Genomic DNA, 56,783 nt, shown 5'->3' on the forward strand with positions numbered 1-56,783 from the left:
CACCCGAACAGCCCGACCTCGACTGGGAGAACCCGGAGGTGCACGCCGAGTTCGACTCCGTGCTGCGGTTCTGGCTCGACCTCGGCGTCGACGGCTTCCGCATCGACGTCGCCCACGGCATGATCAAGGCGCCCGGACTGCCCGACATCGGCCACGGCGCCCAGGCCCGGCTCATCGGCAACCAGCGGCTGCCCTTCTTCGACCAGGACGGCGTCCACGACATCCACCGCGCCTGGCGCCGACTGCTGGAGTCCTACGGCCCCGACCGCATCGGCGTCGCCGAGGCGTGGGCGCCCGACGCCGAACGCCTGGCCCGCTATGTGCGCCCCGACGAGCTGCACCAGGCGTTCAACTTCCAGTTCCTGACCGCGTCCTGGGACGCCGGGGCGCTGCGCGAGGTCATCGACGCCTCCATGGCGGCCAGCTCCGTCGTCGGCGCCCCCACCACCTGGGTGCTCTCCAACCACGACGTCGTCCGCCACCGCACCCGGCTCGGCGGCCTGGACCGGGCCCGCGCCGGCGCCCTGCTGATGCTGGCGCTGCCCGGCTCCGCCTACCTCTACCAGGGCGAGGAACTCGGCCTGCCCGAGGTGACCGAACTCCCCGACGAGGTACGCCAGGACCCGGCGTTCTTCCGTACCACGGAGGGGCAGAGCGGGCTGCGGGACGGCTGCCGGGTGCCCCTGCCCTGGGAGAGCGACGGCCCCTCCTTCGGGTTCGGCCCCGGCCGCAGCTGGCTGCCCCAGCCCGCCACCTGGCGCGAGCTGTCCGTCCAGCGGCAGACCGGCGACCCGCACTCCACGCTGGAGCTGTACCGCACGGCGCTGCGGCTGCGCCGCCGGCTGCCCGGCCTGGGCGACAGCGCCATGGAGTGGCTGCCGATGCCGGAGGGCGTCCTGGCCTTCTCCCGGCCGGGCCTGGTGTGTGTGCTCAACACCCGGGACGAACCCGTGACGTTCACCGCCCCCGGCCGGCTGCTGCTGTCCTCCGCCGCGTCCGTCCCCGGCCCGCAGGACGCGGACGGCTCCCCGGGCGCCGCGGGCACGGAGGCCGCTGCGGACACCGCGGCGGCGACCGGAACGCCCGGGGCCGAGACGGCGGCGGGAGCGGCGGAGACCGTGCGGGTGCCCGGGAATTCCTGCACCTGGTGGGCAGCCTGACAGCAGGCCGGTAAGGTCACTTCCCGTGACCGCACGGCTTGCTGACATCGCAGCGCAGGCGGGGGTCAGCGAGGCAACGGTCAGCCGCGTGCTCAACGGCAGACCGGGTGTCGCGGCGGCCACCCGTGAGTCCGTTCTGGCCGCGCTCGACGTGCTCGGCTACGAACGCCCCGTCAAGCTGCGCCGCCGCAGCGAAGGGCTGGTCGGTCTGATCACCCCGGAGCTGGAGAACCCCATCTTCCCCGCCTTCGCGCAGGTCATCGCGCAGGGCCTGACCCGGCAGGGCTACACCCCGGTCCTGGCCACCCAGACGCCCGGCGGCTCCACCGAGGACGAGCTGACGGAGATGCTGGTGGACCGGGGTGTCGCCGGGATCATCTTCGTCTCCGGCCTGCACGCCGACACCACGGCCGACACCGGCCGCTACGAGCGGCTGCACGGCCAGGGCGTGCCGTTCGTCCTCGTCAACGGGTTCTCGCCGCACGTACGCGCCCCGTTCGTCTCCCCCGACGACCGGGCGGCGATGCGGCTGGCCGTCTCCCATCTGGTCTCGCTCGGCCACGAGCGGATCGGTCTCGCGCTCGGGCCCGAGCGGTTCGTGCCCGTCCAGCGCAAGATCGAGGGCTTCCGGGGCTGCGTCACCGAGCTGCTCGGCGACCGCGCCGACCCCGGCGAGCTGATCGCCCACTCCCTGTTCACCCTGGAGGGCGGGCAGGCCGCAGCCGGCACCCTGCTGGAGCGGGGCTGCACCGCTGTGGTGTGCGCCAGCGACATGATGGCGCTCGGCGCGATCAGGGCGGCGCGGCAGCGCGGGCTCGCGGTACCGGCCGAGGTCTCGGTCATCGGCTTCGACGACTCCCCGCTCATCGCGTTCACCGATCCCCCGCTGACGACGATCCGGCAGCCGGTGACGGCCATGGGCCAGGCGGCGGTACGCACCCTCCTGGAGGAGATCGCCGGCACCCCGGCACCGCACAGCGAGTTCGTCTTCCTGCCCGAGCTGGTCGTCAGGGGCTCGACGGCCTCCGGACCCGGCCGCGAAGCGAGCGCCCAGGACCGTCTTCCGGCCCAGGGCCGCGCCTCTGCCGAAGGTCGGAGCCGGGCCCGTCGGAACCCGACCACAGGATGATCGGACGGTGGGCCCTGTCTGGCAGACTGTTCTGCCATGGGGGTCACGACCACACAGCCTGATGAAGAAGCCCGGCACGACGCGACGGACGCACCGGCCGAGGCAGCGCCCCCTACCCGCGGGCGGTACGCCGCCGCCCTGGACCGCTGGCGGGCGCCCCGGCGCCCCCGGCTCTGGTTCGAGATCGTGCTCATCGCGGTGAGCTACTGGGTCTATTCGCTGATCCGCAACGCCGTTCCCGAGCAGCAGGCCGCCGCGCTGCGCAACGCCGACTGGATCTGGAAGGCCGAGCACATCCTCGGCATCGCCGTGGAGAACTCGGTCAACCACGCGGTCAACGGCGTCACGTGGCTCATCGTCGGCATGAACTACTACTACGCGACGCTGCACTTCGTGGTCACCATCGGCGTCCTGGTGTGGCTCTTCCGCTGCCACCCGGGCCGCTACGCCGCCACCCGGCTCGTCCTGTTCGCCACCACCGGCGCCGCCCTGCTCGGCTACTACCTCTACCCGCTGGCGCCGCCCCGGCTGATGAACGGCGGGCACTTCATCGACACCGTCCAGGTGCACGAGACCTGGGGTTCGATGGCCTCCGGCAACCTGGCGGAGATGTCCAACCAGTACGCGGCCATGCCCTCGATGCACATCGGCTGGTCCGTGTGGTGCGGCGTCACCATCGTGATGCTGGCTCGCCCGCTGTGGGTGCGGATCCTCGGCGCGCTCTACCCGGCGACGACGCTGCTGGTCATCGTGAGCACCGCCAACCACTTCTGGCTCGACGCCGTCGGCGGGCTGCTGTGCCTCTCCCTGGGCTTCGCGCTCTCCTACGCCTGGTACGGCCGGTTCTCCTACCGGCTGCCGCAGCTCGCGCCCGCCCCCGCCTGACCACGGCGGCCCGGCCGGGCGCCGCGCCGCCCGGCCCCCGCTACTCGGCGTCGTAGAACAGCCGCTCGACCACCGCGCGGGCCTGCCGGGTGATGCGCCGGTAGTCGTCCAGCATCTCCCCGACGTGCCCCGGCTCGTAGCCCAGATACCGGCCGACCCCGGCCAGCTCCCGGGCATCCGAGGGGAAGGTGTCGCCCGGGCGCCCGCGCACCAGCATCACCGCGTTGCGCACCCGGGAGGCCAGCACCCACGCCTCGTCCAGCGTCCGGGCGTCCGTCTCGTCGATCAGCTCCGCCTCGACGGCCGCGGCCAGCGCGCTCCTGGTCCGGGTGGTGCGCAGCCCGGACAGCCGGTGACCGTGCTGGAGCTGGAGGAGCTGCACCGTCCACTCGACGTCGGTGAGGCCGCCCCGGCCGAGCTTGGTGTGGGTGGTGCGGTCGGCGCCGCGCGGCAGCCGCTCGCTCTCCATCCGCGCCTTCAGCCGGCGGATCTCCCGCACCGCGGCCTCGTCCAGGCCTCCGTCGGGATAGCGCAGCGGGTCGATCAGCTCCAGGAACCGGGCGGCGAGGCCCGCGTCCCCCGCGACGTACTCGGCACGCAGCAGCGCCTGGCTCTCCCACACCACCGACCAGCGCGCGTAGTAGGCGGCATAGCTGGTCAGCGAGCGCGCCAGGGTGCCCGACTTGCCCTCGGGACGCAGATCGGGGTCGATGACCAGGGGCGGGTCGGCGCTGGGCAGCTGGAGCAGCCGGCGCATCTCCGTGGCGACGGCGAACGCGGCCTTGCCGGCCTCGTGCTCGCTGACCCCCTCGCGCGGCTCGTGGACGAACAGGACGTCGGCGTCCGAGCCGTAGCCCATCTCGTGGCCGCCGAAGCGGCCCATGCCGATGACGGCGAACCGGGCCGGCAGCTCCGCACCCCACTGGGCGCGCACGGCCGCCCGCAGGGCTCCCGCCAGCGCGGCGGCGTTGATGCCGGTGAGCGCGTCGCCGACGCTGTCCAGCGACTCGGCGGGGACGGCCTGGGCGATGCCCTCGGTGCCGTAGGCGCCGAGCAGATCGGCCGCCGCGGTGCGGAACAGCTCGCGGCGGCGCACCCCGCGGGCCGCGGTGACGGCCTGCTCGGCACCGTCGGCGCGGCCGACGGCGGCGAGCGTCTCCTGGGCGAGCGCGTCCGGATCGCGGGGACGCAGCCCGCCCTCGTCGCCGAGCAGCGCGACCGCCTCCGGGGCGCGCAGCAGCAGGTCCGGCGCGAACCGCCCCGCGGACAGCACCCGGGCGAGGTTCTCGGCGGCCGCGCCCTCGTCCCGCAGCAGCCGCAGGTACCAGGGGGTCTGGCCGAGCGCGTCGGAGACCTTGCGGAAGGCGAGGAGCCCGGCGTCCGGGTCTGCGGAGTCGGCGAACCAGCCGAGCATCACCGGCAGGAGGGTGCGCTGGATGGCGGCCTTGCGGGTCACCCCGGAGGAGAGCGCCTCCAGGTGCCGCAGCGCCGCCCCGGGGTCCGCGTAGCCGAGGGCCTCCAGCCGCTGCCGGGCCGCCTGCGGGGACAGCCGCACCTCGCCCGGGGTGAGCTGGGCGACGGCGTCCAGCAGGGGCCGGTAGAACAGCTTCTCGTGCAGCCTGCGCACGGCGGAGGCGTGCCGGCGCCACGCCTTGTGCAGCTCGGCGACGGGCTCGCTGCGGTACCCGAGGGAGCGGGCCAGCCGGCGCTGGTCGGCCTCGCTGTCCGGCATCAGATGGGTGCGGCGCATCCGGTGCAGCTGGATGCGGTGCTCCATGGTGCGCAGGAACCGGTAGGCCGCGTCGAGGGAGGCGGCGTCCTGCCGGCCGACGTAGCCGCCGGCGGCGAGCGCGTCGAGCGCCTGGAGCGTGTTGGGGCTGCGCAGCGCCGTGTCGCTGCGGCCGTGCACCAGCTGGAGGAGCTGCACGGCGAACTCCACGTCCCGCAGCCCGCCCGGGCCGAGCTTCAGTTCCCGCTCGACGTGTGCCCGGGGGATGCTGGCCACGACCCGGCGGCGCATCTGCTGGACGTCGGTGACGAAGTTCTCCCGCTCGGCCGCCTGCCACACCAGCGGCGCCACGGCCGCCACGTACTCGGCGCCGAGCGCGGCGTCCCCCGCGACGGGGCGGGCCTTCAACAGCGCCTGGAACTCCCAGGTCTTGGCCCAGCGTTGGTAGTAGACCAGATGGCTGTCGAGGGTGCGCACGAGCGGGCCGTTGCGTCCCTCGGGGCGCAGATTGGCGTCCACCGGCCAGATCGTGCCCTCGGCCGTGGTGTCGGAGCAGATCCGCATCATGTGCGCGGCCAGCCGCCCCGCGGCGCGCAGCGCCTCGTGCTCGTCCTGCTCGCCGGCGGCCGGCTCGGCGACGAAGACGACGTCCACGTCGGAGACGTAGTTCAGCTCGTGCCCGCCGCACTTGCCCATGCCGATGACGGCGAGCCGGCAGGCGGCGGCGTCCTCGGGTGCCGCGGCGGCGGCGAGCGCGAGGGCCCGGCGCAGCGTGGCGGTGGCGAGGTCGGCCAGCTCGGCCGCGGTCTCGGCGACGTCCCGGGTGCCGCACACGTCGCGTGCGGCGAGGGCGAGCAGGGCGCGGCGGTAGGCGATGCGCAGCGCGTCGGGGTCGGCGACGTCGCGCAGCGCGGCCTCGAACTCCTCGGTGCCGGGGTGCAGGTCGCTCGTCTCGTAGGTGGCGAGGGCCTGCCAGTCGTGCGGGTGCCGGGCCAGGTGGTCGCCGAGCGCGGCGGAGGCGCCGAGGACGCCGAGGAGGCGGTCGCGCAGGGGTTTCGCGGTGCGCAGCGCGTCCAGCAGCCGCCGGGCCTCGGCGCCGGCCGGCCCCTCGCCCGGCTGTTCCGCGTCCAGGGACTCGACGATGCGGAGCAGGCCGAGGAGGGCCTGGTCCGGGTCGGCGGTCGCGCCGAGCGCGTCGAGGAAGAGGGGGTCACCGTGCAGCGGGGCCAGCTCCTCCTGGTCGAGGAGTTTCCCGGCGGCTGCCGGATCCGTGAAGCCCTGCCGTACCAGCCGCGCGAACCGGCTGTCCCGCCGGCCACCCTGGGTCACATCTCACCTCTCACCATGAGCCCGTTCCGGGGGGCGCCGACCGGCCGGAGGCCGGGGAATCCGGGTACCGGCGCCCCGGCGCGACGCCGGAACGGGAACGGGCAGAACCGGAGCACTTTCACAGAACGGGAAGGGATTTCCGCAGCTCGAAGGCGGTGACCTCGGAGCGGTACTCCTCCCATTCCTGCTTCTTGTTCCGCAGGAAGAAGTCGAAAACGTGCTCCCCCAGCGTCTGGGCGACCAGCTCGCTGCGCTCCATGAGCGCGATCGCCTCCCCCAGGTTCTGCGGGAGCGGTTCGATCCCCATGGCCCGCCGCTCGGCGTCGGAGAGCGCCCACACGTCGTCGTCGGCGCCGGGCGGCAGCTCGTAGCCCTCCTCGATGCCCTTGAGCCCGGCGGCGAGCAGCACCGCGTAGGCGAGATAGGGGTTGGCGCCGGAGTCCAGGGAGCGCATCTCGATCCGCGTCGACCCCGTCTTGCCGGGCTTGTACATGGGTACCCGGACCAGCGCGGAGCGGTTGTTGTGGCCCCAGCAGATGTAGGAGGGGGACTCGCCGCCCTCGCCCGCCGTGCGGTTGGCGCCGCCCCAGATGCGCTTGTAGGAGTTGACCCACTGATTGGTGACGGCGGAGATCTCGCCGGCGTGCTCCAGCAGCCCGGCGATGAACGAGCGGCCGACCTTGGAGAGCTGGTACTCGGCGCCGGACTCGTAGAAGGCGTTGCGGTCCCCCTCGAACAGGGAGAGATGGGTGTGCATGCCGGAGCCGGGGTACTCCGAGAACGGCTTGGGCATGAAGGTGGCCTGGACGCCCTGTTCGAGAGCGACCTGCTTCATGACCAGGCGGAAGGTCATGATGTTGTCGGCCGTGGAGAGGGCGTCGGCGTAGCGCAGGTCGATCTCCTGCTGGCCGGGCGCCCCCTCGTGGTGGGAGAACTCGACCGAGATGCCCATCGACTCCAGCATGGTGATGGCCTGGCGGCGGAAGTCCATGCCCACGTTCTGCGGGGTGTGGTCGAAGTACCCGGAGGAGTCGGCCGGGACGGGGCGGGTGCCGTCCACCGGCTTGTCCTTGAGCAGGAAGAACTCGATCTCCGGGTGGATGTAGAAGGTGAACCCGAGGTCGGACGCCTTGGCGAGGGCGCGCTTGAGGACGTAGCGCGGGTCGGCGTACGAGGGGGAGCCGTCCGGCATGAGGATGTCGCAGAACATCCGGGCGGTACCGGGGGCCTCGGCCCGCCAGGGCAGTATCTGGAAGGTGCTGGGGTCCGGCTTGGCGATCATGTCGGACTCGTAGACGCGTGCGAACCCCTCGATGGCGGAACCGTCGAAGCCCATGCCCTCGTCGAAGGCCTGCTCCAGTTCGGCGGGCGCCACGGCCACGGATTTCAGGAAGCCGAGGACGTCGGTGAACCAGAGGCGGACGAACCGGATGTCGCGCTCCTCCAGCGTCCGGAGGACGAATTCCTGCTGCTTGTCCATGGGCCTATCCTTGCAGGTCAGAGGGGTGTGCTCGGGTCCCCTGGGCGCAACGGGTGCAGGTGGAGCATTCCACCACGGGGTTTCCGGGAGATGTCCGGCCGTGGTGGGCCCACGTGCGATCGTTCCCGATCGTTTCACACACACTCCTCACCCCGCCCGTGCGCGACCGCCCCGTCGACCCCCGCCCGGCGCCCCCTGTCCCCGCCGACTCCGAGCCGGCGTTTTCGCAGGTCACCGCGGCGATGTCCGGGCACACCCCGGGGCGGGAATTCTGCGCGGGCGCCATGCATTGAGGGGGGTGTAGTTGAACAGTCAACCAACGGAATCGACGAGGCGAGCACCATGACGGCCACCCCGGGCACGCCCCCCATCCAGTTCGGGATCTTCAGCGTCGGCGACGTGACCATGGACCCCACGACGGGCCGGACGCCGACGGAGTACGAGCGCATCAAGGCGATCCTGACCATCGCGCAGAAGGCCGAGGAGGTCGGGCTCGACGTCTTCGCGACCGGCGAGCACCACAACCCCCCGTTCGTGCCGTCGTCCCCGACGACCATGCTCGGCTATCTCGCGGCCCGCACCGAGCGGCTCCTGCTGTCCACCGCCACCACGCTGATCACCACCAACGACCCGGTGAAGATCGCCGAGGACTTCGCGATGCTCCAGCACGTCGCCGACGGCCGCGTCGACCTGATGATGGGCCGCGGCAACACCGGCCCCGTCTACCCCTGGTTCGGTCAGGACATCCGGCAGGGCATTCCGCTGGCCATCGAGAACTACGCGCTGCTGCGCAAGCTGTGGGACGAGGAGGTCGTCGACTGGCAGGGCCGCTTCCGCACCCCGCTCCAGGGCTTCACCTCCACCCCGCGCCCGCTGGACGGCGTCTCCCCGTTCGTGTGGCACGGCTCGATCCGCAGCCCCGAGATCGCCGAGCAGGCCGCCTACTACGGCGACGGCTTCTTCGCGAACAACATCTTCTGGCCCCGCAACCACTTCCAGCGCCTGATCAACCTCTACCGGGACCGCTTCGAGCACTACGGGCACGGCACCCGCGAGCAGGCGTTCGTCGGGCTCGGCGGGCAGGCGTTCATGCGCCGCAACTCCCAGGACGCGGTACGTGAGTTCCGCCCCTACTTCGACAACGCCCCCGTCTACGGGCACGGGCCCACCCTGGAGGAGTTCACCGAGCAGACGCCGCTGACCGTCGGCAGCCCCCAGGAGGTCATCGAGAAGACGCTGACGTTCCGCGAGTCCTTCGGCGACTACCAGCGCCAGCTGTTCCTCATGGACCACGCGGGCCTGCCGCTGAAGACCGTCCTGGAACAGCTCGACCTGCTCGGCGAGGAGGTCGTACCCGTCCTGCGCAAGGAAATGGAGCGCGGCCGTCCGGCCGGCACCGCCGACGCGCCCAGCCACGCGAACCGCGTGTCGGCGCTCCGGCCCACCGGCGCGGCCACGGAAGGGAGCCCCGCATGACCGGCACGGCCACTCCCGGCACCCCCGCCGCCCCCACCGAGCAGCCGCCGGTCCGGCTGGTCGTCGTCTCCGCCGGGCTGAGCGAGCCCTCGTCCACCCGGATGCTGGCCGACCGGCTCGCCGAGGCCACCCGGCTCGCGCTGGACGAACGCGGCCTGACCGCCGAGGTGCGCACCGTCGAACTGCGCGATCTGGCCGCCCGGATCGCGCACACCTTCGTCACCGGCTTCGCCGCGGGCGAGCTGCGCGACGCGCTCGACGAGGTGGCGGCGGCCGACGGGCTGATCGCCGTCACACCCGTCTTCTCCGCCTCCTACAGCGGGCTGTTCAAGTCCTTCTTCGACGTCCTCGACAAGGACACGCTCGTGGGCAAGCCCGTCCTGTTCGGCGCCACGGGCGGCACACCCCGGCACTCGCTCGTCCTGGACCACGCGCTGCGGCCCCTGTTCAGCTATCTGCGCGCGGTCACCTCGCCCACGGCCGTCTACGCCGCCACCGACGACTGGGCGGCGGCCGACGACGGCATCACCCCGTCCCTGCCCGGCCGGATCGCCCGGGCCGGCGGCGAGTTCGCCGGGCTGCTGAGCCCCGGCCGCTTCTCCGCCGACGGCCCCGAACAGGAGGAAGTCCTCCCGTTCGAACAGCAGTTGGCCGCCCTCCGCCTGCCGGAGGAGTGAGCCGTCCGCCCGACTCACCGCAATCCCGGGGGTGTTGAAGGCATCGCGCCGCGCACCCCCGTCCGGTGAAATGGGACGCATGAGCAGTGGCACCGCACGGGCGGGGGCGCGGGCGGCCCGCGTCGGCAGGGCGCGCGCCGGGCACCGCTGGCCCCCGCCTGCCAGGCCGCCGCCGTGGCGCCTCCCGTCGCCCGCCCGCACCGACCGTCCTCGTCCCGCCCGGTCGCGCGCGCCGACGTGTCGACGGAGCCACCTCACACCGCAGGCCAGCGGGGCGTGTCCCAGCGACACCGTCTCGACTCGGGCTCCTCGCCCGTCACCGCATCAGCAGGCACCTTCCCCTGCTCGGGGGCGGCGCTTTCGGCCAACCACGGCTCCCCCGCCACCACTTGGCGATGGACGCACTGGCCCCTGCTACGGGTACCTCCCCGAGCCCCCCGGCGGTAGGCTCCGCGCTGGTCGTTGCGGGGTGGCGGGGTGCTTCGTCGTTCGGCTCGGCCGTCGCTGTCCGCCGTTGCCGACCGGAACGGGCTCCATGTCCTCTTCGTCCTCCGTCCTGTGGATCCTCGGGGCGGCCTTCACCCCCGCCGGGGCCGCCCTCGGCACCGGTATGTACTGGCACATCCGCCGGAGGCGGGCCCTCCTGCGGGACGGCGCGCGGGCCGAGGGCGTGGTGGCCCGGCTCACGGAACGGCAGATGAAGGGCCCGAGTTCGCACACCACGTCCACGCTCCACTCCTCCACGGGGCCCTTCGCCTACGCCCCGGTCATCGCCTGGACCACGGCCGACGGCCGGGCCATGGAGACCGAGTGGAACGTCGCCCGCCCCCAGGAGCAGGCCCTCGCCGTGGGCACCCCCGTCGAGGTCCGCTACGACCCGGCGAACCCCTCCCGCTGGACGCTCCCCACCGAGGGCAGCGCCCTGTGGTGGCTCTTCACCGCGGTGGGCGCCCTGTTCACCGTCCTCGGTCTGGGGTTCCTCGGCGGGGCGATGTTCATGTAGCGGAGACTGCTCAAGTCCGGGCAGGCGGCCCCTTGTTCAGCTGCCGTCCGACGCGGTGAGGCGGCGCAGTGCCGCGTGCGCGGGCGGGCCCCAGGACGGTTTGCCGCCGGGACGGCCGTGGACGCCGGCGTCGCCGATGTGGGCGAGGTCGAGCGCGCTCAGCACCGCCCAGCCGCGGGCGCGGCGCAGGGTCGCGGCGTCCGGGTGCGGCCGGTAGGCCGCGTGGAAGAGGTCGGTGGCGCCGTCCGGCAGCAGGAGCCAGGCGGCGGCGAGGTCGTAGGCGGGGTCACCGGCGAAGAGATCGCCGAAGTCGATGACGCCGCAGAAAGTGCCGTCCCTGGTGAGGATGTGGGCCGGGTGCAGATCCCCGTGCTGCCACAGGAGGGGGCCCGTCCAGCCGGGCGCTTCGGCGGCGTCCTCCCAGACCGCGCGGGCGGCGTCCGGGTCGCGGACCAGCCCCCGTTCGACGGCCGAGTCGAGCTGTGCGGCGAAGTGCCCGGCCGTCTCGGTCAGTCGGCCTCCGCGGTCCCGGCCCGTCGGCGCCCCGTCGGGTGCGGGCCGGTGCAGGGCGGACAGAAAGGCGGCCAAGGCGTCGGCCGCCGCCGCGCACGTCGCGGGTGCGCGGTCGGCCGGCTCGCCCGGGACCCAGGTGGTGACGAGCCAGGGCCGCGGAAACCGTGCGGAGGGCTCGCCCAGGCGCTGCGGGACGGGGATCTCCAGCGGAAGGCCCCGGGAGAGCCGGGGCAGCCAGGCGTGCTCCTTGCGCAGCAGTGCGTCGGCGGACTCCGTCGCCCAGGGCACCCGGACGGCGAGGTCGTCGCCGAGCCGCCACACCTGGTTGTCCCAGCCGAGCGCACCGAGTTCCAGGCGGCGGCCCGCCAGGTCGGGGTGCTGCTCGCGCAGCAGCTCCCGGATCAGCGCCTCGGTGATGTCCGTCCCGGTGACTGCCATACGCAGACGGTATCCGGCCGCCCTCACCCGCCCGCACCGAACGGCGCACCCCGGGACTCAGCCGGCGCCCCGCTTCACCTCGCCGACGAAGGCCGCCCACGCGGGAGTGGAGAACATCAGCGGCTCCCGGCCCACGTCCTGGCTGTCCCGCACGGGGACGAGCCCGTCGCCGGGGACGCGGCCCGGGGCCCACTCGGCACACGGACCGCCCTGCGGGTCGCTGTGGCCGGACCTGATCCATACCGCTTCGCTCATGCCGTTCCTCCAGGGGGACGTCCGGGCAGACCGCGCCCCCACTGTCCACCCGTGGCCGCCCACCGCTACCCCGGCGTGGAGCGGGCGACGCGGAAGCCCACGTCGTCGATGCGGAACGTCGGGTGGCTGCGGCGCCGTACCGAGGCGCGGCAGCTCCAGTGCTCGTCGGCCCAGCCGCCGCCGCGGAGCACCCGGTAGGTGCCGTACACCTCGGCGTCGTAGACGTCCCAGCACCAGTTCCACACATTGCCCAGCATGTCGAACAGGCCCCAGGCGTTCGGTCGTCTGCCGCCCACGGGGTGGATCCGGTCGCCCGAGTTGCCGCCGTACCAGGCGACTTCGTCGAGCGGGCCGTAGCGCGGGCCGGTGGTCTCCGCACGGCAGGCGTGCTCCCATTCGGCCTCGGTGGGCAGCCGGTACCCGTCAGCCGCGGTGTCCCACTCGGGGGCCTCGGCGTCGGCGTCGAGACGGTACGCGGGCGCGAGCCCCTCACGGCGGGACAGCGCGTTGCAGAAGCGGACCGCGTCCCACCACGAGACGCCCTCCACGGGCAGCCGGTCGCCCCGGACGCTGCTCGGCCGCTCGCCGGTCACCTGCGCGTACCACGCCTGCGTGACGGGGAACGCCGACATCCACAGCGGCGCGACCTCCACCGGCCAACTCCGGCTCGTGCGCCGGTCGGACAGCGTCACCCGCCCCGCCGGCACCTCGACCATGGTGCTCTCCGCCCCCGTCGCCATGCGCTACACCGTCCGCTTCATCTGTTCCACGAAGGCCGTCCACGCGCACGTCGAGAACCGCAGCGGGGCCCGTCCCACGTCCTTGCTGTCACGCACCGGAACGCCCTCGCCGCCGGACACGCGCCCCGGGGCCCACTCGACGCACTGCCCGCCCTGCTGGTCGCTGTAGCCGGACCTGATCCACGTCCCGCTCATGCGCACTCCTGATCTCGCTGATGAGGGCTTCGGATTCGTGCGGCCCCAGTGCGCAGGCCCGGATCCGGTCGTAGTAGGCCTCGGCATTGCTCACCAGCTTCGGCGCCTCGTAGGACCGCCCTCCCCGTGGCCCCTCAACGTACACAGCGGATTTGGCGTCGTCGAAGTCGAGCAGGGACCGACGGTGGGGACGTGCGCGAACACCACCCGGCGGAACGTGGCGTCACCCGCGATCATCGCCCCGGCGAACCGGGCGTCGCCGCCGAAGGCCGCCCCGCTGAAGTCGGCGTGCCCCTCGACCGTCACCCCGCCGAGGACGATGCCTGCCGGGAACTCGGCCCGGTGGAAGAGGAGTCGGCCGGCGCGTCGGGGGGCGGCCCGCCGGGCGGTGCGGAGGTCATATCCGTGGGACGCGGCTTCCGGGCCCGCGTACGGCAACCGCGGCCCGGTGTGTGGGGCACCGGGCCGCGGCTGGGTTCGTGCCGGGGAGCGCGGTGGGGCGCTCCCCGGGTGGTGCTGAGTTGTGCTGAGCGGTGCTGCTCTGCCGTCTTACTCGACGATGTTGAGCAGCAGGTTCGGCGAGCCCGGGCCCGGGTTGCCGACGACGTCCTTCGAGGCGCCCTCGGTCAGGGCCTTGGACACCGCGTCGGGGGTGGCGTCCTTGTGGCCGGCCAGGTAGACGGCTGCCGCGCCCGCGACGTGCGGGGAGGCCATGGACGTGCCCGAGATGGTGTCGGTGGCGTCGTCACCGGAGTTCCAGGCGCCGGTGATGTCCACGCCGGGCGCGTACAGGTCGACGACCTCGCCGTAGTTGGAGAAGTCGGCCTGTGCGTCGGTGTTGTCCGTGGCGCCGACGGTGAGGGCCTCCGGAACGCGTGCGGGCGAGCTGTTCCCCGCGTCCGAGGACTCATTACCGGCGGCCACCGCGAAGGTGACACCGGCCTTGATCGAGTTCTGGACAGCGGTGTCCAGCGCCTCGTCGGCCCCGCCGCCGAGGGACATGTTGGCGACCGACGGGGACTTGGCGTTCTTGGTCACCCAGTCGATGCCGGACACGACCTGCTCGGTGGTGCCGCTGCCGTTGTCGTCGAGCACGCGGACGGCGACGACGTCGGCCTTCTTGGCGACACCGTGCGCCTCGCCCGCGACGGTGCTGGCGACGTGCGTGCCGTGACCGTTGCCGTCGGTGGCGTCGTCGTCGCCGTCGACGGCGTCGAAGCCGCTGCTGGCGCGACCGCCGAAGTCCTTGTGGGTGGTGCGGACCCCGGTGTCGATGATGTACGCGGTGACGCCCTCACCGGCGCTGTCCGGGTACACGTACTTCTTGTCGAGGTTCAGTTCGGGGGTGTCGATGCGGTCGAGGCCCCAGGAGGGCGGGTCGGCCTGCTCGGCGGTGATGGTGTGCTTCTGGTTGGCGAAGACCTTGTCGACGGCCGGGTCGGCCGCCAGCTCCTTGGCCTCCTTCTCGGACATCTGCGCCGAGTAGCCGTTGAGGGCCGCGGTGAAGGTTCTCTTCACCTTGCCGCCGTGCTCGTTGATGACGGACTTGCCCTTGGCCGCCGCCGACTTGGTGCTCACCGCCGACTTCTTCATCGTGACGATGTAGCTGCCCTTGACCGCCTGCGCGGAGTGGGCGCCGACGACGGTGCCTTCGGCGGGCGAGGCGGTCGCCGGGAGTGCGGAGACCGTGCCGATGGCCGCCGCCGCGACGGCGGCCGATATGCCGAGGGCTACTTTCCTGCGCGTCACTGCCATGGGGAGGGTTCCTCCTCGTGTGGGGGGTGCGCTGTGGGGTGCGCAGTCAGGAACCTAAGTGGGTGACGCGAGCGGGACAAGACCGCGGCAGGAAACGGCAGTTCGCTCAAGCGTGCCCATTGAGGGCGGTTCGGACATCCCCGCGGCGGGTGCCGGCACGGGAGCTCGCGGGGCTGCGGGCGGCGTCCCGGCGCGGCGAGGGAGCGGTGGCCTGCGGCACCCAGCCGAGGCTCGCGGCACGCATCCCCAGCTGGAACCGTGTGGTGGCGCCGAGCCGTTCCATCAGCCCGTGCAGCCGGCGCTGGAACGTGCGGTAACTCACCCCCAGTTGACGGGCCATCACCTGGTCGGTCATGCCCGTCGTCAGCAGCGCCAGCAGCCGTGCCTCCTCGGCGTCCGGCCCGCCGGACGCGCCGGGTCTGCGGCCCGCGAGGTACTCGGAGATGGGCAGCGCACGGCCCCACAGCACCTCGAAGAACTCGCACAAGACCTCCAGCAGCCCGGAGGGATGCACGACGACGCTGCTGACCAGCTCGTTCGGTGCGGCACGCAGCGGTATGAGGGCGAGTCGGTCGTCGGCGATGAGCATCTTCGTCGGGGTGTCCGCCATCACCCGCGCCTCCTCGCCGAGTTCGGCGCACGCCTCGATGTCCGTGTTGAGCCGGTGGTCGAAGGTGGCCAGCCCCTCGGTGTCGTAGATGACCCGGTAGGCGATGCCCCGGCCCAGCATCTGGGCCTGGACGGGCATCATGCCGGTCTTCGGATCGAGCCGGTCGGGGTCGCTGTTGGCGTACGGGGGGCGGTCTATGCCGCGGATCTCACCGCGTGCGCTGCGCTGGAGCTGGTCGACCTGGCGGATGACGGCGGCCCGGCCGGTGACGATCTCCACCAGGTCCAGCGGGTCGCGGCCCTCGGAGTTGGCACGGAAGCGCGTGGCCAGCAACTGGATGTGCCGACGGGTACGTTGGAGCTCCTCCTCGCGGGCGACCAGCAGCGATTCGAAGGCCACCTCGGGCGCCACCGGCAGATAGCGCTCCTCGCCGCCGCGCCCCTGGGGCCGGTCGGCGTCGAACCGGCCCACGAGGTTCAGCCGCTCCAGGGATTCCAGGGCGGCGCGCACGCGTGCCGTGCCCAGCCCGAGGGCCGAGCGGAGGTCGGGGACGGTGACGGCGCCGTCGACGAGCGCCTCGTAGATCTGCTGCTGGACAGGGTCGAGATCCAGGGCATCCAACATGCTGGGCATCCTGGTCACGGTGGCGAGTTCACGTCAATGGCCGAACGGCGCCAACGCTCGTTCACTTCCACAACAACCCTGCGGAAATCCGCGGCCCGGCCCCCGCACCGATACCCGGGGAGGGCATCCCACTAAGCTGCGGCCCATGCGGACGAGCGGCGACGGACGGCGGCGGCACGCCACCGGGTGGTGCGGCCGCCTTCTGCTGTTCACGGCGCTGCTGCTGGGCATCGTCACCATGCACACGCTCGGCCATCCGTCCTCCGGCCACGGCTCGGCGGGCGACTCCCCCGCGGCACACGCGCCGCACACGGCACTCACCGCACACGACTCCCCCGCCGCCCAGGGACCCCACCGGCCGGACACGGCTCCTCCGGCACACCCGCCACTCGCGGCACAGCCGTCCTTCACGGCGCACTCCCCGCTCGATCCGCCCGCCCCGGAGGCGCCCCCGACCCGGGCGTCCGCCCTCCCGGACAGCGCCTCGCCCGCGTCCGCCCCGCACGGGAACAGGACGCAGACGGACGGGACGCAGGCGGACGGGACGCAGGAGGGAGGGCCCCGGGAGGACGGCGTTCACACCGACGGGGCCGCCCCCGCAGAGGCGGGTGCCGCGCAGGCCGGGAACCCCTCCGCGCCCGCGGAGAAGCCGCACGGGCTCGGTACCGACCCGATGTCCGTGTGCCTCGCCGTCCTCGCCGCCTGGCCGGTCCTCGCGCTGCTCGGCGCCCTGACGCTGCTCGCCTCGCTGTGGTCGGCGGTCCGCGAGCCGCTCACGCACCAGCTCGCCCGGATACGGCGCGCCCTGCGGCCCGTCGCCCCTCCCGGCCGTACCGCACTACGCCTCGCACAGCTGTCGATCCTGCGGATCTAGCCTCCCGGCGGACCCGAGCGCACCCGTCCGCCCGGCCCCTTCCGGGCCGGACCCCGCAGCACCGCACGGCTGCCGTGCCCGTCCGGCACGGCCCCGCCGTCCCTCCGTCGTGCCCGCGCCCCCGTCGCGGCCGCACGCGCGCGCTCGCCGTTCCGCCCCACCACCGCACCGGGACCGAAGAGTTCATGCGATCGACACACCCCGTGAGGTGACGGACATGCGTACGCAACACACCCCCTCGGCCACGCCGTCGGCAGCAGCTGCCGCGCCCGCCCGCCGCGCCGTGCTCGGCGCCGGTGCCGCGGCGGCGCTCGCCGGGGCCGGCCTGCTGGCCGGCTGCTCCGACGACTCCGGCTCGGCGAAGAACGGGCGCGACTACGTCGCCCCGGACGGCCCCGAGGTGCGGGCGGCCGAGAAGGAACGCGGCGGCGGCCGTACCGAGAAGGTGCGGCTGACCGCGGCGCCCTCCCGGATCGAGCTGGGCGACGGCACCACCGTGCGCACCTGGGCGTACGGCGAGCGGCTGCCCGGCAAGGAGGTCCGGGTGACGGCGGGGAGCACCCTCGCGCTGACCCTCGCCAACCACCTTCCGCAGTCGACCTCCCTGCACTGGCACGGCCTCGCGCTGCGCAACGACATGGACGGCGTACCCGCGCTCACCCAGCGCGCCCTGCGGCCGGGCGCCGAGTTCACCTACCGGTTCGCGGTGCCGCACCCGGGCACGTACTGGTTCCATCCGCACTCCGGCGTCCAGCAGGACCGCGGCCTGTACGCGCCGCTGATCGTGGAGGACCCGAAGGAGCCGCTGGAGTACGACAAGGAGTGGGTCGTCGTCCTGGACGACTGGGTCGACGGCGTCGAGGGCTCCACACCGGACGCGGTCCTCGCCGAACTCCGCAAGGGGATGGGCGGCATGGACCACGGCGGCGGCCACGGCGGCATGGACCACGGCGGCGGCCACGACATGGGCAGCATGAGCATGTCCCGCGCGGCCGGTGTCTCCGGTACGGCGTACGCGGCACCGGCCTCCTCCACCGCGTCCATGGCGTCCGCGGCGTCCATGGCATCCGTCTCGTCCCTCACGTCCACCGCCCGCCGGGCCGGCAAGGGCGACGGCCCGTCGCGGATGATGATGGGCGCCACGAGCGAGCTGCTGGGCGGCGACGCGGGCGATGTGAAGTACCCGTACCACCTGGTCAACGGGCGCACGGAGAAGGACCCCGAGGTCTTCAGGGCCCGGCCGGGCGACCGGGTGCGGATCCGGTTCGTCAACGCCGGGGGCGACACCGCCTACCGGGTCGCGCTCGGCGGCCACCGGATGACGGTCACGCACACCGACGGCTTCCCCGTCGAGCACGCCCGCACGGACGCGCTGCTGCTCGGTATGGGCGAGCGGTACGACGTGCTCGTCACCGTCGAGGACGGCGTCTTCCCGCTGACGGCGCTCGCCGAGGGCAAGAAGGCGTCGGCGCGTGCACTGCTGCGCACCGGCGGCGGCCCGGCGCCGAAGGCCGGGGAGCGCCCCGCGGAGCTGGACGGGAAACTGCTGACCGCGCAGCAGCTCGACGCCGCCGAGGACGTCTCGCTGAAGCCCGGCAGGCCGGACCGGACGGTCACGCTGAAGCTGACCGGTTCGATGGCGAAGTACGACTGGGGCATCGACGGCGAGGCGTACGACCCCGAGCAGCGGCGGCCGGTCGCGGAGGGCGAGCGGGTGCGGCTGCGCTTCGTCAACACGACCGACATGTGGCACCCGATGCATCTGCACGGCCACACCTTCCAGCTGCCGGGCGGCGGCCCCCGCAAGGACACCGCGATCGTGCTGCCGGGCCGGACGCTGGAGGTGGACTTCGACGCGGACAATCCGGGGCTGTGGATGCTCCACTGCCACAACGTCTACCACGGTGAGTCAGGCATGATGACCGTCCTCGGATATCTGAAGTAACCGCAGGTCACCGGCGGCGGGAGGGGCTCCTGGCGGCTCCTTCCCGCCGTCGCCCGGCGGCCCTGGGCGCCCATAGCGTCAGCCCGACGATTACCGAGGTTTACACTCGGAAGCGTGGCTCAACTACGTCTCGCCCTGAACCAGATCGACTCCACCGTCGGCGACCTCGAAGGCAACGCCGAGTCGGTCGTGCAGTGGACCCGGCACTCCGTCGAGCAAGGCGCCCACCTGGTGGCCTTCCCCGAGATGATGCTCACCGGCTACCCGGTCGAGGACCTCGCGCTGCGGTCCGCCTTCGTGGAGGCCAGCAGGGCGGCGCTGCGGTCGCTGGCGGGCCGGCTGGCCGACGAGGGCTTCGGTGACGTCCCCGTCGTCGTCGGCTATCTCGACCGCTGCGAACAGGCACAGCCCCGCTACGGGCAGCCCGCGGGCGCCCCGCAGAACGCCGCCGCCGTGCTGCACGGCGGCGAGGTCGTCCTCACCTTCGCCAAGCACCATCTGCCGAACTACGGCGTCTTCGACGAGTTCCGCTACTTCGTGCCGGGCGACACCATGCCGGTCGTCCGGGTGCACGGCGTCGATGTGGCGCTCGCCATCTGCGAGGACCTGTGGCAGGACGGCGGACGCGTCCCGGCCGCGCGCAGCGCCGGCGCGGGGCTGCTGCTGTCGGTGAACGCCTCGCCCTACGAGCGGGACAAGCACGACACCCGGCTGGAGCTGGTGCGCAAGCGGGCCCAGGAGGCCGGCTGCACCACGGCGTATCTGGCCATGATCGGCGGGCAGGACGAGCTGGTCTTCGACGGGGACTCGATCGTCGTCGACCCGTCCGGTGACGTCATCGCGCGCGCCCCGCAGTTCGAACAGGGCTGTGTCGTCCTCGATCTCGACCTGCCGGCAGCGGCGGCCACGCCCCCGTCCGGCACGGTGGACGACGGGCTGCGCATCGACCACCGGGTGCTGTCCGCCGAGCCGCTGCCGGCCTGGGAGCCGGAGGTCACCGGCAGCGAGGCACCGCGCCTGGAGAGCGACGAGGAGATCTACACGGCGCTCGTGGTCGGGCTGCGCGCCTACGCCGCGAAGAACGGTTTCCGCTCGGTGCTCATCGGCCTCTCCGGCGGCATCGACTCCGCGCTGACCGCCGCCATCGCCTGCGACGCGGTCGGCGCCGCGAACGTGTACGGCGTCGCCATGCCGTCCCGCTACTCCTCGCAGCACTCCCAGGACGACGCCGCCGAGCTGGCCCGGCGCACCGGGCTGAACTTCCGCACGGTGCCGATCGAGCCCATGTTCCAGGCGTACATGGGCGAGTTGCACCTCACCGGCCTCGCGGAGGAGAACCTCCAGTCGCGGCTGCGCGGCACCCTGCTGATGGCGATCTCCAACCAGGAGGGCCAGATCGTGCTCGCGCCGGGCAACAAGTCCGAGCTGGCGGTGGGGTATTCGACGCTGTACGGCGACTCGGTGGGCGCCTACGGGCCGATCAAGGACGTCTACAAGACGAACATCTTCCGGCTCGCCACCTGGCGCAACCGCGTCGCCCACGAGCGCGGCCACACCCCGCCGATCCCGGAGAACTCCATCACCAAGCCGCCGAGCGCCGAGCTGCGCCCCGGCCAGGTCGACACCGACTCGCTGCCGGACTACGACGTGCTCGACCGCGTCCTGAAGCGGTATGTCGACAAGGACCAGGGCGCCGCGGAGATCGTCGCGGCCGGCTTCGACGAGGAGACCGTCCGCCGCGTGCTGCGGATGACGGACCGCGCCGAGTACAAGCGGCGGCAGTACCCGCCGGGCACCAAGATCTCCCCCAAGGGCTTCGGCAAGGACCGCCGGCTGCCGATCACCAGTGCCTGGCGGGAAGCGCCGGCGGAGGCTACCGGGCCGTCGACAGCGGGACGGTGATCTCCTTCAGCCAGCGGGCCCGGGCGAAGTCCCGGGCCCGCAGCCGTACCCGGTCGCGGTACACCTCGACCTGGAGGCCCTGGTTGAACGCCCCCTCCACGGCGACCTCGCCGCCCTTCCCGTCGTCCCGGTAACCGGTCTGCACCGCACCGGTGTTGACGACGGAGAAGCCCTCCGGGTTCGCGGTGCCGGGCACCACCCGGCGCACGTACCAGTCGGACAGCGTGAGGTCCCAGTGCGTGTGCCCGCAGAAGAAGAAGACGTCCCGGTACCGGCCGAGGATGCCCAGCAGCCGCTCGGCCTGCACGTAGTCGTGCTGGTAGAGCGCGTTGCGGCTGCCCGAGACCGTGTCCGGCAGCGGATGGTGGCTCACGACCATCACCGGACGGCGCCGCCGCGACCAGTACCGCAGCCGGTCCTCCAGCCAGGCGAACTGCGCCTCGCTCAGCCACACCTCGTCCCACAGCTTCGGGTCGTGGTAGTGCAGGTACTTCTCGGTGCCCAGGCTCAGCACCGGGATCCCGTCGAACAGCTTCTCGGCGTACACCGAACCGCGGCCCGCGAACCGGTAGAAGCTGCGGAACAGCGAGTCCTCCGTGGTGCCGTTCGGCCAGGTCTCCTCGGCCAGCGTGTCGGGGTCGCGCCACTTCGGGACGTAGAACTCGTGGTTGCCGATGGCCCAGGCGAGATCGCCGGGCCGGACGTGCTGCCGGGCCAGCTCCGCACGCACCTGCGCGTACTCGGCGTCGTAGCCGCGCGGGGTGATGTCACCCGCGACCGCCAGGCCCGAGCCGCGCGGGTTGGTCCGCGCCATGTCGCGCAGCGCCACCCGCAGATCCGCGAGATCGCCCTGGATGTCGCTGATCACATCGAACCGCGCCACCGGCCGGCGCCCCGCCCCGCCGCCGCGCTCCCGCTCGACGGCGTGGGCGCTCCCCTGCGCCACGGTCGCCCCCGCGGCCACCGCGCCCGCGGCCACACCCAGTACGGCTCTGCGTTCCATCGGTTCCCTCTCGTCCCACGAACCCCGCCGGGCCCGCGGCCCCGGGGCGCCCCGGTCCGACGACCGGAACCCGTCCTGCATACGGCAGGACATCCGCCGCCGACAGGCCCCCGCGTGGCCGGGGGATGAACCGGGGACGACGGCACGGGGATCACGGTGCGGGAGCCGGCCGGAAGCGGAACCGGAACCACCGCGGCCCGGCCCCGCCGGCGGAGGTGGTGCCTCCTGGCGGGGCCGGGCCGGGCCGCTCGGACGCGGTTCAGTGCGAGGGTGCCGAGACCGGGCGCTCCCGGGGCGCGGACTCGGCCTCGGCGCTCTCCCCCTCCGCGCGGGCGATCACACGGGAGCCGGTGCCGCCCCGGTTGCAGAGGGCGATACCGAGGCCCACCAGGGCCAGGACGGCGCCGACCAGCGTCGGGGACGTCCAGCCCCAGCCGAGGGCGATCACGACGCCGCCGATCCAGGCGCCACCGGCGTTCGCCAGGTTGAACGCGGCCTGGTTGGACGCCGAGGCCAGCGTGGGCGCCTCGGACGCGCCGCGCATGACCAGCATCTGCACGGGCGTCGTGATCAGGAAGCCGACGGCACCGAGCAGCAGCACGAGGACGAGCGCCAGCCAGGTCACGTCCGCCGCGAAGTGGAAGGCCGTCAGCAGGACGCCGAGGGTGCCGAGCGCCACATAGAGCGTGGGGCGCGGGGCGCGGTCGGTGAGCGGTCCCGCGATCAGCGTGCCCAGCGTCATGCCGATGCCGAACAGTGCGAGGACGAGCGTGACCGAGCCCTCGGCGAGCCCGGTCACCTTGGTCATCATCGACGAGAGATAGCTGTAGAAGGCGAAGATCCCGGCGAAGCCGAAGACCGCGGTCAACAGGCCGAGCAGCACCTGGCGGTTGGCGAGCGCGCGGATCTCGTGCCGTACGCCGCCCTGGTGCTCCAGCGGCAGCCGGGGCACGAGCGCGGCGAGCGCGGCCATGGCGACCAGGCCGATCGCGGAGACGACGAGGAAGGTGGCGCGCCAGCCCAGGTGCTGGCCGAGGGCGGTGGCCGCGGGCACGCCGACGATGTTGGCGACCGTCAGGCCGAGGAACATCATCGCGACGGCGCGCGCCGCGCGGCCCTCCCTCACGAGCCGGGCGGCGACGACCGCGCCGACGCCGAAGAACGCGCCGTGCGGCAGACCGGCCAGCATCCGGCCGGCGACGAGCGTGGGGAATCCGGGCGCGAAGGCCGTGGCCAGGTTCCCGGCGGTGAACAGCGCCATCAGGAACAGCAGCATCCGCTTGCGCGGGACGCGGGCGCCGAACGCGGTCAGCAGCGGGGCGCCGATGACGACGCCGAGCGCGTACGCGGACACCAGATATCCGGCGGTGGGCACCGAGATCTGTAGGTCGTCGGCCACGTTGGGCAGCAGACCCATCATCACGAACTCGGTGGTGCCTATGCCGAAGGCGGCCACGGCGAGAGCGAGCAGGGCAAGGGGCATGGCTGGCGGTAGAACCTTTCCGACAGGAGGGTGGATGTCCGGGCGCCGGACGTGTGCGGGGCCGGGGCGCGCCGCGTCCCGGGACGGCCTGTACGGGCACGGCGGCGGGCCCGAAGCGACGGTCCGGACGGCGGCGACACCGTCCGGACCGTTAAGTTCCCCAGGGCAACAAAGAGTGGCAGCCGTGTGTTCCCGGGGCAAACGGGATCCGCCCCTCGCTCCCGTGCGGGGCTGTGCGGGCCCGTGCGGGAGGGAGGGGCGGACGGCGCCGGGTACGGCGGCGGGCGTCAGTCGCTCAGGTCGACCGAGGCGGCGATCGGCAGATGATCGCTGCCGGTGGAGGGGAGCGACCAGGCGGAGACCGGGGTGGCGCCCTTGACCATGATCTGGTCGATCCGCGCCATCGGGAACGACGCCGGCCAGCTGAAGCCCATGCCGTCGCCGGCCGCGCCCTGCACCGAGCGCATCTGCGAGGTGATCGGGGAGAGGGAGCGGTCGTTCATCGTGCCGTTGAGGTCACCGAGGAGGACGATCTTGTCGGCCTTCTCGTGCCGGATGGCGTAGCCGAGCGCGGCGGCGCTGCCGTCCCGCTTCCCCGCGGTGAAGCCGGAGCGGAACTGGACGCGGACGGACGGCAGATGCGCCACATAGACGGCCACGTCGCCCTTCGGGGTGCTTACCGTGGCCCGCATGGCGCGCGGCCAGCCCATCTTGAGGTCGACGGACCGCACGTCCCGCATCGGGTACTTGCTCCACAGCCCGACCGTGCCCAAGAGCTTGTGGTGCCGGTGCGAGCGCTCCAGCCCCTTCTCGAAGGTGTCCGCCTGCTTCGAGGTGACCTCCTCCAGCGCGACGACGTCGGCGCCGGAGGCGGCCAGCGCCTTCGCGGTGCCCTGCGGATCGGGGTTCTCCGCGTTGACGTTGTGCGTGACGACGGTGAGATCGCCGCCGGTGCCCGACTTGGAGGTGAGCTGCCCCGCGAAGAGGTTCGCCCACACCAGCAGCGGCAGCAGGACGGCGATCAGCGCGGTGGCCGAGCGCCGCAGCAGCGCACCGGCGAGCAGCAGCAGGATCGGCACGCCCGACCAGGGCAGGAACGTCTCCCACAGGGAGCCCAGGTTGCCGACCGAGTTGGGGATGTCGGCGTGCAGCATCATCGCCAGCGCGAGCAGGACGGCGAGCGCCGCCAGCACCAGCCCGCGCCGCCAGATGCCCGGCCCGCGCACGCCCCACCGGTCGCGCCACGCCCGGGAACCCGCGCGGCTCCCGCCGTCCACGGTGTCCCCGGTGTGCCCGGATTCCGCCATGTGCGCGCGCGCCATCCGCCGTCCTCACTTGCCTGTGCTGATGCCCGATGAACCCTAGGCGATACCGGCTCCCGTGAAGCTGAACGCCGAGACCCGGCCGCCGGGTTCGACGGCTTCCGTGCCGTCCGTCCGGCTCGCCTGGAACGTACGGTTGCGGACCGTACGGGATCAGGGACGTACGAGGGGCGCGAGAGGTTCCGGCGGACCGCGGCGCGCACGACACTGTGACAGAACCCGCACACGACGGGTGACCGTTCACTCACCCGGGGCGGGAACCGTCACGCGTCCCCGGCGGGAACGGTCACGCGCGCCGCGCGGGGAGTCGGCCATTCACCCTGTGCCCGGCGGGAGTTCGGACCGGTCCTGGGGCCGGATCCCCTCCAGGACGCCGTCGACGATCTGCCGGGGGAGGTCCTCGGGAAGGTCGTCCCAGGGACGCAGGACCATCCGGGTCAGCAGGGGTCCGGTGATGAGGTCGGCGAGGACGGTCGGATCGAGATCGTCGCGGAGTTCACCGGAAGCGACGGCCGTGGCCAGCACCTCCAGCATGGCGGCCCGGCGCCGGGCGACCACCGTGTCGTGGTACTGCCGCCACAGCCGCGGATGGCTCTTGACGTGCCCGGCCATGGTCCGCAGCAGCGTCGAGCGGCGCTTGGCCACGCCGATGCCGCGCTGCCATTCGAGGACGCCGAGGAGGATCTCGCGGACGGGGCCCTCGGTCGGCCCCTCGTAGGGCGGCTCCTCCAGCTCCCGCAGCACGTACAGGAGCAGCTCGTCCTTGCCGGACCAGCGGCGGTAGACGGCGGCCTTGCCGACGCCGGCGGTGCGGGCGACCCGCTCGATGGACAGGCCGTCGATGGAGGTCCCTTCCTCCAGCAGCCGGATCACCGCGTCGACGATGGCCCGCTCGACCGCCCGACTGCGGGGCCGGCCCCGGGGCCGCTCGGCCGCCCAGGGCCGGCGGTCGACGCCCGGGCCGGAACCGTCCGCCCTCGCGTCCGCTCCCGGCTGTCCGCCGTCCCCGTCCGGCCGTTCGCCGTCCGCTCCCGACCGTGTGCCGTCTGCGCCGCTCACCGTCGTGTCACCGCTCCGTTCCGACTGGCTCCTGCTCCGGTCCCCCCTGTGCCTCATCCTCTCGCGCCCGCGCGGAGGCCGGTCTGCCCGGCAGCCACAGGGCGACGACCAGCGCGCCGACGAGGGCGACGGCCGCGGCGGCGAGCACGGTCGTGTGCATGGCGTCGACGAAGGACGCCTTGGCGGGGCCGACGAGGGCCTGCCCGGCGGGGCCGAGGCGGTCGGCGAGGCCGAGGGTGGCCTCGATGGACTCGCCCGCGGCGTGCCGTGCGCCGTCGGGCAGCCCGGGCACGGAACCGAGCGGTCCGGCGATGCCGTCCCGGTAGGCGCTGGAGAGCACCGAGCCGAGGACGGCCACCCCGAGCGCGCCGCCGACCTGGCGGAAGGTGTTGTTGACGGCGGAGCCGGAACCGGCCTTCTCGGTGGGGAGCGACTGCATGATCGAGACGGTGGCGGGCGGCATGATGTGCGCCATCGCGCTGCCCATGACGAAGAAGAGCACCTCCAGCACCCACAGCGGGGTCGACTCGTCGAGGAAGGCGAAGCCCCCCATGCCGACGGCGACGCACACCATGCCGGTGGTGCACACGGCCTTGGCGCCGAACCGGGCGACCACGGCGCTGGCCCGCGGCGCGAAGATCATCTGCGCGGCGGCCAGCGGCAGCATGAGCAGCCCCGCCTCCAGCGCGCTGAAGCCCCGCACGCTCTGGATGTAGAAGACGGAGAAGAACGTCGAGCCCATGAGGGCGAAGAAGACCAGCGCGATGGCGGCGACGGCGGCCGAGAAGGCCGGCTTGCGGAAGTACCGCATGTCCAGGGCCGGTTGGCTGCTGTGCCGCTCGTGCAGGACGAACAGGACGAGGACGAGCAGCCCGCCGCCGGCCGTCGCCAGCACCGCCGGGTCGGTGAAGTCGGCCAGCTGGCCGCCCTTGATGATGCCGTAGACGAGCAGCACGAGGCCGGCGACCGACAGCAGCACCCCGAGCGGGTCGAACCGGCCGGGCGCCGGGTCGCGGGAGTCGGGCACCAGCAGCGCCATCGCGACGAGCGCGACGGCCACGACGGGCGCGTTGACGAGGAACACCGAGCCCCACCAGAAGTGTTCGAGCAGCAGCCCGCCGGTGATCGGCCCGATGGCGATGGCCAGTCCGACGCCGCCGGCCCAGATGCCGATGGCCCTGGGCTGTTCGTGCCGGGGGAAGACGTTCATCAGCACGGCGAGGGTGGCGGGCATCACGAGGGCGCCGCCCAGGCCCATCACCCCGCGGTAGGCGATCAGTTCGCCGGGTCCGGAGGAGTACCCGGCCAGCACGGAGGCGACGCCGAAGACGGCGAGGCCGGTCAGCAGGACCTTCTTGCGGCCCACGCGGTCGCCGAGCAGGCCCGCGGTGAACAGCAGTCCGGCGAAGACGAGCGTGTAGGAGTTGATCGCCCACTCCAGCTCGCTCTGGGTGGCGCCGAGGCCGGTGGGCGACGGCTGGGCGATGGTCTTCATCGCCACGTTGAGGATCGAGTTGTCGAGGACGACGACCAGCAGGCTGAGCATCAGCACGCCGAGGATCGCCCAGCGGCGCGGGTGTGCCGCCTCGGATATCTGCGGGGAACTCATGGCGGCCGAGTGTAGGCCATTTCCGATACGGTCCCGTTCCGTTTCGTATGCGAGATGAGGGCTCCCCGCCCGTGAGGGGGGCGGAAGCGTGTTCGAGCCGAACGGGGGCGGGCCCTGTTCGGGTGCGGCCGGGCGTGCCAGCATGGAGCCGAATCCGGAGACGCCGTCAGGGCGCTTCGAGACGACCACACAGGAGTTCAGCCATGCCGCAGTCGACGCCGCATGCCCAGACACAGGCCCCGCCGGCCTCGCCTTCCACGCCGTCGGCGCAGCCGTCGCCTTCTTCGCCTTCTTCGCCCTCTCCGTCTTCTCCGTCCTCGTCCGGGGCCACGCTGTACGGCGGGGCCCGCAACCGCCGGGTGACCGTGCGCGACCTCGCACGCGCCAAGGAGCGGGGCGAGAAGTGGCCCATGCTCACCGCCTACGACGCCATGATCGCCTCCGTCTTCGACGAGGCCGGCATCCCCGTGCTGCTCGTCGGCGACTCGATGGGCAACTGCCACCTCGGCTACGACACCACCGTGCCCGTCACGCTGGACCAGATCGCGATGCTCACCGCCGCGGTCGTACGGGGCACCAGCAGGCCGCTGATCGTCGCCGACCTGCCGTTCGGCTCGTACCAGGAGAGCGACGTCCAGGCGCTGCGCAGTGCGACCCGGCTGGTGAAGGAGGCCGGCGCGGGCGCCGTGAAGCTGGAGGGCGGCGAGCGCTCCGCCGAGCAGATCGGGCTGCTGGTGCGCTCCGGCATCCCCGTCATGGCGCACATCGGGCTCACCCCGCAGTCCGTGCACGCCATGGGCTACCGGGTGCAGGGCCGCGGCGAGGAGGCGGCCGAGCAGCTCCTGCGGGACGCGAAGGCCGTGCAGGACGCGGGCGCCTTCGCGGTGGTCATGGAGATGGTGCCGGCCGGGGTGGCCGGCGAGGTGACGCGGGCCCTCGCCGTACCGACGGTGGGCATCGGCGCCGGCCCGGAGTGCGACGCCCAGGTGCTGGTGTGGACCGACATGGCCGGGCTGACCCCGGGCCGGCTGCCCCGCTTCGTGAAGCAGTACGCACAGCTGCGCGAGACGCTCACCGAGGCCGTCTCCGCCTACGCCTCCGAGGTCGTCTCCGGGGCGTTCCCGCAGGCCGCGCACGCTTTCGAGTGAGCGGGTGCCGCGTCCCCCGGCCCCGGGGGACGCGGCACGGCCCGACAGCACGTCACCGGCGCCCTTCGGGTGTAGGTGAACTGTCGGTCGTTTGTCGGTGGGCCCTGGCACGGTGTGTGCCATGACGCGAGAGAAGACGACGAACGCGGTCGAGGTCCGCGGGCTGGTGAAGCACTTCGGGACGACGAAGGCTGTCGACGGCATCGATCTCGATGTGCGCGAGGGCACTGTCATGGGTGTGCTCGGGCCGAACGGCGCGGGCAAGACCACCCTCGTCCGGATGCTCTCCACCCTGCTGCAGCCGGACGCCGGCACCGCCCATGTGGCGGGGTACGACGTGGTCCGCCAGCCGCGCCAGCTGCGGCGCACGATAGGTCTCACCGGGCAGTACGCCTCGGTGGACGAGAAGCTTTCGGGCTGGGAGAACCTGTACATGATCGGGCGGCTGCTCGATCTGTCCCGCTCCGAGGCGCGCAGGCGTGCCGACGAGATGCTGGAGCGGTTCTCGCTGACCGAGGCGGCCAAGCGCCCCGCCAGCAAGTACAGCGGAGGCATGCGCCGCAGGCTCGACCTGGCAGCGTCCATGATCGGCCGCCCCCGGGTGCTGTATCTGGACGAGCCGACGACGGGCCTGGACCCGCGCACCCGCAACGAGGTGTGGGACGAGGTCCAGAACATCGTGGCGGACGGCAACACCGTCCTGCTCACGACGCAGTACATGGAGGAGGCCGAGCAGCTGGCCAACGAGCTCACGGTGGTCGACCGCGGCAAGGTCATCGCCGAGGGCCGGGTGCAGGAGCTGAAGGCGAAGGTGGGCGGCCGGACGCTGGAGATCCGTCCGGCCGATCAGGGCGAGCTGCACCGGATGGTCGGTGCGCTGGCGCAGGCCGGGCTCGACGGCGTCGGCGGCGCCACGGCCAGCGAGGACGCCGGCGTGGTGAGCGTGCCGATCGTCAGCGACGAGCAACTGACCGCCGTGGTGGGCCTGTTGAGCGAGCGCGGCTTCGCACTCGCCGACATCTCCACCCATCTGCCCAGCCTGGACGAGGTGTTCCTGGCGCTCACCGGCCAGACGGCCACCCACGAGGACGACAGAGACGCAATCGAGGAGGTCGCGGCGTGAGTACCGCCACCGTGAAGACCCCCAGGCCGGCCGGCTCCCCCGGTCCGGACGCGGGCACGCCGCCGGTGAAGCCGGGGGTGGACGAGGGCCGCATAGGTCTGCGGGCCAATCTGCGCCACATCGGCGCGCTGGTCCGCCGCAACGCGCTCCAGATCAAGCAGGACCCCGAGTCGATGATGGACGCGCTGCTGATGCCCATCGTCTTCACCCTGCTGTTCGTGTACGTCTTCGGCGGCGCGATCGGCGGCGGCAAGGGCGGCAGCCGGGACGACTACGTGCAGTACCTGGTCCCCGGCATGATGGGCATGATGAGCATGTCCATCGCGATGGCCGTCGGCACGGGCATCAACGAGGACTTCCGCAAGGGCGTGATGGACCGCTTCCGGTCCATGCCGATCGCCCGCTCCTCGGTGCTGATCGCCAAGTCGCTGGTCGAGGTCGGCCGCATGCTGGTGGCCATCATCGTGCTGCTGACGGTCGGCATCCTGGTCGGCTTCGACGTCAACGGGCACTGGCTCGGGATGCTGGGGGCGATCGGCCTGACGGCGCTGTTCGGCTCGGCGCTGCTGTGGGTGTTCATCATCGTCGGCCTGACGATGCGCACCGCGCAGGCCGTGCAGGGCATCTCCTTCCTGGTGCTGATGCCGCTCCAGTTCGGTTCGTCGGTGTTCGTACCGACCGGCACCATGCCCGGCTGGCTCAAGGCGTTCACGGACGTCAACCCGCTGACCCACGTGGCGGATTCGGCCCGTGGTCTGATGCTCGGGCAGGGCGAGGTCGGCAGCCCGGTGATGTGGACGGTGATCTGGTCGGTGGGACTGACGCTGGCGACGGCGCCGTTCGCCATCGCGATGTTCCGGAAGAAGACCTGAGCCCCCGGCTCCGGTGCGCCGCGCGGCGGGTCCGGTCCCGCTTCCGCCCGGCCGCCGGGGCCCGGCCAGGAGATCCCGTGCGGCCCGGCGTCCGCTACCGCTCCGTGCGGAGCGCGGCACCGGGCCGGTGCACGAGGGCGACGGCGTCGTCGAGCGTCAGCTCACCGCCCGCCGCCCAGGCACGGTCGTACGCCTCCGCGGTGAGCACGGCCCGTGCCGCACGCTCGGCCTCCCGGCGCTCGTCCTGCTCGACGGGGTGCACGAAGAAGCCCTCGGGCAGCTCCGAGAGGTGGTCGTAGGCGCCCACCAGCCGGGCGGCCACCTCGGCGCCCCGCGGCGGCGGGGGCGAGGCCGCCGGGTCCGGCTCGCCGGCGTCGAGCAGCGCGAACGCCGTCGCGGCGGTGAGGATCTGGGCGAGCGACAGATGCGGTGCGACGGTCTCGGCGATGATGCCGCGGGTCTTGCCGATGCCCTCCCGGACCTTCGCCAGCGCCTGGGCCGGGTGGCCCTGGCGGCAGTGCGCCCAGGCCAGCACGCCCTTGACGAGCCCCTCGAAGAACTCGGGGGGCTGCTGCCGCGCCTGCTCCTCCAGCGGGCCCAGCAGTTCCCACGCTTCGGCGAAGTCGCCCCGCCGGACCAGATGTGTGGCCAGCTGGAGGGCGCCGAAGTTGATGCCGTCGGCGGTGGCCTCCGCCTCCCCCACCGACTCCCGGAGCAGCCGGTCGCCCTCGGCCCGGAGCGCGGGGTCGTCCAGCTCGACGAGCGAGGCGCCCAGCCGGGACTTCAGCAGCGGCACCTGGCTGTGTGCGCCCAGCCGTTCGGCGCGGTCGATGGCGGCCCGGTAGTCCTCGGCGGCCTTCGCGAACTCGCCCCGTACACAGGCCGATTCGGCCCGTCCGGAGAGCGCCTCGGCCTCGCCCCAGGCGTCCCCGACGGCGCGGAAGATCTCCAGGCTCTCGGCGGCATCCCTGGCCGACTGGTCCCAGGTGCGGGGGCGGTCGGCGGTGAGCTTGGAGCGCAGCTGGAGCACGAAGGCCAGATTCCAGTCGTACGCCTGCTCCCGGCAGCCCCGTACGGTGGCGTCCACCAGTTCGGCGAGGCCGTCGAAGGTGCCCGTCATGATCCAGGCGAAGATCCACATGGTGCCCGGGATCCGGCAGGTCTGCGGCATGCCGGGTGTGTAGGCCCGGGTGATCCGGCGCAGCTCCTCCTGCCGTTCGGGGGTGTCCAGTTCGACCATGCCGTCCTCGGCGTCGGTCAGCAGCATCAGCCGCACCCCGCGCCGGGCCTCCCACAGCAGCTCCTCGCGCATCGGCGGCGGCGCGTCCGTACAGCCCTCGTACAGCGGGGGCACCGGGCGCGGCGGGGAGAACGGGTCGGGGCCCAGTCCGGCGGCGGCCCTCGCCCAGACGCGGGCGTCCGTGCGGTGGTCGCGCAGCTGCCAGAACCAGCTCATGGAGAGGGTGAGGCAGAGCGCCTCGTGCTCGTCGCCCGCGGCGAGCGCCCGGCGCAGCGCGGCGCGGATGTTGTCGTGCTCGCGCTCCAGACGGCCGAGCCAGGCGACCTGTTCGGGCCCCCGCAGCAACGGGTCGGCGACGCGGGCGAGTTCGCGGTAGACGACCAGGTGGCGGCGCTCGGCGCGCTCGCGTTCCTCGGGCACCTCGTCCAGCTTGCCGGCGGCGTACTCGCCGACGGTCTCCAGCAGCCGGTAGCGCATCCCGCCGGTCTCCGGGACCGGGACCGCGACGACCAACGATTTGTCGACAAGTGACCCGACGATTCCGGCCACGTCCACCGCGCCGGCGACGGGGGCGCCGTCCGCCGTGCCCGTGGCGAGGTCGGCGCAGACCTCCTCGACCTCCTCCAGCTCGCAGCCGCCGGCGAACACCGACAGCCGCCGCAGCACGGCCCGTTCGGCCTCGTCCAGCAGCTCCCAGGACCAGTCGACGACGGCCCGGAGCGTCTGCTGGCGGGGCAGCACCGTGCGGCTGCCGCTGGTCAGCAGCCGGAACCGGTCGTCCAGCCGGCGGGCGAGCTGGTGCGGGGTGAGGGACCGCAGCCGGGCGGCGGCCAGCTCGATGGCCAGCGGCAGCCCGTCCAGCCGGCGGCAGATCTCCGCGCACGCCTCCGGATCGTCCTCGACGCGGAAGCCCGGCCGGGCGGCGGCACCGCGGTCGGCCAGCAGCCGCAGCGCCACCGGGTCCGGCAGCGGTTCGACCGGGCGGACGGACTCGCCGGGCACCCCCAGCGGCTCCCGGCTGGTGGCGAGCACCGTGACGCCGGGGCACTCCAGCAGCAGCGTCTCGACGACACGGGCCGCGGCGTCGATGACGTGCTCGCAGTTGTCCAGCACCAGCAGCATGTGCCGGCTCGCGCAGCGCTCCGCGAGCTGTGCGAGGGGGTCGCCGGCGTGCGGATCGGAGGCGGCACGCAGCTGCTCGGCCGAGCCGCCCCGGATGACCGTCTCGTGCCCGCCGAGCGCCGTCAGCACCGCCTCGGCCGTCGCCTCGACGCGTTCGGCCTCCCGGACGGGCGCCAGCTCGGCCACCCAGACGCCGTCCTCCCAGCGGGGCGCGGGCTCGGGCCCGCCCGGCGCGGACGTCTCCCCCGCGGCCTGCTCGGCCCGGGCGCGCTCCGCCGTCTCCAGCGACAGCCGCGTCTTGCCCGCGCCGCCCGGGCCGGTGAGCGTGACCAGCCGGGAGGAGGCCAACTCGCGAGCGACCGCCGCCAGTTCCTCGTCCCGCCCGACGAAGGACGTCAGCGCCGCACGCAGATTGCCGGGCGCGGCACGGCGGGCCCGGGCGGGGGGCCGCGCCGCCTGCGGGGACGCCGGGGCCGCAGGCGCGGGGGCCGGTTCGGCCGGGTGCCGCGCACCGGGGCCGCCTGTGCCGTCCGGCGCGGGGGCACCGCCCGTGAGCAACTCGGTGTGCAGGGCGCGCAGTTCGGCGCCCGGGTCGACGCCGAGGCGGTCCGCCAGCCGGCGCCGGACCGCCTCGTAGGACTCCAGCGCCTCGGCGCCCCGGCCGCTGTCGCGCAGGGCACGCAGCAGAAGCGCCTGGAGCGGTTCGTCGAGCGGGTGTTCGGCGGCGAGCTGGCGCACCGCCGGCAGCACCTCCTCGGCCCGGCCCAGGGCCAGGGCCGCCCCCGCGCGGTCCCGGCGCACCGCCAACAGCCGCTCCTCGGCGCGTACCCCGGCGGCCCCTCCGCCGTCGGGCAGATCGGCCAGGGCCGGGCCGCGCCACAGCGCGAGCGCGTCGTCCAGCAGGCCGGCGGCCTTGACCGCGTCGCCCGCGGCGAGCGCCGCACCCCCCTCGGTGGCGAGCCGCTCGAAGCGGAACAGATCGATGTCGTCGCGCTCGACGACGAGCTTGTAGCCGCCGGTGACCGAGGCCACGGCCTGCCGCCCCAGGGATCTTCGCAGCCGGCCGACCAGCGCCTGGAGCGCCGCCGGTTCGTCCGCCGGGGGCCCGCCGCCGTCGTCCTCGCTCCACACCGCGGCCACCAGTTCGCCGGTGCGGACGGGCCGGCCGCCCGCGAGAGCGAGCGCCGTCAGCAGGGCACGCAGGCGCGCACCGCCGACCGGGACGGCCGTGCCGTCCTCGCGGAACACCTGCGTCGTCCCCAGAACGCGATAGACGTAGCGCACCCCCACATACTGCCAGCAGCCCCCGACAGCGCCCGGGCCGGTTCAGCGGCCGTGCGGCCCGCCGTCCCCGCCCCGCAGCACCCGCGGCACGGCGACGAGGGCCGGGCGCGGGGTGGCCGCCGCCCGCCGACGACACCCGCCCAACGGACGGTCGGCACACGGGGAGGCGGCCGCACGCGAAGACGGCACCGGATCCGGGAACTAGCCGGGCCCCGGCGGCAGATGGACGGTCATGATCAGATGGCAGGTTCCGCTCCCCGCACCGCGGTAGGCGTGCGCGGTGTCGCCGTCGAAGGTGGCCGTCTCCCCCGCCCCGACGGGGTACTCGGCACCGTCGACCACGAGCACCATCTCCCCGGCCGTGACGCTGACGGTCTCCGTCACCCCGGCCTGGTGGGGGTGGCTGGCGTACTCCTCGCCCGGCTCCAGCGTCCAGCGCCACACCTCGGTGGCCGCCGGCCCCGCGGTCGTCAGCACGAGCCGGGCCTCGCTGCCGCGCTCCCCCCTCCACAGGGGCATGACGGCCTCCGCGCCGACGACCCGGACGCGCTCGGCCGAGCCGCCCTCCAGCAGGGCGGACACCGGGACGCCGAGGGTGTCGGCGAGGCGGACCAGGGTGGCGAAGTTCGGGTTGCCCTGCGCCTTCTCCAGGCCGACGAGCGCGCCCTTGCTGACCTTGGCGCGCCGGCCGAGTTCGTCCAGGGACAGCCCGGCGCGGACGCGGGCGGCCCGGACGTTGTACGCGAGCGTCCGCAGCGCCGCCTCGGGTTCGGCCATGTTCGCCCCTCCTGTCGGCCCGGTCGGACGGATCACCGCACTGAACCACACGGCGGTCCGGTTGACGAGCTCCGGTCGTTACGTTGTACGGTTCAGTCGTTCCATTGATACCACGGGGTGCTCCCGGACCCCCGGCCCGACCGCCCGCCGCGCCACGGCCCACGCCGCCCCGCGCCCCACCGAGCCGCCGAGCCGCCGAGCCGCCGAGCCGCCGAAGCCGCGAGCCCGCCGAACCCACCGCACCGCCCGGCTCCCCCGGCCACGGGAGGGCGGGCGCCGTCCCGAGGCCCTCCCGCACCCCGACAGCGCACCGAACGGACCGACCGACATGACCACCTTCCACCTCGCCCCCGCCGTCGCCGACGCCTTCCCCGACACCCTCGTCGCCGTCGTCGTCGCCACCGGCCTGCGCGGCCACGAGCCCTGGCCCGCCACCGCCGCCGCCATGGAGCACCTGGAGCAGCGGCTCGCCGACGGCGCCTGGCAGCCGGCCGACGAGAACGACCCGCGCATCGCCGCCTGGCACACCGTCTACCGGTCCTTCGGCACCAACCCCCGCCGGATCCGCCCCAGCGTCGACGCCCTCGGCCGGCGCCTCGCCAAGAAGGGCGCTCTGCCGCGCATCAACCCGGCCGTGGACTCCTACAACACCGTCTCCGTGACCCACGGCCTGCCCGCCGGCGCCTTCGACCTCGACCGGGTCGCCGGTGCCGTCACCATCCGGCCCGCCTCCGGCGAGGAGAGCTTCACCCCGCTCGGCGAGCCCGGCACCGTCGAACACCCCCGGCCCGGCGAGATCGTCTACGCCGACGACGAGGGCGTGCTCACCCGGCACTGGAACCACCGCGACGCGCACCGCACCCGCGTCACCGAGGACTCCGCCCGCGTCGCCTTCGTCCTGGAGACGCCGCACGCCACCCGCGACGGGGACCTCCTCGGGACGGCGGCCGGGGAACTGCGGGACCTGCTCGCCCCGCACACCGCGGAGTGCACCGTCCACCACCTCGACCCGGCGCGCCCGGACCTCACCGTCTGAGCGCGCCCACGCCCCGGGGCGTCCGCGGCGTGTCCGACGGGCCCGGCCCGGGGCACGGACGGCGGGAGCGGCCACAGCAGGACGTTGGCCGACGCCCCCGGCATTACGGGCTCTTGGGGCCCTCCCGCCCCAACGCCGCACCCCGCCCGCCAGGTTCGCGCGGGGCCCGGGGTGCCGGTACGGTCAGGGCGCATGACCAGCGCATCCACCCATCCGGAACACCACCGCATCAGCCCGGTCTTCCTCGGGCTCCTCGCGATCATGGCCGTTTCCGGATGGGCCGTCTGGTACGGCTTCGCCGACGTGACGGGCGTCTCCGTCTTCTTCTTCGTCGTCTCCGGCTGGATCGTCTCGCTGTGCCTGCACGAGTACGCGCACGCCCGCTCCGCACTGCGGGCCGGCGACGTCTCGGTCGGCGCCAAGGGATATCTGACGCTCAATCCGCTGCACTACACGCACGCGCTGCTGAGCATCGTGCTCCCGGTGATCTTCGTCATCCTGGGCGGCATCGGTATGCCCGGCGGCGCCGTCTACATCGAGCGGGGCCGCATCAGGGGGCGCTGGAAGCACAGCCTCATCGCCGCCGCCGGGCCGCTCACCAATGTGCTGTTCGCGGTGCTGCTGGCCGCGCCGTTCTGGCTCGACGCCGTCGACAAGGTGCCCGTCGCCTTCCGCTGCGCCCTCGCCTTCCTCACGCTGCTCCAGGTGACGGCCGCGCTGCTGAACTTCCTTCCCGTGCCGGGCCTCGACGGCTTCGGCATCATCGAGCCGTGGCTGCCGCCCCGGGTACGGCGCCAGGCGGAGCCGTTCGCACCGTTCGGCCTGCTGATCGTCTTCGGCTGCCTGTGGATCCCGCAGCTCAACGGCGTGTTCTGGGACGGCATCGACGCGCTGCTGCGGGCCATGGGCGTCACCGAGCTGGAGACCTTCCTCGGCCAGGAGTACTTCCGCTTCTGGCAGGGCGAGCCGACGAACGTCTTCATCCCCTGAGCGGCCCGGCCGGCAGGCGACGCCCCGGCCGCTGCTGCTCGCCCGGCCGACCACCGCCCCGGCCGACCGGCTACTGCTCCTGGGCCGCCGCCTGCGCCGTGGCCCGGTTCCTGCGGTGGTAGTACCACGCCATGTTGGACGTGAGCCCCGCGAGCAGCAGCCAGACGACGCCGATCCACCGGCCGTTCACAAAGGAGATCACCGCGGCGGCGACGGCGAGGACGCAGATCACGACGGCGTACAGGGCGAGGCCCCGGGGGGCTCGGGCAGGGGCTGGCATGCGGGGTCTCCAGTCGGCTGACGGTGCTGCGGTGCCGGCCCGCCGTGCGGCCACGGCACCCCGCCATTGTCCCCCCACCGGGGACGCCGCCCGCGCCCGGGGGCGCGTCCCGCGCGCCCGCGGTCCGGACCGGGCCGTGCCCGTCCGTGCCCGTCCGGACCCGTCCCGGCCACCTCCGGTCCGCCCCGCCGCGCCGGTCAGCTCCGGCCGGCCGCCCGCCGGGCCTGGCGGCGGCCGTAGACCACGTCGGCGACGGCCACCAGGAACGCCGCGACGACGAAGGCGATGGCCGCGATCAGGCCGTGGTCCAGCGCCGTCGCCCAGTCACCGCTGCTGGCCAGCCAGGCGAAGAAGACCGCGCCGACGGCCGCGATGCCCGCGGCCGAACCGATCCGCTGCCCGGTCTGGAGGACACCGCCCGCCGCACCGCCCTGGGCGACCGGCACGTCCTGGAGCGCGAGCGTCTGGTTCGGCGCGATCACCAGACCGGAGCCGAGCCCGGCGACCAGCATCGGCGCCACCAGCGCCCAGCCCACCGCGTCGCTGCGTACCGCGTCCACGGCGATCCCGGCACCGGCCAGCCCCAGCCCGACGAGGACGAGGCCGCCGGCCACCAGGGGACGGCCCACATGGTGGATGAAGCGTCCGCCGACGGCCGCGGAGATCGCCGAGCCGACCGCGAACGGGGTCAGCGAGAGCCCGGCCTGCAACGCCGAGTAGCGCATCCCGTTCTGGAGGAAGAGCGTGAAGATGAAGAAGATCGTGGTGAAACCGGCGAAGTAGAGCAGCCCCAGCAGCGCACCGAGCGAGTAGGAGCGGTCCCGGAACAGCCGCAGATCGACGACGGGCGCCAGGCCGCGGCCCCGGTGGCGCTTCTCCCACCACAGGAACACCAGCAGCAGCGCCACACCCAGCGGCTCCAGCAGCCACTTGCCCTGCCCGTGCCACTGCCGCTCCTCCACCAGCGGGAGCATGACCGCCACCACCCCGGCGCCGAGCAGCAGCACACCCACCGGGTCGAGGGACTGCCGGTGCTCGGGGTCGCTCTCCGCGCACACCGGCGGGACCAGCCGCAGCGCCAGCAGGAAGGCCACGACCCCGATCGGCAGATTGACGAAGAAGACCCAGCGCCAGCCCTCGGCGGCGCCGAACACCTGGATGAGCACACCGCCCAGCAGCGGCCCCACCGCGGTGGACAGGCCGATGGTGGAGCCCAGCATGCCGAAGGCCCTGCCGCGCTCGGCCCCGCGGAACAGCTGCTGGATCATGCCGGAGATCTGCGGGTTCAGCAGCCCGCCCGCCATGCCCTGCACGAGTCGCGCCACCACCAGCCAGCCCGTGGTCTGCGCGACTCCGCAGGCCACCGACGCGAGCGTGAACAGCACCAGACCGCCGAGGAAGGCGTTGCGCCGCCCGTAGGCGTCACCGAGCCGCCCCGAGGGCACGAGCACCAGCCCGAAGGTGAGCGCGTAGCCGGAGACCACCCAGGACAGCGCGGACTCCCCCGCGCCCAGTCCCTCCTCGATGGACGGCAGCGCGACGTTGACGATCGACACGTCCAGCAGGGCCATGAAGCCGACGACGAGGCAGACCGTGAGCGCCTTCCAGCGCCGAGGATCCGGTACGTACCCTTCCGGTCCGCCCGGTTGCCGCCCGGCCGCCGCCGGCTGCGTTCCCATCCGTGCCTCCCGTCGGCCCCCTGTCGGCCTGCCGTCGGTCTCCTGCCGGCGCACACCCGGCCGGGGCCGCGCCGGACACCGGCGGGTGCCCCGCGGGTGCCGTTCCACCCATCATGGGAGGCGACCGGCGCGCCCGCACCCGGGCGCCGGGCAGCGGCCGGGCCGTACCGCCGGGCAGGGGCGGCCCCTGCGGCCGGGCAGCCGCCGGGCTCAGGCCAGGTCGTCGAGGGCGGCGAGGATGTCGGACGGCTCGGCGCGGCGGCTGTAGTCGGGGTCGACGAAGGCCCAGCGGATCACGCCGGCGCGGTCGATGACGTAGCAGGCCGGGATCGGCAGGGTGCGCGCATGGCCCCCGTTCACCCGCTGGAGGTCGAAGCCGAACTCCTCGTACACCTCGGCGAGATAGCCGGGCAGGTCGAAGGCGAGCCCGTAGGCGTGCGCCGTACCGGAGCCGACGTCGCTGAGGACCGGGAACTCCAGCTGCTCCTTCTCCGCGAGGGTCAGCGACTCGTCCGGCACCTGCGGCGAGACGGCCACGAGCCGGGCGCCGCGCGCGGTGAAGGCCCCGAGGTGCTGCTGGAGTGCGCGCAGCGCGAGATTGCAGAAGGGGCACCAGGCGCCGCGGTAGAAGGTGAGGACGACGGGGCCCTCGGCGAGCAGGTCCGCGAGGGCGGTCTGCTCGCCGGTCGCGGAGGGCAGCCGGAACGCGGGGGCGGTGTCGCCCACGCCCGCGGCGCGGGCGGCCTGCCCGGAGGCGGCCAGCTCCCGGCCGGCGCGCTCCATCAACTCCCGTTTCCCGTCCGGGATGAGCTGCTCACCTTGCTGGAGGACGGCGCGCAGTTCGGCGGCGAGGCTGTCGGTCATACGGTCACTCTCCTCATGGGCGGACGGCAGCTCGTGGAAGGGCGCGGCGAGGGCCGGACGGGGCGGGCCTCCGGGCGCGGACGCGCGGGCCCGGGCTCCGCCGCGCACACCGTCGGCCATCAACTTGGAACGCACGTTTCAAGTTGATGGCACGCTACCAGTGCCCGCGCTATCTTGAAACCCTCGTTTCAAGAAGGCCGAGGAGGTACCCGACCGTGCCGGACGTCAAGCACTTCGACCCACAGGAGGCGCTGGAGCGCGCCGAGCGGGTCTTCTGGCAGCACGGCAGCGCCGCCGCCTCCGTGCAGGTCCTCACCGCCGCGACCGGGCTCAACCGCTCCAGCCTCTACGCCACGTTCGGCAGCAAGCAGGAGCTGTACCTCGCCGCCCTGCGCCACTACATCGGCACCACCTCGCACCCCGCCTTCCGCGCACTCGCCGAGGACGAGCGCGGACTGCCCGCCGTCCGCGACTTCTTCGACGGGCTGATCACCCTGCGCTGCACCGGCCCGTACGCCGGCTGGGGCTGCATGGTCGTCAACGCCCAGGCCGGCACCGAGAACGCGGACCCGCAGGTACGGGCCGTCCTGGCGGAGCACCACACCCAGCTGTGCGCGGCCTTCCGCACCGCGCTCGAAACCGCCCGCGCACAGGGGCAGTTGAGCCCCGACCTGCCCCTGGCCGAGACGGCCGAATCCCTCGCCCTGCTCGCCTACGGCGTGAACCTGCACTCCCGCTCCGGCGCCACCGCCGACACCCTGCGCCGCACCACCGCCCACACCCTGGACACCCTCACCCGGAAGGCTTGAGCCGGACGCCCCCACCCGGCAGCCATGAGCCGACACCCGACGAGGCCGCACAGGAGGTCTTCCACGCGCGGCCATCGGCAGGGGGCAGGCGGGCGGGTGGTGGTCACCCCCGGCCGTCGCCCCGGCCCGCCTGTTCCGCCAACTCCTCGGCCACGTCCCGCACTTGACGACGGGAGAGCTGCGGCTTGCCCGTCCCCGTGCTGAGGACGAGAGCCGAGGCGCCGGAGCCGTGCGAGGGCAGCGCGACCGTGGCGACCACGCCGTCTCCCCCGCGTCCGCCCGCCGGAGTGAGGACGGGGACGCCCGCACGAGCGGCGCCCGCACGGTCCGCGAAGGTGCGCAGCGCGGACATCGACAGCCCGGCGTCGTGCTGGATCTGCGGCAGCAGCACGGAGACCGCAGCGCCCTTCCCCACCGCGACGCTGTACAGCCGCAGCCGCCGCTCGCCCAGCGTCCAGCCGCAGTTGACGAGGGCGCCGTCCACCCGGGCCAGCGGGGAGCCGGAGTCGTCCGCCGTCTCCCCCGAGACGGAACCGGGCGCGGGCCGCCGGTCGACGCCGGCCGCGCGCAGGGCCGCCGGCATGTCGTACGGCACGGGGCAGGAGCGGCCCGGGTCCCGGGCCCACGCGCGGATCCGGGCGGGGCCCGGCGCCCGCGAGGCGGCGCCCGCCGGCTCCTTCCGCTCCCCGCCCTGCCGACTGTGCTCGTTCCGGTCGCTCAGGTCACTCCGAGCACTCCGCTCGCCGCGCCCGTCCTGGCGGTCGGCCGGCCCGTCGTCGCTGCCGTGCGAGGTCCCCATCTCCGAGAAGGCGGCCAGCACGACCGCCACCAGGACGGCCACCGCGAGCCCTCTCCTGCTCGGACCGGCGACGCCGCCCGTCCCCTTCCCCATCGCGCCTTGGTTCCTCGGTCGGTTCCGTTGTCGTCCGCCCCGGCGCCCGTTCCCGGCCGCCCGCGGACGTGTGCGGGGCCTCAGATGTCCGTGAGCCGCACGCCGGCGTGCGCCTTGTACCGGCGGTTGACGGAGATCAGGTTCGCGACCAGCGACTCGACCTGGTGCGCGTTGCGCAGCCGGCCGGCGAACACCCCGCGCATACCGGGGATCCGGGCGGCGAGCGCCTGCACGATCTCGCAGTCGGCCCGCACCTCGCCCAGCACCATCACGTCCGTCTCGATCTCGGCCACCTCGGGGTCGGACAGCAGCACGGCCGACAGATGGTGGAACGCGGCCGTGACCCGGGACTCCGGCAGCAGCGCAGCGGCCTGCTCGGCGGCGCTGCCCTCCTCCGGGACGAGCGCGTAGGCGCCCTTCTTGTCGAAGCCGAGCGGGTTGACGCAGTCCACGACGAGCTTGTCGCGCAGCTCAGTACGGAGCGACTCGACGGTCTTGCGGTGGCCCTCCCAGGGCACCGCGACGATCACGATGTCCGAGCGCCGCGCACACTCCGCGTTCTCCGCGCCCTCCACCCCGTGCCCGATCTCGGCCGCGGCCTGCTCGGCCCGCTCGGCCGCACGCGACCCGATGACGACCCGCTGTCCGGCGCGCGCCAGCCGGTAGGCCAGCCCCCGCCCCTGGTCCCCCGTCCCACCGAGGACGCCGACGGTCAGGCCGGAGACGTCCGGCAGCTCCCACGGGTCCTTCTTCGGAGCGGACCCGGCCGAGGAAGAGGCAGAAGAAGTCATACCCGAATCCTCCCACCACCCCACGACCCCCGCCCGCGCCGCCCACCGTGAAGGTGATCACTTTCGCCCGCTGCCCTGCTTTCCCTGCTGCTCGCAGTCCAGCTTGTCCGCCAACCGGGACGCAGCATGCTGGGCCAGCAGCCCGAACACCTCGTGTGCCCGGTGCGGCTCGTCGTTCAGCGGCGTGCCGTGCGCGCTGATGTCCAGGAGCATCCGGTCGTAGGGCAGAGCTCCGGGGCGTCCGGGATGTTCGCAGGGCACGACGACGACCGCCCCGTGACTCCACGTGGCAACGTCGTGTTCCCCCGGGTACTTCTTCGGCTTTTCACGGGTGTTGTGCTCCGCCACGCCCTCCGCCGGCGTGGACGGCGCGGCCGCGTCATCGGCCATGACCCATTCACCGGACACGTTGACCGCCACGTCCCCGTCCACGTAATACCGGCAACACGCCGCGACCACTTGCCCACTGAAGTCTCCGTCCGCGGACTCGATCGGCCGGGGACCGCATCGCCGTGGCTGCGCGTGATGACGACCATCGCGCCAGTGCGTACCGGCCCCCCTACGATGTGTCACCGGATCTCATCGTGCGTGCCGTACCGCAGTCAAGCGGCCGGGGGCGGGGCGGCGTTCACCTTCGTTGGCGTAGGGCCTCGTAGAGGGTGGCTGTGGCGGCGTTGGCGGCGTTGAGGGAGGTGGCTGTGCCCTGCATGGGGATGCGGACGGTCTGGTCGCAGTGGTCGCGCCAGGTGGCGGCCAGGCCGGAGGTCTCGTTGCCGACGAGGAGGAGGACGGGGCCGGTGAGGTCGGCGTCGAACAGGTCGGTCGTGCCGTGCTCGTCGGTGGCGATCGTCCGTACGCCGCTGCCGTCGAGCCAGTCGGTGACCGTGCGCGGTGAGGGGACGCGGACGGCGGGCAGGGCGAAGAGCGAACCGGTGCTGGCGCGGACGGACTTGGGGTCGTAGACGTCGGCGGCGTGGCCGGTGACGATCAGGCCGTGGGCGCCGAACGCGTCGGCGGAGCGCAGCAGCGAGCCGATGTTGCCGGGGCTGGTGGGGCGGTCGAAGAGGACGCCGAGGAAGTCGTCGGGCACCGGGATGCGGGAGAGGTCGTCGTCCGGCATGGCGACGACGGCGGTCAGCTCGGCGTCGGCGTCCTCCCGCTCGCTCAGCTCGGCGAGCAGCGCGGGGGCCATGGCCACCCGCTCGTCGGCGACGCCGGAGGCCAGCAGCTCGCGGGCCCAGTCGGAGAGCCGGCGGCCGTCGGCGTACAGCAGGGCGCGGACCGGCCAGCCGTGCTCGACGGCCAGGGTGATCGGCCGCACGCCCTGGACCAGGAACTCGCCGGCGCGGTGCCGCTTGGTCCGGTTGGTGAGCAGGGCCTGCCACTGCTGGAAGCGGGCGTTACGGCTGGTGATCCGCTGGTTCGTGCGCACCCGCCGAGGCTACCGGGGGCCGGTGGCGGTCCCGCGCAGCAGGTCGGCGACGGGGATACGGCGGAAGGTGATCGTCTCGTAGGCGCTGTCGTCGCCGGTCTCGTGGAGGAGGCCGACGGTCGCGTCGTCGAGGCGCACCAGGTCGGAGTAGGCGGCACGGCGCTCGTCGACGGTGATCCCGGTGCGCCAGGTGGTCCCGTCGTCCTCGCTGACGCGTACGGCCATCCGGTGCCGGGTCTCGGGGTGGGAGGGCGCGGACAGCAGGAGCAGGCCCTCCGCGCGCAAGTGCAGCAGGGCCGCCTCGACGACGGGCGCGATCAGCTCGGGGCGCGGTGCGAAGGGTGCGGTGAGGGTCACTCCGCCGTCGGCCGAGCGGGCGTCGGCGCGGTGCGCGGGGACGTCGGAGTCGTTGCGGGTGTTGAAGTAGACGGTGCCGTCGGGCAGTTCGGCGGCGGTGGTCTCGTTGACGTTGACGTACCCGTCCGGGGCGTCGTCCACGTAGCCGAGGCGCCAGGTGGCGCCCGCGTCGTCGCTCAGCAGGCAGTGGCCGCCGTTGTAGCGGCCCTCGGTGCCGTCGTGCGCGGGGTCCGTGGGCGGGAGGGAGTGGTTGGCGGGGACGACGACGCGGCCGGTGGACAGCTGGAGGGCGTGCCCGGGTGTGGTGGCGTACCAGCGCCACTCCGGGGCCTTGACCGCCTCGGTGATCTCACGTGGCGCGCTCCAGCTCGCTCCGGCGTCGTCGCTGTGGCGCAGCCAGACGCGGCGGCCGTCGGCCGGGGACACCTCGCCGCGGCGGATCCGCTCCTCGGTCGCCTCCGCGGCGCTGCACACGTACACCAGGAGCAGCCGGCCGTCCGCCAGCACCACGGGGGCCGGATTCCCGGCGGTGCCACGGGGGTTGGCGGCGACGACCGTCAGCGGGCCCCAGGTGCGGCCGCCGTCCGCCGAGCGTCTCAGGACGAGGTCGATGTCGCCGCTGTCCGCCGAGGAGTGCACCCGGCCCTCGGCGAAGGCGAGGACGGTGCCGTCGGGGGCGCGGACGCAGGCGGGGATGCGGAAGCTGGCGTAGCCGGCGGTGCCGGCGCGGTACGGGACGGAGGACTCGTAGGGCATGGAGCTGCTCCAACTGCCGTTCGTAGGATGTCCCTTGTCTTGTTTGTCTGTTGTGCACGGTAAGGAGGGCGCGGGGGTCCGTCAACTCGCCGGAGGAGACCGGTTTTCGTTGATCGCTATGCTGCGGACGGCGTCCGGCACGATCGTCGGACCGGTCGGTCGATCAGTGGGGGCGGCATGCGCGAGGCGGCCACGGCACGGCGGGAGCGGGTGCTGGCGACCGTGCGGGAACGGGGCGAGGTCCGGGTGGCGGAGCTGGCGGCCGAGTTGGAGGTCTCGGTCGTCACCCTGCGGCGCGATGTCGAGGAGCTGGCACGGCAGGGCAAGGTCAGGCGCGGTCACGGTGTCGCGCGCTCGCTGACCTCGGATCCGCCCGAGGCGGCGCGGCCCGGCACGCGCGGCGGCAGCGGCGGTTCCCAGGGCAGCGTCGGGCTGATCGTTCCGGAGCACCACTCGTATCTGTTCGAGGCGGTGCGCGGTGCGCGTGCCGTGCTGGAGGCGGCGGGCGTGCGGATGGCGATGCACATCGCACGGCATGTGCCGGGCGCCGAGCGGGACATGGCCCGGCAGGCGCTGGAGCAGGGCGCGGCCGGGCTGCTGATCGCCCCGCGCTGGCGCACCGCGCGGGCACCGCGGCTGGACGAGGACTGGCTGTGCGAACTGCCCGTGCCCGCCGTGCTGATGGAGCGCCGGCCCGCACCGGGCACCCCCCTGCACGCGCTCGATTCCGTGTGCAGCGACCACGCGTACGGCGCCCATCTCGCGCTGGACCATCTCGTCGGGCTGGGCCACCGGCGGATCGTGCTCGCGGCGCGGGACGACAGCCCCACGGCGCGCACGCTGCGCGCCGCCTTCGCCGGGTTCGCCGGGGAGCGGCCGGAGATCGAGAGCTGGACCGCGGTGCTCTCCTCACGGGCCACCGCGCCCGAACCGCCGCGGGAGCCGGTGGAGGGCTCGCTGGTGGATCTGGCGCCCGTGCTGCGCGAGCACGGCGCGACGGCGGCGGTGCTGCACGCCGACGTGGACGCCCTGATGCTGGTGCAGCAGCTGCGCGAGGCGGGCCTGCGGGTGCCGCGGGACGTGTCCGTGGTGGCCTACGACGATGTGGTGGCCGCGCTGGGCAGCCCGCCGCTGACGGCCGTGGCCCCGCCGAAGGAGGAGATCGGCCGGGTGGCCGCCGAACTCCTGCTGAGCCGGCTGAACCGGCCGCGTGGCGCGGCGCCCGCGCCGATACGCCGCACGGAGCTGCTGCCGGCCCTGAAGACGCGCGGTTCGACGGCGGCGCCTCCGGCCCGATGAGCGTCAACAACCGCCCTATTCTGATCGTTTGACCGATTCAGTTTCTTCTGATCGGTCCATTGACCCCTTCGCGACAGCCGATCAGGATGCCGGTGTCCCCTCCACGAAAGGAGGCACCGTGCCCGGCTCTCGCACGCGCACGCGAACCCGCAGCACGCGCACCGCGCTCACCACCGCCCTGGCCCTGGCGGGCCTGCTCCTCGGCACGGCCTGCACACCCGGCGGCGCAACCGCCGAAAGCGCGTCCGGCCCCGTCCATCTGACGTTCTGGTCGTCGCTGCGCGGCAGCCAGGAGGTGGTCGACGCGTTCAACAGGACGCACGACGACATCCACGTGGACTTCGAGCAGGTGCCCTCCGGCCAGCAGGGCGGCTACGCCAAGCTGAGCAACGCCGCCCGGGCAGGCAACGCCCCGGATGTGGCGACCATCGAGTACCCGCAGGTCCCGGGCTTCGCCATAGACGGTGTCGCCCGCGATCTGACGCCCTACATGAGCAAGCGGCTGCGCGCGAAGCTGCTGCCGCAGGCGCTCGCGCTGACCACCTTCGAGGGGCGCACCTTCAGCGTGCCGCAGGACGTCGAACCGATGGTCTTCCTCTACCGGCGCGACCTGTTCGCGAAGTACGGCATCGAAGTACCGCGCACCTGGGCGGAGTTCGAGGACGCGGCACGGGCCGTGAAACGGAAGGCGAAGGGCAAGCGGATCGCGACGTTCCCCACCGACGGCGGTCACCATCTGGCCGGCTTCGCCTGGCAGGCCGGCGCCCGCTGGTTCGACACCAGGGGCGGCCGGTGGACGGTGTCCATGACGGACGGTCCCACCCGCAAGGTCACCGCGTACTGGCAGCGGCTGATCGACGAGAAGCTCGTCTTCCTCAACCCGGTGGACACCCAGGCGGGCACCGCGCAGGTGGGCCGCAGCGAGGTCTTCGGGAAGCTGACGGGCGCCTGGGACGCGGGCGGGATGATGTCGTCGCAGCCCGGCCAGAAGGGCAAGTGGGGCGTGGCGCCGCTGCCGCAGTGGGACCCCAAACATCCCCGGGTGGGCACGCACGGCGGTTCGACGTTCGCCGTCACGAAGGACAGCGCGCACCCGCGGGAGGCCATGGAGTTCATCGAGTGGCAGGTCTCCAGCCCGGCCGCGTGGCGTGCCCGGCTCTCCAGCGGCATCAGCAGCCAGTACCCGGCGGTGCCCGCGCTGCTGCCGGTGCTGCGCAAGGCCATGGACACCCGCTACTTCGCCGGGCAGGACATCTACGCGCTGTTCGACCGCGAGGCCCGGCACATCTCGCGCCGCTGGACGTGGGGGCCGCGGATGACCGCCACCCTGAAGACGGTGCAGGACGGGCTGGCCCGCGCCGGGGACGGCGAGGGCACGGTCCTCGGCGCCGTCGAGGAGGGGCAGCGCTCCACGATGCCCGATCTGAAGTCCCTCGGCCTGGACGCACGGGAGGGCTCGCGGTGAGCAGCACGGACTCCACGGCGCCGGTGCCCGGGCGCCCGCCCGGCCCCGCCCGTCCGGCGGCGGCCGGACCGCAGACGGCACACCCGCCGGGAGCCTCCGGCGCGGTACCGGCGGACCGGCCCGGCGCCCGCACCCGCCGCTGGGCGCGCCGCCGGCGACTGGGCGCCTGCGCGGCCCTGATGGGCCCGTTCTTCGTGCTGCTCGTCGCCGTCTTCCTGGTGCCGGTGTGCGCGGCGGTGTGGCTGAGCTTCTTCAGCGACGACCAGCCGGGGCTCGGCTTCGGCCCGGAGCGCACCGTCTTCGCGGGGCTGCGCAACTTCGAGGCGGCGCTGACCGATCCGACGTTCCTGTCCGGGCTGGGCACGGCCGCGCTGTACTGCGTCGTCTACATCCCGCTGATGGTGCTGTGCGCGCTGGCGCTGGCGCTGCTGCTGGACTCGGGCGCGGTCCGGCTGCGGCGCACCGCACAGCTCTCGCTGTTCCTGCCGCACGCGGTGCCCGGCATCATCGCGGCCATCATCTGGCTGTATCTGTACACGCCGGGCCTGAGCCCGGTGATCGACCTGCTGCACCACGCCGATGTGCGCGTCGACTTCCTCGGGGTGCGGATGGTGCTGCCGTCGATCGTCAACATCGCGATGTGGAGCAACCTCGGCTACAACGTGGTGATCTTCTACGCCGCGCTCCAGGCCGTGCCGCGCGAGGTGACCGAGGCGGCCGTGGTGGACGGCGCCGGGCCGGTGCGCACCGCGCTGTCGGTCAAGGTGCCGCTGGTGCGCGGTTCGGCGGTGATGGTCACGATGTTCACGCTGATCTGGTCGCTCCAGCTGTTCACCGAGCCGATGCTGCTGAGCCAGGCCACACCCGTCGTCGGCAGCCGCTACACGCCGAACATGTACATCTACGACGCGGCCTTCACCCGCAACAACTACGGCCTGGCGGCCGCCGCTTCGGTGGTGCTCCTCGTCGTCACGATCGCCCTGTCCTACGGCCTGAGCCGCTGGAGCAACCGCACGGCCGACACATCCGAGGGGGACTCCGGTGAGCGCTGAGACCACGGAGCGCACACGGCGCACGGCCCGGGACCGGCGCACCGCGCGGCGGCACGGGCGGCCCACGCTGCTGGGCCGCGGCGCCGTCAACGCGCTGGTCGGGCTGTCCGTGCTGTACACGCTGCTGCCCGTGCTGTGGCTGCTGCTGGCGTCGACGAAGAACCGGGACGCCCTCTTCCGCAGCGATCTGTTCTCCTCCGGCGACTTCTCCCTGGCCCGCAACCTGTCGGACCTGTTCGCCATGGAGGGCGGGATCTACGGCCGCTGGTACGTCAACAGCCTGCTGTACGCGGTGCTGGGCGCGGCCATCGGCGCCATGGTCAGCGTCGCCTGCGGCTACGCCTTCGACAAGTACCGGTTCCGGCACAAGGAGAAGCTGTTCGGGCTGGTGCTGGCCGGGGTGATGGTGCCGCCGACGGTGCTCGCACTGCCGCTGTATCTGATCGCGTCGAAGACCGGCCTGGTGAACACGTTCTGGTCGGTGTTCATCCCGGTGCTGTTCAACCCGTTCGGGGTCTATCTGGGCCGTGTCTTCAGCCAGGGCTATGTGCCCGGCGAGGTGCTGGAGGCCGCCCGGGTGGACGGCGCGGGCGAGCTGACGACGTACTTCCGGGTGGCGCTGCGGATGCTCGGCCCCGGCCTGGTGACGGTCTTCCTCTTCCAGCTCACCGCGATCTGGAACAACTTCTTCCTGCCGATGGTGATGCTCTCGGACCAGTCGCTCTTCCCCGTCAGCCTGGGGCTGTACGTGTGGAACAGCTCCGCCGTCGTGACACCGGACTACTACCCGCCCGTGATCGCCGGTTCGCTGCTGGCCGTGCTGCCGCTGATCGCGGCGTTCGTCCTGCTCCAGCGGTACTGGAAGTCCGGACTGACCGCGGGCAGCGTCAAGTAGCCGCCGCCGGACGGCAGTCCGCCACCGGTCCGCCACCGCAGCCGACCCGCAGAACCAGGAGAGCAATGCCCACTCCCCCACGTGCCGCACTCGCCATGGATCCCCGCGCCGCCGACGCCGTACTGCGGCCCGCCGCCCGCCGCCGGCTGGCCGCCCTCACCGATCTGGCCCCCGGCGTCCTCGACGACCTGACCACCCCGGCGGCCCGCGCGCTCCTCGCCGACCGGGACGTGCTCGTCACCGGCTGGGGCTGCCCCCCGCTGGACGAGGGCGTGCTCGCGGCGGCCCCGAAGCTGCGCGCCGTCGTGCACACCGCGGGCAGCGTGCGCGGACACGTCACGGAAGCCTGCTGGGAGCGGGGCATCGCGGTGTCCTCGGCGGCCGTCGCCAACGCGCTGCCCGTCGCCGAGTACACCGTCGCCATGATCCTGCTGGCGGGCAAGCGGGTCCTCCAGGCCGCGCGGGACTTCCACCGCGACCGTGCACGGCGGGACTGGCTGCACCCGGACCCCGCACTGGGCAACCACCGGCGCACGGTCGGCATCCTCAGCGCCTCGCTGATCGGCCGCCGGGTCATCGAACTGCTGCGCCCCTACGATCTGCGGGTGCAGCTCCACGACCCGTATGTGAGCGCCGCCGAGGCGGCCGAACTGGGCGTGCGGCACGTCGGGTTGACGGAGCTGTTCGCCACCTCGCACCTCGTCAGCGTGCACACCCCGCTGCTGCCGAGCACCCGCGGCCTCGTCGACGCGGACCTGCTGGCGGCCATGCCGGACGACGCCGTCCTCCTCAACACCGCACGCGGAGCCGTCGTCGACCACGAGGCGCTCACCGCACAGCTGTGCTCCGGCCGGATCCGCGCCGTCCTGGACGTGACGGAACCGGACGTGCTGCCGCCCGGCCACCCGCTGTGGGACTGCGAGAACGTCCTGCTCACCCCGCACCTCGCCGGTTCGCAGGGCAACGAGCTGGACCGGCTCGCCGAGACGGCCCTCGCCGAGGTCGAACGCTGGGCCCGCGGCGAAGGCTTCGCCCACCCCGTGCACCCCGACCGCCGGGAGCTGCTCGCATGACCCACCTCCGACTGCCGCCCGAGGACCGGGAGACGAGCCCGTACACCGGCTGGACCCGGGCCCACTGGGAAGCCGTCGCCGACGGCATGCTGCGCGCCGCCCTGCGCTGGGCGAGCCCGCGCGGCGCCCTGCTCGATCTGCCGGGCCGCCCGTCCGTCTCCGGCGTGCGCTCCGACGGCCTGGAGGGCTACGCGCGCACCTTCCTCGCCGCCGCCTTCCGCACCGCCGGGGCCGACGGCGCCGACCCGGCCGGTCTGCTGCCCCGGTACGCCGAGGGCCTCGCCGCCGGCACCCTTGCCCCCGGCCGGGACGACGCCGAGTCCTGGCCGCTGATCCTCGACCACACCGTGCAGGGCCAGCCCATGGTCGAGGCCGCTTCCGTGGCGCTCGGGCTGCGGCTGACCCGGCCCTGGCTGTGGGACCGGCTCGATACGGGCGTCCGGGACCGCGCCGAGGAATGGCTGCGCGGCGCCCTGCGGCACACGCCCGCGCCCAACAACTGGTACCTGTTCCCGCTGTCCGTCGCCGGTTTCCTGGAGTCCGTGGGCCGCGGGGACGCCGAGACCTCCGCCGCGCTCGCCCGCGGCCTGGAACTGCTGGAGAGCTGGTGGCGCGGCGACGGCTGGTACACCGACGGCGACGGCCGCGCCTTCGACCACTACAACGGCTGGGCCCTGCACCTGTACCCCGTCCTGCACGCCCGGCTGGCCGGCGACACCTCCCTGCTGGAACACCTCGGGCCCCGGCTGCGCGCCCATCTGGACGGCTACGCCCTGCTGTTCGGCGGCGACGGCGCCCCCGTCCACTTCGGCCGCTCCCTCACCTACCGGTTCGCCGCGGGCGCCGCCGTCGCCCTCGGCGCGCTCACCGGATACACACCGCTGCGCCCCGGCGTCTCCCGCCGGCTGCTGAGCGGCACCCTGCGGCACTTCCTCGACCGCGGCGCCCTCGACCCCGACGGGCTGCTCACCCTCGGCTGGTACGGCCCCCACACGCCCACCCTCCAGCGCTACTCGGGCCCGGCCTCGCCGTACTGGGCGAGCAAGGGGTTCGCCGCGCTGCTCGTCCCGCCCGGCGACCCGCTGTGGACCGCGCCCGAGGAGGCCGCGCCCGCCGAAGGCCCGGACACCGCCCGCGCGCTGCCCGCGCCCGGGCTGCTGATCCAGACGACCCGCGCCGACGGCCTCGCCCGGCTGCACAACCACGGCAGCGACCATCTGCCACCCGGCGGGGCGGAGCACCACGGCGACGCCGACCCGCTCTACGCCCGGCTCGCCTACTCGACGGCGACGGGCCCCACGGCGGCGGACAACGTGCCCGACAACCACCTCGCCCTCGCGCCACCGTCCCACCCGGACGCGTGGAGCGCCCGTCTGCGCATCCATCCGCTGGGCGCCTGGTCGGCACCCGACGGCACCTGGGGCTGGGCCGCCTCCTGGCACCGCCCCGTCCTGCCCGAGGGCACCGTGCAGCTGCCGGGCCTGCGGGTGGAGAGCGTCACCCTCGTCCACGGGCGCTGGGAGGTGCGGGTGCACCGCGTCCTCGGCGCCCCCGCCGGCACCCGCCTCCGCCTGACCGGCTGGGCCTCCGGCGACGTCCCCACCCGCCTCCACCCCCTGCACGGACTGGCCCGTGCCACGCCCCTGCGCGCCCCGCACGGCACGGCCTTCACCCGGTGGGTCACCGTGCCGGCGCTGGAAGGGACGGTGACCGGCACCGGCATCTGCGCGGCGCTCGCCGCACTCGGCGAGGACTCCGGGAACACCGGCGAGGACGGCCCGCTCCCCCACCTCACCACGGCCCCGGACGGCACCCCGACCGTCACCGTCTACTGGCCCCCGCACCCCGGCCCCGGCGGCCAGGCCCCGCCGGTACGGGTGCGCTTCGCGCCCTTCGTGGTGGAACCGGTGGCACCGGCGTGACCGGCCCTACCGCCGCCCGCTCACTCCCCGCGCTCCTCGCCGCCACCGGACGGGCCGCCGCCGGACGCACCACCACCGGCCGCCCCGCCCCCGTCGCGCCAGCGCGGATCGTTCTCCCACTGCTGGGTCCGCTCCCGTGCGGACTCCAGCGCACGCTCGGCCTCCTCCCGGCTGCCGTAGGGGCCCAGCCGGTGCTTGCCCGGGGACTGCGGGCCCTCCTCGACCTGACCGGTGTCCACGTTGAAGAACCAGTCCCCCGGCTCACCGACCGTCTTCCGCTTGAACAGAGCCATACGGCCATGCTCCCGCACCCCCGCGGACCGCGCAGCACCCGGTGGCCCCCAGGTCTAGACTCGCTCGCATGTCTGGCCAGTCACTCCTAGTCCCCGGCACGATCTCCCCACCCCGGTCCGTGCCCGCCTCGATCCCCCGCCCCGAGTACGTCGGCAAGCCCGCACCGACGCCGTACGACGGACCCGAGGTGCAGGACGCCGAGACGGTCGAGAAGATGCGGACGGCCTCGCGGATCGCGGCCCGCGCGCTGTACGAGGCGGCGAAGCACATCGCGCCGGGTGTGACCACCGACGAGCTCGACCGCGTCGCCCACGCCTACATGATCGAGCACGGCGCCTACCCGTCCACACTCGGCTACCGCCAGTTCCCCAAGTCCCTGTGCACCTCGGTCAACGAGGTCATCTGCCACGGCATCCCGGACTCCACGGTGCTGCGCGACGGCGACATCGTGAACCTGGACGTGACCGCGTTCCACGACGGCGTGCACGGCGACACCAACGCGACGTTCCTGTGCGGGGACGTCGACGAGGAGTCGCGGCTGCTGGTGGAGCGGACGCAGGAGTCGCTCAACCGCGCGATCAAGGCGGTCAAGCCGGGGCGGCAGCTCAACGTCATCGGCCGCGTCATCGAGTCGTACGCGAAGCGCTTCGGCTACGGCGTGGTCCGCGACTTCACGGGCCACGGCATCAACACCTCGTTCCACTCCGGCCTCATCGTCCCGCACTACGACGATCCGCGGGCGACGACCGTGATGCGGCCGGGGATGACCTTCACCATCGAGCCGATGCTGACCCTCGGTACCTACGAGTGGGACATGTGGGAGGACGGCTGGACGGTCGTCACCAAGGACCGCAAGCGCACGGCCCAGTTCGAGCACACCCTGGTGGTCACCGAGTCCGGCGCCGAGGTCCTCACGCTGCCCTGACCGCCGCCGCGCACGAGCCGGCGTCCCTCCGCACGGGGCGCCGGCTTTTTCCTGCCCGGCGGCGAGGAACGCGCGGGCGGTTTTCCCGACAGGGCGTCGGGATCCTCTTGACTTAGGTAAACCTAACCCGGAGGATCGGGCACACAGCGAGACCGGTCGCACTCCCGTGCGGTCCGCAGACACCCGCTCTGTCACACCTGGGAGCCCGCCTTGACCTCCACCTCCCCCCGGCCCACCGCGACCCCCGACGCGACGGCGTTCTCGGCCCGCATCCGCACCGCCTCCCACGAGCAGCACACCGAGGCCGAGAGCTCCACCTTCATGAGCGACATGCTCGGCGGCAGGCTCGGCGTGGAGGCGTACACCCGCTACACCGAGCAACTGTGGTTCATCTACCGCGCGTTGGAGGAGTCCGCCGCCGCGCTGGCCGACGACCCCGTGGCCGGCCCGTTCCTGAGCGACGGCCTCTTCCGGCTCCCCGCCCTGCGCCGCGATCTGGACCATCTGCACGGCGGCTCCGCCTGGCGCGAGACCCTCGACCCGCTGCCCGCCACCGCCGCCTACGCACAGCGCATCGCCCGGGTCGCCGCCGAATGGCCCGGCGGCTACGTCGCCCACCACTACACCCGCTACCTCGGCGACCTCTCCGGCGGCCAGATCATCCGCGGCACCGCCGAGAAGACCTGGGGCTTCGCCCGCAAGGGCGACGGCGTGCGGTTCTACGTCTTCGACGGCATCGGCAACCCCGCCGCTTTCAAGCGGGAGTACCGCGCCCTGCTGGACGCGCTGCCCACCGACGAACTCGACAAGCAGCGCATCATCGAGGAGTGCAAGCGCGCCTTCGCCCTCAACACCGCCGTCTTCCACGAGCTGGGCGCCCGCTTCCGCCACACGGCGTGACCCCGGGCCCGCGCAGGCACACGCCTCCACGGAGACCGGCGGCCCCGCACGCCTTTGCAGTTGCTTTCTCCGTGAGTGCGACCGGACACCACGCGTCACGGTCACCGCGCCCCGGGCGGACGGCAACCGCCCGTGCTGCCCCGTGACGCGCCCCGCCCCCGCACGCCGGAAAGCCTTTGCGAGGGTTCGGAGCGGCGCCGACAATGGGACACGGCAACGTCAACCGGCGGTCGCCGACGAGAGTTTGCTCATTTGCGGGGGAGGAACACCGACATGTCGCACGTCGAGATACCGGGGGCCCGGGTGCCCATTCGGATGTGGGCGGATCCGGGCACGGTGGAGGACGCGGCGCTCCAGCAGCTGCGGAACGTGACGACGCTGCCCTGGGTCCAGGGGCTCGCCGTGATGCCCGATGTGCACTACGGGAAGGGCGCCACCGTCGGCTCCGTCATCGCGATGAAGGACGCCGTGTGCCCGGCCGCCGTGGGGGTCGACATCGGCTGCGGGATGTCCGCCGTACGGACGTCGCTGACGGCGAACGATCTGCCCGGCGATCTCTCCCGGCTGCGTTCCCGGATCGAGGCGGCCATCCCCGTCGGCTTCCATCTGCACGACGAGCCGGTCGACCCCCGCCGGGTGCACTCGATGCCGACGGCCGGCTGGGACACGTTCTGGTCCCGGTTCGACGGTGTCGCCGAGGCGGTGCACTTCCGCCGGGAGCGCGCGGCCAAGCAGCTCGGCACGCTGGGCGGGGGCAACCACTTCGTGGAGGTGTGCCTGGACACCGAGGAGCGGGTGTGGCTGATGCTGCACTCCGGTTCGCGCAACATCGGCAAGGAGCTGGCGGAACACCACATCGGCGAGGCACGCAAACTGCCGCACAACCAGGGCCTGGTGGACCGGGACCTCGCGGTGTTCGTCAAGGACACCCCGCAGATGGCCGCCTACCGGCACGACCTGTTCTGGGCCCAGGAGTACGCACAGCGCAACCGCGCGCTGATGATGGGCCTGCTCCAGGACGTGGTGCGCAAGGAGTTCAAGAAGGCCAAGCCGCTGTTCGACGAGACGATCTCCTGCCACCACAACTATGTGGCGGAGGAGAGCTACGAGGGGATGGATCTGCTGGTCACCCGGAAGGGCGCCATCCGTGCGGGCAGCGGGGACCTGGGCATCATCCCGGGCTCCATGGGCACGGGTTCGTACATCGTCCGGGGCCTGGGGTCCGCGGCGTCGTTCAACTCGGCCTCGCACGGGGCCGGCCGGCGCATGAGCCGGAACGCGGCGCGTAAGCGGTTCTCGGCGCGCGATCTGGCCGACCAGACGCAGGGCGTGGAGTGCCGCAAGGACGCGGGCGTCGTGGACGAGATCCCGGGCGCCTACAAGCCGATCGAGCAGGTCATCGACCAGCAGCGGGATCTGGTCGAGGTGGTGGCCAAGCTCCGGCAGATCGTCTGCGTCAAGGGGTAGCGCCGGGCCCGGTGTCAGGGCCGGTCGGGCAGCAGTGCGTCCAGTTCGGCGGCGAAGAGCTGGGCCGGGTCGAAGCCCATCCCGGAGAACTGGCCGGCGAGTTCGAGGGAGAGGACGCCGTGCAGCCGGGTCCACCAGGCCAGGGCCAGCCGGAGCGCGGCGGGCGAGGCGGTGCGGCCCTCGGCCCAGGTGCGGTGCTCGGCGAGGTGGGTGCCGAACGCCGTCGCGGGGCCGTCCGGGGCGAGCGGCACACAGGCGTCGAGCACGGTGGCCATGATCTGGTCGGCGACGCCGGTGATGTCCTCGGGGGCGTGGTAGCCGGGCACGGGGGTGCCGTGGATGAGGAAGTAGCGCTGGGGGTCGGCCAGGGCCCAGTCGCGCAGGGTGTGTGCCAGGCCGGACAGGTCGGCGCCGTCGGCCGCGGCGGCGCCGAGCGTGTCCGCGAGGCTGCGGTAGGCGTCCCGGACGAGTTCGGTGATCAGTTCGTCGCGGCCGGCGAAGTAGCGGTAGAGCGCGGGCCCGCTCATGCCCATCTGCTTGGCGATGGCGTTGAGGGAGATCCCGGACGCCCCGGCCGTGGCGATCTGCTCCCGGGCGTGCTCCTTGATCTCCGCGCGCACCTGGCTGCGGTAGCGCTCCCGCGGGGACTGCACCTGAGCCTTCGCCATCCGTCCGTCACCTTCTCGGTCGTGCGGCCACCACTTCCTTCCGCGAGAAGCTATCACGCACGCTATGCCCCTCTTCCGTCCTCCCCGCCCCCGCCTTCTCCCGGGCTCTGTGCCCGCACGAGGGTTCGTCCGCCCTCGTGGACCGAGGTCTCCTCGTGGACCGAGGTCTCCTCGTG

49 protein-coding genes and 2 pseudogenes are annotated in these 56,783 nt (G+C 73.4%); 24 read left to right on the forward strand and 27 right to left on the reverse strand.

The features are described 5' to 3' along the window. The 3 genes from SCA03_RS12975 to SCA03_RS12985 form a co-directional block, all read left to right on the forward strand. Positions 1-1,160, forward strand: a 1,160-nt coding sequence (locus SCA03_RS12975) for an alpha-amylase family glycosyl hydrolase (protein WP_141275381.1), incomplete at its 5' end; no start/stop codon positions are given. A gap of 25 nt (positions 1,161-1,185) precedes the next feature. Continuing rightward, positions 1,186-2,289, forward strand: a complete 1,104-nt coding sequence (locus SCA03_RS12980) for a LacI family DNA-binding transcriptional regulator (RefSeq protein ID WP_030879866.1) — start codon at positions 1,186-1,188, stop codon at positions 2,287-2,289. A gap of 36 nt (positions 2,290-2,325) precedes the next feature. Then, positions 2,326-3,174 carry a phosphatase PAP2 family protein gene (locus SCA03_RS12985; RefSeq protein ID WP_030879870.1) on the forward strand — a complete coding sequence of 283 codons (849 nt, stop codon included), beginning with the start codon at positions 2,326-2,328 and terminating at the stop codon, positions 3,172-3,174. A gap of 40 nt (positions 3,175-3,214) precedes the next feature. On the opposite strand, the gene SCA03_RS12990 is transcribed toward SCA03_RS12985, so the two are convergent. Both SCA03_RS12990 and glnA2 read right to left on the reverse strand, forming a co-directional pair. Continuing rightward, entirely contained in the window at positions 3,215-6,232 is a 3,018-nt protein-coding gene (locus tag SCA03_RS12990; protein ID WP_141275382.1) for a bifunctional [glutamine synthetase] adenylyltransferase/[glutamine synthetase]-adenylyl-L-tyrosine phosphorylase, read from the reverse strand. A gap of 118 nt (positions 6,233-6,350) precedes the next feature. Then, positions 6,351-7,712, reverse strand: coding sequence for a gamma-glutamylpolyamine synthetase GlnA2 (glnA2, locus tag SCA03_RS12995; protein WP_030879876.1), 1,362 nt, complete (start codon positions 7,710-7,712; stop codon positions 6,351-6,353). A gap of 369 nt (positions 7,713-8,081) precedes the next feature. On the opposite strand from glnA2, the gene SCA03_RS13000 reads away from it, so the two are divergent. The 3 genes from SCA03_RS13000 (at position 8,082) to SCA03_RS35075 (ending at position 10,868) form a co-directional block, all read left to right on the forward strand. Further along, entirely contained in the window at positions 8,082-9,188 is a 1,107-nt protein-coding gene (locus SCA03_RS13000; RefSeq protein ID WP_086817647.1) for an LLM class flavin-dependent oxidoreductase, read from the forward strand. After that, a complete protein-coding gene (locus SCA03_RS13005; RefSeq protein WP_086817638.1) occupies positions 9,185-9,865 on the forward strand; it encodes an FMN reductase in 681 nt (226 codons plus the stop codon). The genes SCA03_RS13000 and SCA03_RS13005 overlap by 4 nt, the downstream gene beginning before the upstream one ends. A 535-nt stretch (positions 9,866-10,400) precedes the next feature. Continuing rightward, entirely contained in the window at positions 10,401-10,868 is a 468-nt protein-coding gene (locus SCA03_RS35075; RefSeq protein ID WP_030879887.1) for a DUF3592 domain-containing protein, read from the forward strand. A gap of 36 nt (positions 10,869-10,904) precedes the next feature. On the opposite strand, the gene SCA03_RS13015 is transcribed toward SCA03_RS35075, so the two are convergent. From SCA03_RS13015 to SCA03_RS13045, 8 genes and pseudogenes are all read right to left on the reverse strand, one after another. Continuing rightward, positions 10,905-11,819, reverse strand: coding sequence for a phosphotransferase (locus SCA03_RS13015; protein ID WP_086817640.1), 915 nt, complete (start codon positions 11,817-11,819; stop codon positions 10,905-10,907). 57 nt (positions 11,820-11,876) lie between these two features. Further along, on the reverse strand, positions 11,877-12,074 hold the full coding sequence (locus tag SCA03_RS13020; RefSeq protein WP_086817641.1) for a DUF397 domain-containing protein: 198 nt from the start codon (positions 12,072-12,074) through the stop codon (positions 11,877-11,879). A 65-nt stretch (positions 12,075-12,139) separates the two neighbouring features. Next, complete coding sequence (locus SCA03_RS13025) at positions 12,140-12,814, reverse strand: formylglycine-generating enzyme family protein (RefSeq protein ID WP_030893081.1); 675 nt, start codon at positions 12,812-12,814, stop codon at positions 12,140-12,142. A 3-nt stretch (positions 12,815-12,817) separates the two neighbouring features. Next, on the reverse strand, positions 12,818-13,009 hold the full coding sequence (locus SCA03_RS13030) for a DUF397 domain-containing protein (protein ID WP_030879900.1): 192 nt from the start codon (positions 13,007-13,009) through the stop codon (positions 12,818-12,820). 25 nt (positions 13,010-13,034) lie between these two features. Continuing rightward, positions 13,035-13,190, reverse strand: a pseudogene (locus tag SCA03_RS37215) (Scr1 family TA system antitoxin-like transcriptional regulator); the annotation flags it as partial. Between the two features lie 35 nt (positions 13,191-13,225). Then, positions 13,226-13,447: pseudogene (locus SCA03_RS36790) on the reverse strand (pentapeptide repeat-containing protein); the annotation flags it as partial. Between the two features lie 111 nt (positions 13,448-13,558). After that, positions 13,559-14,764, reverse strand: coding sequence for a S8 family peptidase (locus tag SCA03_RS13040; protein ID WP_030879902.1), 1,206 nt, complete (start codon positions 14,762-14,764; stop codon positions 13,559-13,561). A gap of 106 nt (positions 14,765-14,870) precedes the next feature. Then, positions 14,871-16,007, reverse strand: a complete 1,137-nt coding sequence (locus SCA03_RS13045) for a helix-turn-helix transcriptional regulator (protein WP_230988631.1) — start codon at positions 16,005-16,007, stop codon at positions 14,871-14,873. A 136-nt stretch (positions 16,008-16,143) separates the two neighbouring features. On the opposite strand from SCA03_RS13045, the gene SCA03_RS13050 reads away from it, so the two are divergent. The 3 genes from SCA03_RS13050 to SCA03_RS13060 all read left to right on the forward strand — a co-directional run bounded on the left by SCA03_RS13050 (position 16,144) and on the right by SCA03_RS13060 (position 20,719). Beyond that, positions 16,144-16,872 (forward strand): hypothetical protein, encoded by a 729-nt coding sequence (locus tag SCA03_RS13050; protein ID WP_086817643.1) that lies wholly within the window; start codon positions 16,144-16,146, stop codon positions 16,870-16,872. A gap of 217 nt (positions 16,873-17,089) precedes the next feature. Then, complete coding sequence (locus SCA03_RS13055; RefSeq protein ID WP_086817645.1) at positions 17,090-18,817, forward strand: multicopper oxidase family protein; 1,728 nt, start codon at positions 17,090-17,092, stop codon at positions 18,815-18,817. A gap of 114 nt (positions 18,818-18,931) precedes the next feature. Beyond that, positions 18,932-20,719 (forward strand): NAD+ synthase, encoded by a 1,788-nt coding sequence (locus SCA03_RS13060; RefSeq protein WP_037851568.1) that lies wholly within the window; start codon positions 18,932-18,934, stop codon positions 20,717-20,719. Here SCA03_RS13060 and SCA03_RS13065 read toward each other — a convergent pair. The 5 genes from SCA03_RS13065 to SCA03_RS13085 form a co-directional block, all read right to left on the reverse strand. Further along, positions 20,691-21,722 carry a metallophosphoesterase family protein gene (locus SCA03_RS13065; RefSeq protein ID WP_086817646.1) on the reverse strand — a complete coding sequence of 344 codons (1,032 nt, stop codon included), beginning with the start codon at positions 21,720-21,722 and terminating at the stop codon, positions 20,691-20,693. The genes SCA03_RS13060 and SCA03_RS13065 overlap by 29 nt on opposite strands. A gap of 259 nt (positions 21,723-21,981) precedes the next feature. After that, the gene (locus SCA03_RS13070; protein ID WP_030879915.1) at positions 21,982-23,205 is read right to left on the reverse strand and encodes an MFS transporter; all 1,224 of its coding nucleotides are present in this window, start codon (positions 23,203-23,205) and stop codon (positions 21,982-21,984) included. Positions 23,206-23,492: 287 nt separating this feature from the next. Then, positions 23,493-24,527 carry an endonuclease/exonuclease/phosphatase family protein gene (locus SCA03_RS13075; protein ID WP_030879939.1) on the reverse strand — a complete coding sequence of 345 codons (1,035 nt, stop codon included), beginning with the start codon at positions 24,525-24,527 and terminating at the stop codon, positions 23,493-23,495. A gap of 315 nt (positions 24,528-24,842) precedes the next feature. Next, the gene (locus tag SCA03_RS13080; protein ID WP_230988632.1) at positions 24,843-25,586 is read right to left on the reverse strand and encodes a TetR/AcrR family transcriptional regulator; all 744 of its coding nucleotides are present in this window, start codon (positions 25,584-25,586) and stop codon (positions 24,843-24,845) included. A 7-nt stretch (positions 25,587-25,593) separates the two neighbouring features. Then, positions 25,594-27,195, reverse strand: coding sequence for an MFS transporter (locus SCA03_RS13085; protein WP_030893069.1), 1,602 nt, complete (start codon positions 27,193-27,195; stop codon positions 25,594-25,596). Between the two features lie 203 nt (positions 27,196-27,398). Here SCA03_RS13085 and panB point away from each other — a divergent pair, with 203 nt between their 5' ends. From panB to SCA03_RS13100, 3 genes are all read left to right on the forward strand, one after another. Continuing rightward, positions 27,399-28,343 carry a 3-methyl-2-oxobutanoate hydroxymethyltransferase gene (gene panB, locus SCA03_RS13090; RefSeq protein WP_086818258.1) on the forward strand — a complete coding sequence of 315 codons (945 nt, stop codon included), beginning with the start codon at positions 27,399-27,401 and terminating at the stop codon, positions 28,341-28,343. 121 nt (positions 28,344-28,464) lie between these two features. Beyond that, positions 28,465-29,466, forward strand: coding sequence for an ATP-binding cassette domain-containing protein (locus tag SCA03_RS13095; protein WP_030879957.1), 1,002 nt, complete (start codon positions 28,465-28,467; stop codon positions 29,464-29,466). Next, positions 29,463-30,338 carry an ABC transporter permease gene (locus SCA03_RS13100; RefSeq protein ID WP_030879960.1) on the forward strand — a complete coding sequence of 292 codons (876 nt, stop codon included), beginning with the start codon at positions 29,463-29,465 and terminating at the stop codon, positions 30,336-30,338. The genes SCA03_RS13095 and SCA03_RS13100 overlap by 4 nt, the downstream gene beginning before the upstream one ends. Positions 30,339-30,432: 94 nt before the next feature. Here the strand turns inward: SCA03_RS13100 and SCA03_RS13105 are convergent, their stop codons facing one another. Then, positions 30,433-33,990, reverse strand: a complete 3,558-nt coding sequence (locus SCA03_RS13105; RefSeq protein WP_086818257.1) for an AfsR/SARP family transcriptional regulator — start codon at positions 33,988-33,990, stop codon at positions 30,433-30,435. A gap of 195 nt (positions 33,991-34,185) precedes the next feature. After that, a complete protein-coding gene (locus SCA03_RS13110) occupies positions 34,186-34,761 on the reverse strand; it encodes a helix-turn-helix domain-containing protein (RefSeq protein WP_030879966.1) in 576 nt (191 codons plus the stop codon). Between the two features lie 328 nt (positions 34,762-35,089). Between SCA03_RS13110 and SCA03_RS13115 the strand changes: the two genes are divergently transcribed. Together SCA03_RS13115 and SCA03_RS13120 are read left to right on the forward strand one after the other, a co-directional pair. After that, positions 35,090-35,797, forward strand: coding sequence for a B3/B4 domain-containing protein (locus SCA03_RS13115; RefSeq protein ID WP_030893058.1), 708 nt, complete (start codon positions 35,090-35,092; stop codon positions 35,795-35,797). Between the two features lie 192 nt (positions 35,798-35,989). Then, entirely contained in the window at positions 35,990-36,787 is a 798-nt protein-coding gene (locus tag SCA03_RS13120; RefSeq protein WP_030879972.1) for a site-2 protease family protein, read from the forward strand. 70 nt (positions 36,788-36,857) lie between these two features. Here SCA03_RS13120 and SCA03_RS13125 read toward each other — a convergent pair whose 3' ends face one another. The 3 genes from SCA03_RS13125 to SCA03_RS13135 form a co-directional block, all read right to left on the reverse strand. Continuing rightward, positions 36,858-37,067 carry a hypothetical protein gene (locus SCA03_RS13125; RefSeq protein ID WP_030879974.1) on the reverse strand — a complete coding sequence of 70 codons (210 nt, stop codon included), beginning with the start codon at positions 37,065-37,067 and terminating at the stop codon, positions 36,858-36,860. 197 nt (positions 37,068-37,264) lie between these two features. Further along, positions 37,265-38,746 (reverse strand): MFS transporter, encoded by a 1,482-nt coding sequence (locus tag SCA03_RS13130; protein ID WP_030879976.1) that lies wholly within the window; start codon positions 38,744-38,746, stop codon positions 37,265-37,267. Between the two features lie 210 nt (positions 38,747-38,956). Then, positions 38,957-39,610 (reverse strand): peroxiredoxin-like family protein, encoded by a 654-nt coding sequence (locus SCA03_RS13135; RefSeq protein ID WP_086815228.1) that lies wholly within the window; start codon positions 39,608-39,610, stop codon positions 38,957-38,959. A 215-nt stretch (positions 39,611-39,825) separates the two neighbouring features. On the opposite strand from SCA03_RS13135, the gene SCA03_RS13140 reads away from it, so the two are divergent. Beyond that, a complete protein-coding gene (locus SCA03_RS13140) occupies positions 39,826-40,419 on the forward strand; it encodes a TetR/AcrR family transcriptional regulator (RefSeq protein WP_030879987.1) in 594 nt (197 codons plus the stop codon). A 103-nt stretch (positions 40,420-40,522) separates the two neighbouring features. On the opposite strand, the gene SCA03_RS13145 is transcribed toward SCA03_RS13140, so the two are convergent. The 5 genes from SCA03_RS13145 to SCA03_RS13165 form a co-directional block, all read right to left on the reverse strand. Beyond that, positions 40,523-41,311, reverse strand: a complete 789-nt coding sequence (locus SCA03_RS13145) for a hypothetical protein (protein WP_086815227.1) — start codon at positions 41,309-41,311, stop codon at positions 40,523-40,525. A gap of 80 nt (positions 41,312-41,391) precedes the next feature. After that, the gene (gene npdG / locus SCA03_RS13150) at positions 41,392-42,102 is read right to left on the reverse strand and encodes an NADPH-dependent F420 reductase (RefSeq protein WP_141275384.1); all 711 of its coding nucleotides are present in this window, start codon (positions 42,100-42,102) and stop codon (positions 41,392-41,394) included. A 57-nt stretch (positions 42,103-42,159) separates the two neighbouring features. Beyond that, positions 42,160-42,522 carry a hypothetical protein gene (locus SCA03_RS13155; RefSeq protein WP_141275385.1) on the reverse strand — a complete coding sequence of 121 codons (363 nt, stop codon included), beginning with the start codon at positions 42,520-42,522 and terminating at the stop codon, positions 42,160-42,162. A 208-nt stretch (positions 42,523-42,730) separates the two neighbouring features. After that, positions 42,731-43,534 carry a TrmH family RNA methyltransferase gene (locus tag SCA03_RS13160; RefSeq protein ID WP_030880000.1) on the reverse strand — a complete coding sequence of 268 codons (804 nt, stop codon included), beginning with the start codon at positions 43,532-43,534 and terminating at the stop codon, positions 42,731-42,733. Positions 43,535-43,543: 9 nt separating this feature from the next. Next, the gene (locus SCA03_RS13165) at positions 43,544-44,647 is read right to left on the reverse strand and encodes a sialidase family protein (protein WP_086817976.1); all 1,104 of its coding nucleotides are present in this window, start codon (positions 44,645-44,647) and stop codon (positions 43,544-43,546) included. A 177-nt stretch (positions 44,648-44,824) separates the two neighbouring features. Between SCA03_RS13165 and SCA03_RS13170 the strand changes: the two genes are divergently transcribed. From SCA03_RS13170 to SCA03_RS13195, 6 genes are all read left to right on the forward strand, one after another. Further along, positions 44,825-45,946, forward strand: a complete 1,122-nt coding sequence (locus SCA03_RS13170) for a substrate-binding domain-containing protein (protein WP_086817975.1) — start codon at positions 44,825-44,827, stop codon at positions 45,944-45,946. Positions 45,947-46,064: 118 nt separating this feature from the next. Beyond that, complete coding sequence (locus SCA03_RS13175) at positions 46,065-47,411, forward strand: ABC transporter substrate-binding protein (protein WP_086817974.1); 1,347 nt, start codon at positions 46,065-46,067, stop codon at positions 47,409-47,411. Positions 47,412-47,434: 23 nt separating this feature from the next. After that, on the forward strand, positions 47,435-48,463 hold the full coding sequence (locus SCA03_RS13180; RefSeq protein WP_051846741.1) for a carbohydrate ABC transporter permease: 1,029 nt from the start codon (positions 47,435-47,437) through the stop codon (positions 48,461-48,463). Between the two features lie 67 nt (positions 48,464-48,530). Beyond that, on the forward strand, positions 48,531-49,358 hold the full coding sequence (locus SCA03_RS13185; RefSeq protein ID WP_051856413.1) for a carbohydrate ABC transporter permease: 828 nt from the start codon (positions 48,531-48,533) through the stop codon (positions 49,356-49,358). A 65-nt stretch (positions 49,359-49,423) separates the two neighbouring features. Beyond that, positions 49,424-50,431, forward strand: coding sequence for a hydroxyacid dehydrogenase (locus SCA03_RS13190; protein WP_030880018.1), 1,008 nt, complete (start codon positions 49,424-49,426; stop codon positions 50,429-50,431). Then, on the forward strand, positions 50,428-52,353 hold the full coding sequence (locus SCA03_RS13195; protein WP_086817973.1) for a DUF2264 domain-containing protein: 1,926 nt from the start codon (positions 50,428-50,430) through the stop codon (positions 52,351-52,353). Before SCA03_RS13190 ends, SCA03_RS13195 begins: the two co-directional genes overlap by 4 nt. A gap of 20 nt (positions 52,354-52,373) precedes the next feature. Here the strand turns inward: SCA03_RS13195 and SCA03_RS13200 are convergent, their stop codons facing one another. Next, positions 52,374-52,646, reverse strand: a complete 273-nt coding sequence (locus SCA03_RS13200) for a hypothetical protein (RefSeq protein WP_030880023.1) — start codon at positions 52,644-52,646, stop codon at positions 52,374-52,376. Positions 52,647-52,714: 68 nt separating this feature from the next. On the opposite strand from SCA03_RS13200, the gene map reads away from it, so the two are divergent. The 3 genes from map to SCA03_RS13215 all read left to right on the forward strand — a co-directional run bounded on the left by map (position 52,715) and on the right by SCA03_RS13215 (position 55,939). Next, complete coding sequence (gene map, locus SCA03_RS13205) at positions 52,715-53,572, forward strand: type I methionyl aminopeptidase (RefSeq protein WP_030880024.1); 858 nt, start codon at positions 52,715-52,717, stop codon at positions 53,570-53,572. Between the two features lie 210 nt (positions 53,573-53,782). Further along, complete coding sequence (locus SCA03_RS13210) at positions 53,783-54,472, forward strand: biliverdin-producing heme oxygenase (RefSeq protein WP_086817972.1); 690 nt, start codon at positions 53,783-53,785, stop codon at positions 54,470-54,472. A gap of 273 nt (positions 54,473-54,745) precedes the next feature. After that, the gene (locus tag SCA03_RS13215) at positions 54,746-55,939 is read left to right on the forward strand and encodes an RtcB family protein (RefSeq protein WP_030893025.1); all 1,194 of its coding nucleotides are present in this window, start codon (positions 54,746-54,748) and stop codon (positions 55,937-55,939) included. Between the two features lie 14 nt (positions 55,940-55,953). On the opposite strand, the gene SCA03_RS13220 is transcribed toward SCA03_RS13215, so the two are convergent. Next, a complete protein-coding gene (locus tag SCA03_RS13220) occupies positions 55,954-56,607 on the reverse strand; it encodes a TetR/AcrR family transcriptional regulator (RefSeq protein WP_030880034.1) in 654 nt (217 codons plus the stop codon). Positions 56,608-56,783 lie beyond the last annotated feature (176 nt).

Origin of the sequence: Streptomyces cacaoi (assembly GCF_006539165.1) — a bacterium.
Lineage (GTDB): Bacteria > Actinomycetota > Actinomycetes > Streptomycetales > Streptomycetaceae > Streptomyces > Streptomyces cacaoi.

Bases quoted from the DNA above. Each gene is read 5' to 3' on its own strand.
- SCA03_RS12985 (WP_030879870.1), top strand. From the start codon at position 2,326: ATGGGGGTCACGACCACACAGCCTGATGAAGAAGCCCGGCACGACGCG.
- glnA2 (WP_030879876.1), bottom strand. From the start codon at position 7,712: ATGGACAAGCAGCAGGAATTCGTCCTCCGGACGCTGGAGGAGCGCGAC.
- SCA03_RS13005 (WP_086817638.1), top strand. From the start codon at position 9,185: ATGACCGGCACGGCCACTCCCGGCACCCCCGCCGCCCCCACCGAGCAG.
- SCA03_RS35075 (WP_030879887.1), top strand. From the start codon at position 10,401: ATGTCCTCTTCGTCCTCCGTCCTGTGGATCCTCGGGGCGGCCTTCACC.
- SCA03_RS13015 (WP_086817640.1), bottom strand. From the start codon at position 11,819: ATGGCAGTCACCGGGACGGACATCACCGAGGCGCTGATCCGGGAGCTG.
- SCA03_RS13020 (WP_086817641.1), bottom strand. From the start codon at position 12,074: ATGAGCGAAGCGGTATGGATCAGGTCCGGCCACAGCGACCCGCAGGGC.
- SCA03_RS13025 (WP_030893081.1), bottom strand. From the start codon at position 12,814: ATGGCGACGGGGGCGGAGAGCACCATGGTCGAGGTGCCGGCGGGGCGG.
- SCA03_RS13030 (WP_030879900.1), bottom strand. From the start codon at position 13,009: ATGAGCGGGACGTGGATCAGGTCCGGCTACAGCGACCAGCAGGGCGGG.
- SCA03_RS13040 (WP_030879902.1), bottom strand. From the start codon at position 14,764: ATGGCAGTGACGCGCAGGAAAGTAGCCCTCGGCATATCGGCCGCCGTC.
- SCA03_RS13045 (WP_230988631.1), bottom strand. From the start codon at position 16,007: ATGCCCAGCATGTTGGATGCCCTGGATCTCGACCCTGTCCAGCAGCAG.
- SCA03_RS13050 (WP_086817643.1), top strand. From the start codon at position 16,144: ATGCGGACGAGCGGCGACGGACGGCGGCGGCACGCCACCGGGTGGTGC.
- SCA03_RS13055 (WP_086817645.1), top strand. From the start codon at position 17,090: ATGCGTACGCAACACACCCCCTCGGCCACGCCGTCGGCAGCAGCTGCC.
- SCA03_RS13065 (WP_086817646.1), bottom strand. From the start codon at position 21,722: ATGGAACGCAGAGCCGTACTGGGTGTGGCCGCGGGCGCGGTGGCCGCG.
- SCA03_RS13070 (WP_030879915.1), bottom strand. From the start codon at position 23,205: ATGCCCCTTGCCCTGCTCGCTCTCGCCGTGGCCGCCTTCGGCATAGGC.
- SCA03_RS13075 (WP_030879939.1), bottom strand. From the start codon at position 24,527: ATGGCGCGCGCGCACATGGCGGAATCCGGGCACACCGGGGACACCGTG.
- SCA03_RS13085 (WP_030893069.1), bottom strand. From the start codon at position 27,195: ATGAGTTCCCCGCAGATATCCGAGGCGGCACACCCGCGCCGCTGGGCG.
- panB (WP_086818258.1), top strand. From the start codon at position 27,399: ATGCCGCAGTCGACGCCGCATGCCCAGACACAGGCCCCGCCGGCCTCG.
- SCA03_RS13095 (WP_030879957.1), top strand. From the start codon at position 28,465: ATGACGCGAGAGAAGACGACGAACGCGGTCGAGGTCCGCGGGCTGGTG.
- SCA03_RS13110 (WP_030879966.1), bottom strand. From the start codon at position 34,761: ATGGCCGAACCCGAGGCGGCGCTGCGGACGCTCGCGTACAACGTCCGG.
- SCA03_RS13115 (WP_030893058.1), top strand. From the start codon at position 35,090: ATGACCACCTTCCACCTCGCCCCCGCCGTCGCCGACGCCTTCCCCGAC.
- SCA03_RS13120 (WP_030879972.1), top strand. From the start codon at position 35,990: ATGACCAGCGCATCCACCCATCCGGAACACCACCGCATCAGCCCGGTC.
- SCA03_RS13125 (WP_030879974.1), bottom strand. From the start codon at position 37,067: ATGCCAGCCCCTGCCCGAGCCCCCCGGGGCCTCGCCCTGTACGCCGTC.
- SCA03_RS13130 (WP_030879976.1), bottom strand. From the start codon at position 38,746: ATGGGAACGCAGCCGGCGGCGGCCGGGCGGCAACCGGGCGGACCGGAA.
- SCA03_RS13135 (WP_086815228.1), bottom strand. From the start codon at position 39,610: ATGACCGACAGCCTCGCCGCCGAACTGCGCGCCGTCCTCCAGCAAGGT.
- SCA03_RS13145 (WP_086815227.1), bottom strand. From the start codon at position 41,311: ATGGGGAAGGGGACGGGCGGCGTCGCCGGTCCGAGCAGGAGAGGGCTC.
- npdG (WP_141275384.1), bottom strand. From the start codon at position 42,102: ATGACTTCTTCTGCCTCTTCCTCGGCCGGGTCCGCTCCGAAGAAGGAC.
- SCA03_RS13165 (WP_086817976.1), bottom strand. From the start codon at position 44,647: ATGCCCTACGAGTCCTCCGTCCCGTACCGCGCCGGCACCGCCGGCTAC.
- SCA03_RS13170 (WP_086817975.1), top strand. From the start codon at position 44,825: ATGCGCGAGGCGGCCACGGCACGGCGGGAGCGGGTGCTGGCGACCGTG.
- SCA03_RS13190 (WP_030880018.1), top strand. From the start codon at position 49,424: ATGCCCACTCCCCCACGTGCCGCACTCGCCATGGATCCCCGCGCCGCC.
- SCA03_RS13195 (WP_086817973.1), top strand. From the start codon at position 50,428: ATGACCCACCTCCGACTGCCGCCCGAGGACCGGGAGACGAGCCCGTAC.
- SCA03_RS13200 (WP_030880023.1), bottom strand. From the start codon at position 52,646: ATGGCTCTGTTCAAGCGGAAGACGGTCGGTGAGCCGGGGGACTGGTTC.
- map (WP_030880024.1), top strand. From the start codon at position 52,715: ATGTCTGGCCAGTCACTCCTAGTCCCCGGCACGATCTCCCCACCCCGG.
- SCA03_RS13215 (WP_030893025.1), top strand. From the start codon at position 54,746: ATGTCGCACGTCGAGATACCGGGGGCCCGGGTGCCCATTCGGATGTGG.
- SCA03_RS13220 (WP_030880034.1), bottom strand. From the start codon at position 56,607: ATGGCGAAGGCTCAGGTGCAGTCCCCGCGGGAGCGCTACCGCAGCCAG.